Source organism: Sanguibacter suarezii NBRC 16159, from assembly GCF_001552735.1.
Taxonomy (GTDB): Bacteria; Actinomycetota; Actinomycetes; order Actinomycetales; family Cellulomonadaceae; genus Sanguibacter; species Sanguibacter suarezii.
On sequence record NZ_BCRT01000006.1, the window covers coordinates 1 to 57,671 of the forward strand.

Here is a 57,671-nt window from a genome sequence, read left to right on the forward strand (position 1 = left end):
CCCGCCTGCGGATCGGCTCGTGTCGACCCTCCGAGCGCACCTGAGCCCCGCACCACCCGCACGCACCACCGCACTCACCGCGCACCACCCACAGCGCGCACCCACGCATCCTCAGCGCCGGACCACCGGCTGAGCCCGCACGGCTCGACCCACACTTCACGGAAAGAAGGCCAGCCATGTCTGCCCTCCGTTCGCCCCTGACCGCCCTCCTGCTCGTCTCGACCGTCGCAGCCCTGTCCGCCTGCTCGGCCGGCGGCGCCGCGACCGCCGAGACCGACGAGGGGTTGACCCCGGTCACCTTCGTCCTGGACTGGACGCCCAACACCAACCACACGGGCATCTACATCGCCCAGGAGAAGGGCTACTTCGCCGACCACGGGCTCGACGTGACGATCATCCAGCCGCCCGAGGACGGCGCTGAGGCGCTCGTGGGAGCCGGCAAGGCCGAGTTCGGGGTGTCCTTCCAGGAGACCGTCACCCAGGCCCGCGCCCAGGACGTCCCGATCGTGTCGATCGCCGCGGTGATCGCCCACAACACCTCCGGCTTCGCGTCCCCGGTGGACCGCGGCATCACCGAGCCGGCCCAGTACGAGGACCACACCTACGGCGGCTGGGGCTCCCCGATCGAGGCCGCCATCCTCGACGCCCTCGTCGAGGCCGACGGCGGTGACCCCGCCCAGGTGAAGAACATCAACATCGGCTCCACGAGCGTGCTGCAGGCCTTCCGCCGCGACATCGACCTCGGCTGGGTCTTCGAAGGGTGGGACGTGCCGCTGGCCACGGCCCAGGGCACCGAGCTCAACGTCCAGCTCGTGCGTGACTACGACGAGGCCCTGGACTACTACACCCCGGTGCTGATCGCCAACGAGTCGCTCATCGCCGAGGACCCCGAGACCGTGCAGGCCTTCGTCGACGCCGCGCGCGCCGGCTACGAGGACGCCATCGCCGACCCCGACGCCGCAGCGCAGACCCTGCTCGACGCCGTCCCCGACCTCGACGCCGACCAGGTCCGCGCCTCCCAGACCTACCTCGCAGCGGAGTACCAGTCCGACTCCCCGGTCTGGGGCCACCAGCGCGAGGAGGTCTGGGCGAGCTTCACCGCATGGCTGACCGAGCACGAGATCATCGAGCCCGGCTTCGACTACGCCGCCGCGTACACCAACCAGTTCGCCGAGGGCGCGTCCGCCGGGAGCAGCGAGAAGTGACCGGGTCCAACCTCGCCCAGGGCGCCCCCGCGCCCGCCGCACCGACGCCGCCCAGCCCGCGCCCGACGTCGGGCAGCTCCCGCGCCTCGCGGGGATCGCGCCCGGCCCGCCCGGGCGGGCGCCGCCTGCGCGCGGTGCTCGCCCCGGCCCTGGCCGTCGTCGTGCTCCTCGCGGTGTGGGAGGTCGCGGTCCGCGTCTTCGCCATCGAGGCGTGGATGCTGCCCGGGCCGGTCGCGATCGCCCAGGAGTGGGTGGACCAGAGCGCCGGGCTGTGGGACGACATCCTCACGACGACCTCGCTCACCCTCATCGGCTTCGCCGCCGGGTCGCTGCTCGGGCTGGCCATCGCCGGGCTGCTGCACCACGTCGAGCCGCTCAAGCAGGCCCTGTACCCGCTGCTCATCATCAGCCAGAACGTGCCGACCATCGCGCTCGCGCCGCTGCTGGTCATCTGGTTCGGCTTCGGGCTGACGCCCAAGCTCGTCGTCATCGTGCTCGTGACGTTCTTCCCCGTGGCCGTGGCCGCGATGGACGGGCTGCGCGGAGCGGACCCGATGATGCGCGACTACCTGCGGATGTCCGGGGCCACCCGGTCCCAGGTGTTCTGGAAGCTCGAGGTGCCGTGGTCGCTGCCGTCGGTGTTCTCCGGGCTGAAGATCGCCGCGACCTACGCGGTGATGGGCGCCGTCATCGGGGAGTGGGTCGGCTCCGACAAGGGGATCGGGCACTACATGCTGCTGCAGAAGTCGGCCTTCCGAGCCGACCGGGTCTTCGTGTCCATCTGCATCATCGTCGTGCTCAGCCTCACCCTGTTCGCCGTGATCGCTCTGGTCGAGCGCCGCGTCACCCGCTGGAGGATCCGTGACCGTTGACCCGCGCCTCACCCTGACCGACGTCAGCGTGAGCTACCCCTCCCCGACCGGCCCCCTCTCCGTGCTCGACGGCGTGTCCCTGACCGTCGAGCCGGGGGAGTTCGTCTCGATCATCGGCCCGTCCGGGGCTGGCAAGAGCACGCTGCTGCACGTCGTCGGCGGTCTCGTGGTGCCACAGACCGGACGCGTCGTCCTCGACGACACCGACATCACCGGGACCGCCGGGCACATCTCCCACATGCCGCAGCAGCCGGCGCTGTTCCCGTGGCGCACGGTGCTGGACAACGTCCTGCTCGCCCAGGAGATCGCCGGCGAGCGCGGCCCCGACTCGACCGACCAGGCCCGCGCCTGGCTCGCGCGGATCGGCCTGGAGGCCTTCGCTGACTCCCTGCCGCACACCCTCTCCGGTGGCATGCAGCAGCGCGTGGCCTTCCTGCGCGCGCTGCTCTCCCCGCGGCCGTTCATGTGCCTGGACGAGCCGTTCAGCGCCCTGGACGCGCTCACCCGCTCGGACATGCAGCGCTGGCTGCTGCACCTGTGGGAGGAGACGCGCCGCTCGGTCCTGTTCATCACGCACAACATCGAAGAGGCGCTGCTGCTCTCCGACACCGTCTACGTGCTGTCAGCGCGCCCGGCCCGGGTGATCGAGAAGGTCGTCGTGCCCTTCGACCGCCCGCGTGAGGAGTCCGTCGTGGACTCCGCGGAGTTCGTCCGGCTGCGCCGCGACCTCACCTCCCTGCTGCGCGACGCCGGGGCTGCGGCGGGCACGCCGCGTCCTGTTCTGCCTGCTGCCGCTCTTCCTCCTACCGCTCTGCCTCCTGCCGCGCCCCTGGCCGGCGGCACACCGTCTTCCGTCTCGACCCCCCTGGAGATCTCATGACCGTCGCCCGGCTCATCCTCGGCTACTTCCACCCCTGGGCCAACGACGCCGGGTTTTACGCCGCGCGCACCCACGGGCACACCGAGGCTGCGGGGATCGACCTGCACATCGGTGTGGTCGACCCCGGTCGCGGGGACACCCTCGTGCACCTGGCCCGCGGGGAGGGCGACCTCGGCGTCGTCCCCACCAACCGGCTGCTCGCCGCCCGTGCCCGCGGTCAGCGTGTCGTCGCGGTCGCCACGATCAACCAGACCGGTCTGGAGACCATCCACTCCCTCGGCTCCTTGGGCATCACCCGCCCGCGTGACCTCGCCGGGCGGCGCGTGGCGCTCAACCCCACCCCGCGCGGACTGGCCATGGTCCGCCACCTCGTCGCGGCCGACGGCGGTGACCCGGACGCGGTCGTCGTCGTCGACTCCGGCACGCGTGAGCTGCAGTCCCAGGACCTGCTGGACGGCTTCGCCGACGCCTACTTCGGGGCGTACTGGGCCTGGGACGAGCTCTTCGACCCCTACACCGGGACGGACCGGCTGAGCTGGCCGGTCAAGGACCACGGCGCACCGGCCTTCCCGTCCTACGTGCTGGTGGCCCGCGAGGAGTGGGCCGAGGCCAACGGCGACGCGCTGCGCGCGCTGCTCGGTGCCGCTGAGCAGGGCTTCCGTCACGCGGCCGGGGACGCGGACGCTGCCGCGGAGTTCGACCGGGTCACCCCGTACTTCTCCCGCGAGGCGATCCGCCGGTCCTTCGAGCTCATCGCGCCCACGTGGTTCGCGGGCGATGCCTGGGGCGTCATCGACGACGACGTCATCGCGTCCTACGCGCACTGGCTCGTCGACAACGGCGCCATCCCGAGCCTGGACGGGCTGCCGGGGGCGACGACGTCGGCCTACCTGCCCGAGGGGCAGCCCGCGGGCGTGGGTCGATGACCGCCCGGCCACTCGTCGACGCGGCCTGGCTCGCGGCCCGCCTCGACGACCCGACCCTGGTGCTCCTCGACGTCACGGTCGACCTCCCCCGCCCCCTGCACGACGGCGACCACCGGTCCGCGAGCGGGCGTCCCGGGTGGGCCGCGGCCCACATCCCCGTCTCCCAGCACCTCGACCTGCTGCACGACTTCGCCGACCCGGAGGGGACCTTCCACTTCGCCCACCCGCCGGTGGACCACGCCCGTGGGGTGCTCAGCGGCCTGGGCATCAGTGACGGGAGCACGGTGGTGCTCTACGACAGCGCCGACGGGTTCTGGTCGGCACGGGCCTGGTGGTCGCTGCGCGGGCTGGGGCTGCACGCGCTGGTTCTCGACGGCGGGCTGACCGCCTGGCAGGGCGCCGGGCACCCGGTGCAGACGGCCGACGCCGCTGGTTCCGTCCCGGGGCAGCAGGCCACGACCGGCTCCCCGGTCGGAGCAGCGGGCGACAGGACGGTCTCTGGCGAGGTGTCGGGCGACGTGGCGCCGGGCGGTTCGCTCACCCTTGTCGAGGACCCCTCGGTGTGGGCTTCGCGCGAGGACGTCCTCGATATCGTCGCCGGGCGTCGCTCCGCGGCACTGGTGTGCGCCCTGGGCGCCGACCAGTTCACCGGCGAGGCGACCACCCGGTACAGCCGGCGCGGCCACATCCCCACCTCGGTCAACCTCTCCGCCCGAGACCTGGCGCACGAGGCAGGCCGCCTGCTTCCCGCGCCGGTGCTGGCCCGCGTCGTCGGGCAGGCGCTGCCGGAGGAGGACGGCGAGGTCGTCCTGTACTGCGGCGGCGGTATCTCGGCGAGCTACGCCGCGCTAGGGCTGGTCAGCGCGGGCCGGACCCGGGTCCGCGTCTACGACGGCTCCCTGGAGGAGTGGAGCGCCGACCCCGACCTCCCCTTGGTGCTCCCCAGCACCTGACCCCCGCCCAACCCACTCCGGCCCGGCTCCCGCACCCGCCGGGCCGCCGAGGTCGTCTATTAGGTGCGAGGTCGTCTATCTGAATAGACGACCTCGGCCCTGATAGACGACCTCACCGGGCGGTGGGGCGGGGTGCGGGTGCGGGACGGAGGGGGAGACGGCGGTCCGGCTAGACCGCCGGAGGGGGAGACGGCGGTTCGGCTGGCCCGGTCCTTGCGGCTCTGCTCTGCGGTCAGCGGGTGAGGAGGTCGCGGAGGGCGGTGTTGACCTCGTCGGGGTGCGTCCACAGGAGACCGTGCGGTGCGCCCTCGACCTCGACGTAGGTCGCCTCCGGGAAGGACTGCTGGAAGGGGCGACCGGTGGAATCGATCGGCAGGATGCGGTCGGCTGTGCCGTGCAGGATGAGCGTGGGCAGCGCGGCCGAGCGTACTGCCACGACGTCTGCCCGGAAGTCGGTGAGCCAGGCCGGGACGACGGAGTACGCCGCGTCCGGAGCGCTTGCGGCAGCGGTGGCCCAGCTGGCACGCACGGCCTCGTCGCTGATCCGGGATCCGAGAGTCTCGTCGAGGTTGTAGAAGTCGGCGAAGAAGTTGGTGAACCACGCGAAGCGGTCGGCGCGGGCAGTGGTGGCGATGCCGTCGAAGACGGACTGCGGAACCCCTGTGGGGTTGTTGTCGGTCTGCAGCAAGAAGGGCTCGAGGGAGGCGAGGAAGCCAAGACGCCGCAGCCGTGAGGTGCCGAAGGTGGCGACGTAACGGGCCACCTCGCCGGTGCCCATGGAGAAACCGACGAGCGTGACGTCGTGCAGGTCGAGGGTCTCCAGCAGCGTGTTGAGGTCGGCCGCGTAGGTGTCGTAGTCGTAGCCGGTCGCGGGGTGGCTGGACCGCCCGAACCCGCGGCGGTCGTAGGCGATGACGCGGTGCCCGTCCTCGAGCAGAGCGCGGGTCTGACGCTCCCACGAGCGGCCGTCGAGCGGGTAGCCGTGGATGAGGACGACGGGTGCGGCGTCGAGGGGTCCGTGGTCTTCGTAGTAGATCTCGATGCTTGACGAGTTCTCGGCCCCGACGGTGACGAACGGCATGACGGTCTCCTGTCCACAAGGTGAGGAGAACGGTCGTTCTCCTCGATGTCGACTACACTAGAGAACGATCGTTCTCAGCGCAACTACCTGCTGATTCGTACCGAAGGATGAGATTCCCGTGACCGAGACAACCCTCCGCGACACCGTGGTCGCGACGGCTGACGACCTCTTCTACCGCCGGGGCATCCAAGCGGTGGGGATGGACGAGCTGCGCACCGAGGCCGGGGTGTCGCTCAAGCGCCTCTACCGGGAGTTCCCCTCCAAGGACGCCATCGTCCTGGCCGTCCTGGACCGCCGCACGCGCGGCTGGCGCCAGTGCCTCACCGCCCGGGTCGACGTCGCGACCACGCCGCAGGACAAGCTCCTCGCCATCTACGACTACATCATCGAGTGGACCGCTGAGGAGACCTTCCGGGGCTGCGGCTTCATCAACACCTTCGGTGAGCTCGGCTCGGTGAACCCGGACGTGGCTGAGGCCGTTCGCGCCCACAAGGAGGGCTTCGCCGAGTACGTCGCCGAGCTCACAGCGCAGGCAGGCCTGGACCCGGCGGTGGCGCCCCAGCTCGTGCTGCTCGCCGAAGGGGCCCAGACGATGGCCGCCATCTCCCCTGACGGGGCATGGGCCGCCGCAGCCCGCGACGCAGCGAAGGCCCTCATCGCCACGAGCCTGCGGCCGGCCTAGCTCTGCGACCCGGTGGGTCAGCGGGTGAGGAGGTCGCGGAGGGAGGCGTTGACCTCGTCGGCGTGGGTCCACAGCAGGCCGTGCGGGGCGCCCTCGACCTCGACGTAGATCGCCTCGAGGCAGGACTCGTGGAAGGGCCGCGCGGTCGAGTCGATCGGCAGGATCCGGTCCGCGGTGCCGTGCAGGATGAGCGTCGGCAGGCCGCAGGTGCTCACCGTCGAGATGTCCTCGCGGAAGTCCGTGAGCCACGTCGGGACCACCGCGTAGGCAGCGTCGGGTGCGCTCGCGGCGGCGACTGCCCAGCTGGCGCGGACGGCGTCCTCGCTGATCCTGGACCCGGAGGTCTCGTCGAGGTTGTAGAAGTCGGCGAAGAAGCTGGAGAACCACGCGAACCTGTCCTCGCGGGCGGTGGCGGCGATGCCGTCGAAGACGGACTGCGGGACGCCGGTGGGGTTGTTGTCGGTCTGCAGCAGGAAGGGCCCGAGGGAGGCGAGGAACCCGAGGCGCCTCAGGCGGCCCGTGCCGTGGGCGGACACGTAGCGGGCCACCTCGCCGGTGCCCATCGAGAAGCCGACGAGCGTCACGCCGGTCAGGTCGAGGGACGTGATGAGGACGTTGAGGTCAGCGGCGTAGGTGTCGTAGTCGTAGCCGGCCGCCGGGTGGCTCGACCGCCCGAACCCGCGCCGGTCGTAGGTGATGACGCGGTGACCGTCCTCGAGCAGCACGCGGGTCTGACGCTCCCAGGAGTTCCCGTCGAGCGGATAGCCATGGATGAGGACGACGGGTGGGGCGTCGACGGGGCCGTGGTCTTCGTAGTAGATCTCGATGGGTGCGGAGTTCTCGGTCCCGACGGTGACGAACGGCATGGTGGGCTCCTGTCCGGTAGACGGGAGGACGGTCGCCTCCCGGTATCCCCCACACAAGAGGTGGATCGTCCCCTTCGCAACCGCTGGGCTATCCGCCGCTGCCTGGACCGGTGAGACCGAGGTCCTGAGCGATGAGCGCCGCCTGCAGCCGCGACGTCACCTCCAGCTTCGCCAGCACCCGGGAGACGTGGGTCTTGGTGGTGGCCGGAGAGACGTAGAGGGTCTTGGAGATCTCGTGGTTGGACAGCCCTTGGGCCAGGGCGACAAGGACGTCGCGCTCGCGGGGCGTGAGCTGCTCGACGCCGGGGTGCCGCCGCAGCGGGGGCGCGGGGTAGCCCGGCGCCCCAGAGCCGGGTGCGGGAGCCAGGTCGGGGCTGGTGGGGCTGCTGACCCGCCCAGCGGTGTCGGCCTCGTCCGCGAAGGCCCGCAGCACCCGGCGGGTGACCTCAGGGGCGAGCACCCCGTCGCCCGCGGCGACGCGGCGCACGGCGTCGAGCAGCTCGCTCGGCTCGGCGGACTTGAGCAGGTAGCCGGCCGCGCCGGCGCGCAGCGCACCGCTGACGTAGTCGTCGAGATCGAAGGTGGTCAGGACGAGCACCTCGGCGAGACGCTCGGCGGTGATGGCGGCGGTCGCGGTGATGCCGTCGGTGCCGGGCATGCGCACGTCCATGAGCACGACGTCGGGGCGGTGCTCCCGGGCTGCGGCGACCGCCGCGGCGCCGTCCCCGACCTCCGCGACGACGTCGATGTCAGGCGCGGAGTCGAGCAGGTAGCGCAGACCGGTGCGGATGGCGGGGTGGTCGTCGGCGAGGATCACGCGGATCGCGGTCATGAGGGCTCCGAGAGAGGAAGGGAGGCGTGCACGGTCCAGAGGTGGCCGGTCTGCCCGGCGCGGAAGGTGCCGCCGAGGCCTTCGGCACGTTCCCGCATGGTTACGAGCCCGATCCCGGCGCTGACCAGCGGCTCTGCGGCCATGGGATGGGGCGCGGGATGGGACGCGGGATGCTCTGAGCCGAGCGCGGTCGGTGGACGGTGGGACGGGTGACCGGTGGGCAGGGGGTTGGTGACGGTCAGGGTGAGGGCGCTCGCGGTCGCATCGATGGTCACGACGACCTCGCCTGGGCCGCCGTGCTTGGCGGCGTTGGTCAGCGCTTCCTGGATGATGCGGAAGGCTGCCTGGTCGACGGCGGCGGGCAGCGGGGCGCCCGCGAGCGCGTCGGTCAGGAAGTCGCCGGTCAGGCTGTGCGCTGGGCTGTCCGCCGGGAGCGAGCGGTCACCAGCGTCAGCCGTCGTGACGACCACCTCGAGACCACCTGCGCGGTGGGCCTCGACCAGCGTCGCGAGGTCGGCCAGGCGGCCGGGGGAGGCCAGCGGCTCGTCGGGTGCGGACTCGTCGATCGCATCGCCGCGCAGCAGCACGATCATCGTGCGCATCTCCTGCAGGGCGGTCAGGCTCGTCGAGCGGACGAACTCGAGGGTCTCCCGCTCGCGCGGTGGCACGTCGGGCGAGGTGAGTGCCGCGCCCGTGCGGATGGCGACGGCGGAGACGTGCCCGGCGACGACGTCGTGCAGGTCGCGGGCCATGGCGCGCCGCTCGGCGAGGACCGCTTCGTGCCGGCGCAGGTCAGCGATGCGGACGAGGTCCGCTGCGCGGGCGCGGGCCAGGGTCTCGCGCTCGAAGGCCAGCGCAGCGAGGTCGGCCTTCTGCCGCACGTCGGCGGCCCACCACAGGGGAACCACGAGGATGGCCAGGCCCTGCAGCGCCCCGGCGATGACTGCCTGGAGGTCGCGGGAGCCGGTCACGCCCGAGCCGATCATGCTCGCCAGGACCCCGGCTCCGGCCACGACGACCAGGGCGCGCCGGGCGCGGGGCGTGGCGTAGAGCCCAGCCGAGTAGAGCAGGTCGACGAGGACGATGATGGACCCGATGCTGCCGCCCAGGAGCAGGTCCGCCGCGACGAGGACCGCGCCGCCGGAGACCGCGGCGATCGGGTGCTGACGCTTGATGAGCATGAGGGCGCAGCCGGCCGTCAGTGGCACGAGGTGCCACCAGCGGCTGAGGTCGCTGAGCGGGGCGTCGGCAGCGATCCCGGTGAGGTCGACGGCGAGCAGCAGCAGGCAGGCGAGGTAGGTGACGACGGCGGTCCGCACGTCTGACCGGCGCTCCGCCTGTCGGATCTCGGCGGGGGTCGCCGAGGGGTCCGGGGGCGCGGAGAGCCAGGGGCGGACGCCCGACGCCGTGGGTGCGGGCGATCCGGCGGGTGCGGGAGGTGCAGGAGGGTGACCAGGGCTCACACGACGATCTCACCACACCGCAGGGCCGCGGCGAGTCGCCCGAAGGATGTACGGGCTGGGAGCGCGCCGGTCGCGGAGATCGGTGCGATGGCTGACGACAGCACTGCGGGCTGCCGCCGAGGATCGAGGTATGAACGATCTGCTGACCGACAACCCCCTCGTGCTCCTCATCGCGGTGTGCGAGGTCGCGTTCTGGGTGGTGCTCGGCGCGGGCCTGCTGGCCCGCTATCCGCTGCGCCGGCGTCGGCTCGGTGCGGCGCTGCTGCTGTGCGTCCCGCTCGTCGACCTGGTGCTCGTCTCGGCGTCGTTGGCCGATGTTGCACGTGGAACATCGCCGGGCTTTGCGCACGGCCTGGCGGCGGTGTACCTGGGTTTCACGGTGGCCTTCGGTCACTCGCTGATGAGGTGGGCGGACGTGCGCTTCGCCCACCGGTTCGCGGGGGGACCGGCGCCGGTCAAGGCGCCGCGGGACGGCTGGGCTGCGGTGCCGCACGAGCTGCGTGAGTTCGGCAAGGCGGTGGTCGCTGCGGTCATTGCGGGTGTCGTCATCCTGGCGATGACCTTCGTCGACGGGTCCGGCATCCCGCCGGCGGAGGCGTGGGGGGAGGATCCCCTGTGGTCGTGGATGCTGCGGATCGGCGTGGTGCTGGCCTTCTGGTTCATCTTCGGCCCGATCTGGGCTCTCCTCGGCCCGGTGAAGAAGCCCGCCCCCGGATCGGGCTCCGGCCCTGGGCCTGCCGCCGCCCAGACGGACTCGCCTCCGCCCGGCCACCACAGCGCCCGGTGAGGTCGTCTATCAGGGCCGAGGTCGTCTGTTCAGATAGACGACCTCGGCCCCAATAGACGACCTCGCCGGAGGGGGAGGTGCCGGGGAGGGGGAGAGGGGCGGGTCAGGTGTTGCGACCTCGGAGCACTGCGCGCAGGCGTTCCTTGTTGACCACCGCGATGGCGCTCAGCGGGATACCTGCCGGGCACACGTCCGCGCACTCCCCGTAGGAGGAGCACGGACCGAAGTCGAGCTCCATCTCGGAGATCATCGCCCGCGCCCGCTTGCCGCGTTCGGCCTTCGTCGTCGGCAGCGCCGCGAGGTGAGCAAGCTTCGACCCGACGAACAGGTGCGCGGCGCCGTTCGGGCAGGCCGCAACGCAGGCGCCGCAGCCGATGCAGGCCGCGAAGTCGAGGGCCATCTCGGCCGCTGCGAAGTCCAGCGCGGCGGCGTCGGCGTCGGGCGCGGTGCCGGCGTTGATGGCGACGTGCCCGCCGGCGGTGATCACGCGGTCCAGCGCCGAGCGGTCCACGACGAGGTCGCGGATCACCGGGTAGGCGCCCGAGCGCAGCGGCTCGATGCGGATCCGCTGGCCCTCGGTGTAGCGGGCCAGGCGCTGGTGGCAGGACGGGGTGTTCGGCTGGGCGCCGTGCGGGCGGTCGTCGACCGTCACCCCGCAGGCTCCGCAGATCCCCTCGCGGCAGTCGGACTCGAAGGCCACCGGCTCCGCGCCGGTCTCCACGAGCTGCTCGTTGAGCCGGTCGAGCAGCTCGACGACGCTCATCTCCGGGGTCGCGTCGAGCACCTCGTAGGTCTCGAACCGGCCGGGCCCGGCCGGGTTGTCCTGGCGCCACACATCGAGGGTCAGCTTCATCGGTAGTTCCTCTTCTGCAGCGGGACGGCGTCGAAGGTCAGCGGCTCGTGGTGGCGCACGAAGGTCCCGTCGCCGGGCACCTCCCAGGCGGAGACGAAGGCCCACAGGTCGTCGTCGCGCGCGGCTTCACCATCGACGGAGTGCTCCCCGCGGAAGTGCGCACCGCAGGACTCCTCCCGGTCGAGGGCGTCGATGCACATGAGCTCGGCGAGCTCGAGGTAGTCGGCCACCCGGCCGGCCTTCTCCAGCTCCTGGTTGAGGTGGTCCCCGGTCCCGGCTACCCGCAGCTCGGCCCAGAACCGCCCGCGCAGCTCGCGGATCGAGGCGATCGCCGTGGTCAGCGTCTCCGCGGTGCGGTGCACCCCGCAGCCGGCGTAGAGGATGTCGCCGAGCAGGCGGTGGAAGTACGTGGGGCCGTGCTCGCCGTCGGCGGCGAGCAGTGCCTCGGTGCGCGTCTGCGCACGCTCGAGGGCCTCGAGAACGGCGGGTGCGTCGTCGGGCAGGCGGGGGGTGCCGAGCAAGGGGGCGAGGTAGTTGGGGATGGAGTAGGGGAGGGTGAACCACCCGTCCACGCAGGCCGAGAGCAGCGAGTTCGCGCCGAGGCGGTTGGCGCCGTGGTAGCCCCAGCCGGCCTCTCCGCCGACGAACAGCCCGGGGATGGAGGTCATCTGGTCGTAGTCGGACCACAGCCCGCCCATGGTGAAGTGTGCCCCGGGCGCGATGCGCATCGGCACGGTGTACGGGTCCTCGCCGGTCGCGTGGGTGTACATCTCGAAGAGGTTCCCGTAGCGCTCGGCGATCGTCTTCTTCCCCAGCCGCGCGATCGCGTCGCGGAAGTCGAGGTACACGCTGTTCTTCAACGGCCCGACGCCGCGGCCCGCCACGATCTGCTCGCTCGCGTTGCGCGAGGCGACGTCGCGCGGGGTGAGGTTGCCAAACGTCGGGTAGCGCCGCTCGAGGTAGTAGTCGCGCTCGTCCTCGGGGATGTCCCCGGGAGCGCGCTCGTCGCCGGGGGTGAGCGGCACCCAGATGCGCCCGTCGTTGCGCAGCGACTCGCTCATGAGGATCGTCTTGGACTGCCAGCGTGAGCTCACCGGCAGCGCGGTGGGGTGGAACTGGATGAAGGACGGCGAGGCGAAGTGCGCCCCGCGCTGGGCTGCGCGCCAGGCGGCGGAGGCGTTGGAGTTCTTGGCGAGGGTGGAGAAGTAGAAGACGTTCCCGTACCCGCCGGTGGCCAGCACGACGGCGTCGGCGGTGTGGGCGGTGATCTCGCCGGTGAGCAGGTTGCGCATGATGACGCCGCGGGCGCGGCCGTCCTCGACGATGAGGTCGAGCATCTCGTGGCGGGTGCGCAGGGTGATGCTTCCGGCGTCGACCTGGCGCAGGAGGGCCTGGGCGCTGGCGACCTGGAGCTGCTGGCCGGTTTGGCCGCGGGTGTAGTAGGTGCGTGAGACCTGCACGCCGCCGAAGGACCGGGTGGCCAGCGCGCCGCCGTACTCGCGGGCGAAGGGCGCGCCGATCGCGTTGAGGTGGTCGATGACCCGCACGGACTCCTCGCCGAGGCGGAAGGCGTCCGCCTCGCGGCCGCGGAAGTCCCCGCCCTTGACGGTGTCGGTGACGAAGCGCTCGATCGAGTCGTTGTCGACCTTGCGGGCCCGGGCGGCGTTGATGCCGCCCTGGGCGGCGACCGAGTGCGCCCGGCGCGGGGCGTCGTGATAGGTGAAGGAGTGCACGTCGTAGCCGAGCTCGCCGAGGGCCGCGGCGGCTCCCGACCCAGCCAGGCCGGTGCCCACGACAATGACCTTGAACTTGCGGCGGTTGGCGGGGTTGACCAGCTTGTAGGCGAGCTTGCGCCGGGCCCAGGCGGTGGCCGGGGGACCGTCAGGCACGTGGCCGTCGAGCTCCTCGCCGCGGGTGACGCCGGGGACGAGCGACTCGGGGGTGACGTGGGTGGCGGGAAGGTCGGTGGTGGTCATTTCACGACTCCGGTCAGCACGGCCACAGGGATGAGGATGTTGCCGAGCAGGATGGCCAGGGCCAGCGCGCCGCCGGCGGCGAAGGCCACCGCGCGGGTGCGCCGCCCGGTCATGCCGAGGTCGTGCACGACGGTGACCAGGCCGTGGGCCAGGTGCAGGAACAGGGTGAGCAGCGCGACGATGTAGAACGCCGCCGCGGCTGGGCGCTGGAAGCTCGCGACGAGGTTCTGGTAGGCGAAGGAGGCTTCTGTGGTGCCGGCCGTGTAGCTGGCCGGGGCGACGCCGGGGGTGCCCACGGTGAGGTCCAGCAGGTGGAAGACGATGAAGGCGAACAGCACGATCCCGGTGACGAGCATGTTCCGCCCGGCGAAGGTCTTGAGCGGCAGGCGCTTGCGGGGGACCCTGCCACGGGACCTGCGGGCGCGCTGCTTGAGCAGGACCGCGGCGACGACGTGGGCGACGAGGGAGATGCTCAGCACGACCCGCAGGATCCACAGCACGCCGTTCCACGGCAGGAAGGGTTCGAGGATCGTGTGCAGCCAGTGCGCGTACTCGTTGAAGTGCTCAGCCCCGGTGAACACCTTGAGGTTGCCGAACATGTGGACCAGCAGGAACAGCGCGAAGATCGTGCCGGTGACGGCCATGACCAGCTTGAGCACCCAGGACGGGACCGTGGGGGCTGTGCGGACGCGGGTGTCGGTGACCCGTCCGGCGGCCAGGGCCGCGGGCTCGGCGCCGGGGAGGGTGGCGCGGCCCTGCGGCGTCGGCTCCGGCGTCGGCGCGGTGGTGGTCGCGGCCTGCGGGCCGGGGCTGACTGGGGAAGGCATGGGCGTCCCTGGGTAGCTGCGTGTGACGCAGTGTGGTGCGCGTCACATGGAGCGTAGGGGTGAGAAATGCGGCGCCACTAGGACTTCCATCCCGGGGTGGTGTCAGAAAACCGGGTGGTGTCAGATCATCTGCCGGGTCGTGAGAGTGCCTCGCACGGCCTCACCCCTTGTGCTGGGCTCGGTAGTTCGTGGGGTTGAGGCCGTGCAGGCGTCGGAACTGTCGTGAGAAGTAGAGCGGGTCGCTGTACCCGACCAGCGCCGCGACCTCGCTGATGGTCAAGGTCGTGGTGTCCAGCAGGGACCGGGCGCGAGCCATCTTGAGCGAGATGTGGAAGGCGGTGACCCCGCCGCCGGTGGTGCGGCGGAAGAGGGCACTGAGGTGGGACGGAGAGAGGTTGACCAGGGCGGCCAGCTCTGACACCTGCACCGAGGAGTCGATCCGCTGACCGAGATAGCGGATGGCGCGCTCGACCGGTGTGTCCGTCTCGGGCAGCACCCGGTCGACGGCGATCTGCGCGATGAGGTGCCAGGCGATGCCGGTCGCCGCCAACAGGTGGGCGGGCGTCTGGCCCTGCTCGAGGGTGGCGATGAGCTCGTCGAACTGCGCGGTGACCCGGTCGAGGGAGCGCAGGGAGATGGGCGCGACGTGCTCGCTGCCCAGCGCCTCGGCGACGTCACGCAGGTCGGTGCCGCGGAAGTGGCACCACCAGATCGTCCATGGGTGCTCGGCGGAGCTGCCGTAGGAGTGCGGGGTGTGCGCGGGGATCAGCACGCAGGTCGATGCTCTGACGCTCACCCGTTCTCCGGCGACGTCCACCCATCCCCCGCCGGAGATGCAGAGCATGAGGATCGCCTCCGCCCCGCCCCGCGGGCGTGTGCGCAGATGGCCGCGGGCTGCAGGGAAGTACCCCGCGTCGGTGACCACGAGCCGGCGCGTGACAGCGCGCTGCGCAGCGGCCTCGACAGCAGGCCCCGGCACGACGCAGAGCCGCTGGTCCGCGAAGCCGTCCTTCCGCGCTTCGGTCACAGCGCTCCCGTCGTTTCGTCCATGCTGACCATCGGTCTGACCCTATGACACCCTCAGCCGGAAACCTAGCCTGGGGACATGACCGCAACGACGCCACGCAACGCAACGACGCCACGCAACGCAACGACGCCGCGCACGACACCGACGCGCATCACCCTCCCCGAACCCCCCGCGAGCGAACGCCTCCGCCTGGAGCAGGGCGGTGTGGCCTGCTGGGTCGAGGACGTGGACATCGCGACCTACGAGCCCGCGGCGCCGGACGAGTTCCCGATGTTCTTCGACCAGCGTGTCTACCAAGGCTCCGACGGCCGGATCTACCCGCTGCCCTTCGTCGACAGCATCGCCCGCCAGCCGGTGGTGCGCCCGTGGCGGGCCGTCCACCTGGAGAACCGGTGGATCCGGCTCATGCTCCTGCCAGACCTCGGTGGCCGGATCCACATCGGTTACGACAAGACCCGCGACTACGACTTCCTCTACCGCAACAACGTCATCAAGCCGGCTCTGGTCGGGGTGGGCGGGCCGTGGATCTCCGGTGGTGTGGAGTTCAACTGGCCCCAGCACCACCGGCCCGGGACGTACCTGCCGATGGAGATCGAGATCGAGCGGTCCGACGACGGGTCGGTCACCGTGTGGCACGCCGACCTCGACCCGATGCAGCGGATGCGAGGCACCCACGGGGTGCGCCTGCGCCCCTCGGAGGCGTCGATCGAGGTCGCCGCGAGGCTGCACAACCGCACCGAGGAGCCGCAGACCTTCCTGTGGTGGGCCAACGTGGCGGCGGCCGCGCACGAGGACTACCAGGCGTTCTTCCCGACCGACGTCACCCACGTCGCTGACCACGCGCGCCGGGCGATCACCGCCTTCCCGGGCGCTGACCGTCCCTACTACGGGGTGGACTACCCGGCCCTGGCCGCCGAGCGTCCCGGCGCAGACCAGATCGACCGGTACTCCAGCATCCTGGTCCCCACGTCGTACATGGTCACCGACACCCAGGACGAGTTCTTCGGCGGGTACGACCACCGCGCCGGCGCGGGCTTTGTGCACTGGGCGGAGCGTGACATCGCCCCCGGCAAGAAGCAGTGGACCTGGGGCGACGGCGAGATCGGCCGGGCCTGGGACCGCCAGCTCACCGACGACGACGGCCCCTACGTCGAGCTCATGGCCGGTGTCTTCACCGACAACCAGCCCGACTTCAGCTACCTGGCGCCGGGGGAGACCCGCACCTTCAGCCAGTTCTGGTACCCGATCCAGGACATCGGCATCGTCCACCAGGCCAGCCGCGAGGCGGCGCTGTCCGTCGAGGTGGATTCGGGGCGCGGGCGGGTCGGCCTCAGCGTGGTGCGGGCGGCCCGGGTCCGCGTGCGGGTGCTGCACGACGGCGACGTCGTCCACGACCACGAGGTGGATGTCGCCCCTGGTCAGCCCTACCTCGGGGAGTTCGAGGTGCCGGGCGCCGCCACGCGTGCCGACGTCGTGGTCGAGGCCACCGAGCGGACCGAGAGCGCCGAGCCGACCGAGCCCACCGAGCCCACCGCAGACGACCGGCTCCTCGTCGCCTGGCAGGCGCATCCGGTGACGGACGTCGAGCCGTGGCTCGCCACCGCACCGCCCCTGCCCGAGGACATCACCGCGGTCGACGAGCTGCTCCTGACGGCCCAGCACCTTATTCAGTACCGCCACCCCTCGCGCTCCCCGCGCCCCTACCTCGAGCGGGTGCTGGCGATCGACGCGCAGGACTCCCGCGCCCACCTCGCCCTGGCCGAGCTCGACCACGGCGTGGGCCGCTACGACCAGGCGATGGAGCACCTCGACGCCGCTGCGGCGCGCATCACCCACCGCAACCTCAACCCGCGCACGGGAGACCTGCACTACCGCCGGGGCCTGACGCTGGAGCGGCTGGGCCGCCGCGCGGACGCCGCGGCGGCCTTCGTCAAGGCCACCTGGGATGCGGCCTTCGCCGTGGCGGGCCGGCTCGGCGCCGCCCGCATCTCGCTGCTCGACGGCGACGCCGCGGTCGCGCTGGCCCACCTCGACCAGGCCGTGGCGATCGACGGGCACAACCCGACCGCCCGTGCCCTGCGCGTGCTGGCCCTGCGCCGTCTTGGCGAGGAGGACACGGCGGACCGGGCCTTGCAGGAGGCTCTGGCCGCCGATCCGCTCGATCCGCTGCTGCGCGCCGTCGACGGGTCCTTCGAGACGGCCGACAGCACGGCCTATCTCACGATCGCTCACGAGCTCACGCGAGTTGGCGAGCACGACCTCGCCGTGGAGTGGGCTGATCGCGCGATCACCGCGGGCGCGTCCGTCTTCGGCAATCCCGGGCCGGTGGCGCACTATCTGCGAGCGCGGATCCACGCCGAGCGCGGGGACCACGAGGCCGCCGCCCGGGAGATCCGGTACGCCGGAGCCGTGGACCGGCGGTACGCCTTCCCGGCCGGGCTGGACGACCTGGACGTGCTCACCTGGGCCTGCGGCCAGGGGGAGGCGGAGACCGGGAGGGACCGCACGGCGCTGGGCCTGCTGGGGAGCCTGCTGATGGGTGCTCGTCGCACCGAGGACGCGCGGATCGTCCTGGTCGAGGCCGTGGACGCCGGCAGCCGTGACCCCGTTGTGCTGCGCAACGCGGCGATCGCCGTGGTGAACACGATGGGTGACCTCGAGGTCGCGGACGGTTACCTGGAGACGGCGATCGCGACCGTGGGTCCGCTGGGGCGTCTGGTGTTCGAGCGCGACCAGCTCGCGCGGCTGCGCGGTCTGGGTAGCGCCCAGCGTCTGTCTGACCTTGAGGGATCGGGTTGCGACCTCCTCGAGCGAGACGACCTGACCATCGCCTATCTCGGTCTGCTGCTGGACGTCGATCGTGTCGAGGAGGCGATGACCATCCTGGAGACCCGCGAGTTCCAGCCCTTCGAAGGTGGCGAAGGCAAGGTCATCGCGGCCTTCGACCGCGCGAGCATCGCGGCCTCGGCCCTCCTGCTGGCCTCCGACCCACGCGCCGCGGCGCAGCTGCTCGATGCCGGGACGACCACGCCGCTCAACCTCGGTGAAGGCCGCCACCCGGGTGACCCGCAGGCGGCCCGGCTCGTCGCCGCCGGGGACGCGCACGCCGCCGCGGGGGACCTGGTGACCGCCGCGTCCCGGTGGCGCCAGGCCCGCGACGGAGGTGGCGTGCACGCCGTCGACCCGCGCCCGGCCCGCCAGGACGACTTCTGGATCGGGTTGGCGCACTGCCGGTTGGGTGAGCTCGCGGCGGCGTCCCGCGTCTGGGCCGCTCTGGAGGAGACGGCGGACGCGCTGGAGCGAGCGCCCATGGCACCCGACTACTTCGCGACCTCCCTGCCGGAGATGCTGGTGTTCTCGGTCGAGGACCGGGTGGGCAGGCAGCGTGAGGTCGACGCGCTGCGCACCGCGGCCACCGCCGGACGAGCGCTGCAGGCGCTGTCGAGCGAGGATGCCCGATGACCGCGTCCCTGCGACCAGCACAGATGCTGCACGATGGTGCACGTCCGACCGACATCGATCAAGGAGTTCAGGTGCTGCGCGACGACCCCACCCTGCGTGAGGATCCCACCCTGCGTGAGGACCCCACCCTGCGGGTGAGCCACCAGCCGTGGGAGGCGCCCGCCGTGACTGCGGCGATGACCAGCGCGCAGGACGCGAGCCCGCGCCTGGCGGTCACCTCCCACGCCATCGTGCGGGACGGCGTCGGGTGGGTCCCGGTCTCCGGGGAGATCCACTACTCCCGGGTGCCGCGCTCGCGGTGGCGTGAACGCCTGCAGCTCATGAAGGCGGGCGGCATCGACGTGGTGTCCACCTACCTCATCTGGATCCACCACCAGCCCTCACCTGGCCCGGCGCGCTTCGACGGCAACCTCGACGTCGCGGCCTTCGTGCGGTTGTGCCAGGAGCTGGACCTCGACGTCGTCCTGCGCATCGGCCCGTGGTGCCACGGCGAGGTGCGCAACGGCGGGTTCCCCGACTGGGTGCAGGGTGCCCCCGTCGCTCACCGGACCGACGAGCCGGCGTACCTGGCGCTGGTCCAGCCCTGGTTCGACGCCCTCGGCGAGCAGGTCGCCGCCCTCTGCGGACCAGACGGACCCGTGGTGGGCATCCAGGTGGAGAACGAGCTGTACGACCAGCCCGGCCACCTGCGCACCCTCAAGCAGATGGCCCGGGCTGCTGGTCTGCGAGCCCCCCTGTGGACGGCGACGGCCTGGGGCGGGGCGCAGCTGCCGCCGGAGGAGTTCTTCCCGCTGTACTCCGGGTACGGCGACGGGTTCTGGGTGGACGCCGAGGCGGCGTGGGAGCCCACCTTCCGCTCGCACTTCTTCTTCTCCCACGAGTGGGACGACCCGGGCGTCGGGGCGGACGTCCGGGGTGTCACGGCGGGCGAGATCGAGACCGCTCCTCGGGATGCCTCCTTCCCGCCGGCGACCTGCGAGCTGGGCGGTGGGATGGCCACGACCTACCACCGCCGGCCGGTCCCCACCGCAGCGGACATCGCGGCGGTCGGCAACGCCAAGATCGGCAGCGGCTCGGCCTGGCAGGGCTATTACATGTACGCGGGCGGGATCAACCCCGGCGGGGAGTTCCAGGAGTCGCACGTCACCGGGTACCCCAACGACCTGCCGCGCTTCGACTACGACTTCCACGCCGCGGTCGGAGCCGCCGGCCAGCTCAACCCCAGCCACGCCGCGCTGCGCCGCCAGCACGCCTTCTTGCGTGCCTTCGGCCCTCAGCTCGCGGACATGCCATCGAGCCTGCCCGACGTACTGCCCCAGGGCGTCGAGGACTCCGCGACCCTGCGCTGGGCCATCCGCAGCGACGGGACCAGCGGGTTCGTCGTCATCGGGTGGCATCAACCGCACGTGCCGCTGCCTGACCTGCCCGGGGTGCGCCTCGAGCTCGACCTGGTGGACCACACCCGGCGGATCGGTCCGGTCGACGTGCCCGCCGGGTCCATCGCGCGGTGGCCCTTCGGCCTGCGCCTGGGCGGGGTCACCGTGGGGTGGGCGACGGCCTCCGCGCTGACCCTCCTGGACGAGACGACCCTCGTGCTCGTCGCCGAGGCCGGGGTCCACGCGGACATCAGCATCGACGGTCAGGCCGTCGTGCGCGGCGGCACCGAGATCGCGCCCGGCGTGCACCGGGTGGACCGGGAGGCCGGTGGCGTCCTGGAGGTCGAGGCGGCCGGCTCGCGTGCCACCGTCGTCGTGATCGGCTCGCGCGACGCCGACCGGGCGTGGGTGCTGGACACCCCCGCCGGCCGGGTGCTCGCCCTCTCGCAGGCTCCGCTGTGGGCCGAGGGTGACGCCCTCGTCTCCCGCGCGGCGGCCGCCCCGCACGTGCAGATCTACCGCGACGGCTGGCGCACCCTGGACCTCGTGCCCGACGCCGACGCCGCGCCGCAGCCCGCGACCCGGCTCACCACGACGCTCGAGCGCGCCGCAGGCGAGGTGCCCGCGGGGTACGGCGCCTCCCAGGGGCGGGCCTCCGCCCCGGACTCCACCACCCTCACGGACCTCGCGGCGCACTTCCAGGTCGCGACCGTCGCAGAGCAGTCCGGTGAGGGCGACCACCGGATCCTCCGCGTCACCTGGGCCGGGGACGTGGCCCAGCTCCTGGTCGACGACGAGGTGGTCGGCGACCGCTTCTGGGACGGGACGCCGTGGGACATCGACCTCGACGTCCTGCCGGGTGCGGAGGGTGCGCGGGTGAGCCTGCGCATCCTGCCGCTGCACCCCGACGCGGCAGTCTGGCTCCCGGCGGACGCCATGGGCCGCCGGCGCGCCACCCAAGGGCCGCTGTGCGCGCTGGACAGCGTCACCCTCACCCGCACGACGCTGTGGCGGGCCCCCACCCCCTCCGAGGAGACGACCGCATGACCAGCCAGGACCTTCCCCGCACCTCCGCCGCCGCGCCCGTCATGGTCACCGCGCAGACCGTCACCGGACCGGTGAACCAGCGCCCTCCGGGCATCCCCGCGCACCTTCCCGACCGGCTGGCGATCACGCTGTGGGACTTCTCCTGGTACGTGCGCACCGGCCCCGGTGAACCCTTCGAAGACCTCGACGTGGCCTTCGCCCGGGCCCGGGAGCTCGGCTACAACGCGGTCCGCATCTGTGCCATGCCCTTCCTCCTGTTCGCCTCCGGCCTGGACACCTCGGCGCTGCGCCTGGGGCCGATCGGCGGCGGCTACGCCTCCCGCGTGCGGTGGTACGACGTCGGGCAGCACACGGTGATCAACGCCCAGGCGCACCTGCTGGACTTCTTCCGCGCCGCGCAGCGGCACGGGATGCTCGTCATCGCCTCGTCCTGGGAGTACCAGCAGAGCCCGGCCTTCGCCGCCGAGCGGGACTGGCACGACGCCCTGCAGGCGGTCGACCCGGAGGAACGCCTCATCGTCCTCGGGGAGGCGATGGCCGACCTCGTCGACCTGCTCGTCGCCCACGACCTCGACCAGACCCTCGCCTTCGTCGAGCTGCACAACGAGGTCCAGGCCGGTCACCTCACCGCGGGCCTGCCCGGCGTCGAGGACGTCGTGGTCGAGCTGCGCGACCGCCTCGAGGCGGGGCACGCGGTCTTCGCCAGCCGCCACCCCGGCGTGCTGTGCGGGGTCAACTACGCCGCAGTCCCGGTGACGGCGATGCGCGGGGTGCCGCGCAACGCGGGGGCGCTCGTGGTCCACCCCTACGTCTATGGCGTCCTGGACGACCTGGTCGAGGAGTTCGCCCTGCGCGGGGACCCGGCGGACTTCCCCCAGGCCCGGGCCGACGCCGAGCTGCTGCGCCCCGGAGCCCCGCGCCTGCGCGAGTGGGCACCACCGGCCGACGAGGCGTGGAAGCAGGAGGCGTCGATCGTCGGGCTCGCGGAGATCTACGTCCACGACTGGTGCGACCCGGTCGCGGTGGACCGCTGGCTCTACGACCGCTACGGCGCCCACCGGATCGCCATGGCGAACCGGCTCCGCGAATGGATCGGGGTGGCAGCCGACCACGCGGACCGCCTGGGCATCCCGCTCGTGCTCGGGGAGGGGTGGGTGGGCTACACCCCGCGCGACTGCCGCTTCGAGGAGGGGCCGGTCGGGGCGCAGATCTGCCGCGACGCCGTCCACCTGTCCGCCCAGGTGGGTGCCTGGGGCTCGGTCGTGTGCTCCAACGCGGCGCCCCACCACGCGATGTGGGCGGACGCTGACCTGCAGCAGGAGTGCACGGCGGTGCTGCTCGGGGCGCCCTGAGAGGGAGTGTCCTAATGTCTCTATTCTTAGGACACATGTCGTAGGATCGAGTTCCTGTCCTAAGAATAGAGACATTGAGACACCCATGATCTACTCCTCGCCCGCCCTCGACCTGGACGACACCCGAGTCCTCAACGAGCTGGAAGCAATGCGGACCACGTTGTCGGACTACCTCCGCACGCCTAGGCGTTGGGTCGGCCGCCTGCGTCGCACGGCCGTCGCCCGGGCCATCCGCGGCTCCAACAGCATCGAGGGATACGACGTCGCGCTCGACGAGGCCGACGCTGCGATCGACGGCGAGGAGCCCATCAGCGCTGATGAGCGCACCTTTGCTGAGATCCGCGGTTACCGCCAGGCTCTCGGCTTCGTCCTCGCCACGGCCGCCGACGAGCACTTCACCTTGGACTCCTCGGTGCTGCGCAGCATGCACTTCATGCTGCTCTCCCACGCCCTCGACACGAGCCCAGGCCAGTACCGCCGCGGAGAGATCTTCGTTCGCGACGACACCCTTGAGCGCACCGTCTATGAGGGCCCAGCAGCCGAGATCGTCCCCGGGCTGGTCGACGAGCTCGTCGCCGCGCTCGCGGATCGCACGGGCGACGATCCCTTCGTGCAGGCTGCGATGGCGCACCTCAACCTCGTGATGATCCACCCCTTCCGGGACGGGAACGGACGGATGGCACGCGCCCTGCACACCCTCGTGCTCACCCGGGCTGGACTCAGCGCCCCTGAGCTGTCGAGCATCGAGGAATGGCTGGGGCAGCACACCGACGACTACTACCGCGTGCTAGCGAAGACGAGCTCTGGGGCTTGGAGCCCCGCGACCGACGCCCACCTCTGGCTCAAGTTCTGCCTGCGAGCCCACCACCTCCAGGCGCAGACCGTCGCCACCCGGATGGCGCGGGCCGCCGTCGTCTGGGACATGCTCGACGACGTCGCTGAGCAGAACCGCCTCCCCGAGCGCGCCCTGGACCTGCTGTTCTCTGCGGTAGTGGGGTTCCGGGTGCGGAGGTCGTCCTATGTCCGCACGACAGAGGTCGACGAACGGACCGCGACCCGCGACTTCAAGCGACTGGCCGACGCCGGCTTGTTGCGTGCCGTCGGCGAGACGAAGGGCAGGTACTACGTCGCGGGCGAGGGACTCAAGGAGATTGTCGCCGTGCATCGCCGGGATGCTGAGCTGGACGAGCCCTATCCCGGGTTCCGGGGGCTGTTGTACGCCTAGACGGCGCCGCCGCCGCTCACCACCTAGGTTGGAGGGCGTGCCCCATGATCTTCACGACTCCTTTGTCCATGTCCGCGGAGCCAGCGAGCACAACCTCAAGACCATCGACGTCGACCTGCCGCGCGACGCGATGGTCGCCTTCACCGGCGTCTCTGGCTCCGGCAAGTCCTCCCTGGCCTTCGGCACGCTCTACGCCGAGGCGCAGCGCCGCTACTTCGAGTCGGTCGCTCCCTACGCGCGCCGCCTGCTGCACCAGGTGGGCGCCCCGCACGTGCACGAGATCACCGGGTTGCCCCCGGCCGTGGCGCTGCAGCAGAAGCGCGGCGCCCCGAGCTCGCGCTCGAGCGTGGGCACGCTGACCACCCTGTCCAACCTGGTACGGATGCTCTACTCCCGCGCCGGCACCTATCCCGACGGCGCAGCGCGCCTGGGCGCGGAGGCCTTCTCCCCGAACACCGCGGCCGGGGCCTGCCCGCGCTGCCAGGGCCTGGGCGAGGAGCACGACGTGAGCGAGGAGCTCATGGTCCCGGACACCTCGCTGAGCATCCGCGAGGGCGCGATCGCCGCGTGGCCGGGTGCCTGGCAGGGGGCCAACCTGCGCAGCATCGTCGCCGGGCTGGGCATCGACGTGGACAAGCCGTGGCACAAGCTCAAGGCCAAGGACCGCCAGTGGCTGCTGTTCACCGAGGAGCAGCCCAAGGTGCTCATCAAGCCCGAGCGCGACCGCATCGACCACGGGTACTACGGGCTGTTCTGGAGCGCCCGCGCGCACATCCACCACGTCCTGGCCACGTCCAAGAGCCAGATGATGCGGGACAAGGCGATGCGCTTCGTCCGCACCGCGACGTGCTCGGTGTGCCACGGCACCGGCCTGCAGCCGGAGTCGCTGACGGTGACCTTCGCGGGGCTGAACATCGCCGAGACCAACGCGCTGTCCTTCGTCGACCTGGCGGCGCTGCTGCGCCCGGTGGCTGAGCTCACCGAGGCGGGGGCGGCGACGTCGTCGGCCGACTCCGGGGAGGCGACCGAGGTGGCGGTGCGCCTGTGCGCGGACCTCGTGGCCCGCATCCAAGTGCTGCTCGACCTGGGGCTGGGGTACCTGTCGCTGGGACGCAGCTCGACGACGCTCTCGCCCGGTGAGACCCAGCGCCTGCGCATCGCCACCCAGCTGCGCTCGGGGCTGTTCGGGGTCGTCTACGTGCTCGACGAGCCCTCCGCCGGGCTGCACCCAGCCGACGCCGAGCCGCTGCTCGACGTGCTCGACGAGCTCAAGGGCGGGGGCAACTCGCTGTTCGTCGTCGAGCACGACATGGACATCGTGCGGCGAGCCGACTGGGTGGTCGACATCGGCCCCGGCGCGGGTGAGCACGGCGGACAGGTGCTCTACTCCGGGCCGGTCGCGGGCCTGGAGGAGGTCGAGGAGTCGGTCACCGGCAGGTATCTCTTCGGCCGCGCGGAGCCGCTCGAACGCCACCAGCGCACGCCCCACGGCTGGCTGCGCGTGGGCGGGATCAGCCGCCACAACCTCGACGACGTCTCGGTCGAGGTGCCGCTCGGGGTGATGACGGCGGTGACCGGGGTGTCCGGGTCGGGCAAGTCGACGCTGGTCACGCAGGTGCTTGCCGAGCTCGTCCGGCGCCACCTCGGCCAGGCCCCCGACGACGGCGACGACGCCGAGCTGGAGATCGACGTCGACGACGCGACCGGCCTGGAGACCTTCGACCGCCTGGTGCGCGTGGACCAGCGCCCCATCGGGCGCACCCCCCGCTCCAACCTCGCCACCTACACGGGCCTGTTCGACGCCGTGCGCAAGCTCTACGCCGCCACGCCCGAGGCGCGCGAGCGCGGCTACGGCGTCGGCCGCTTCTCCTTCAACGTCGCCGAAGGGCGCTGCGAGACGTGCCAGGGGGAGGGGTCGGTGTCGGTCGAGCTGCTGTTCCTGCCCGGGACGTACGCGCCGTGCCCCACGTGCCACGGCGCGCGCTACAACGCCGAGACGCTGGAGATCGTCTACCGCGACAACACCATCGCGGACGTGCTGGGGCTGTCGGTCGACGAGGCGGCGTCGTTCTTGTCGGACGTGCCATCGGCGATGCGCAGTCTGACGACGCTGCGCGAGGTGGGGCTGGGATACCTGCGCCTGGGCCAGCCCGCGACCGAGCTCAGCGGCGGGGAGGCCCAGCGGATCAAGCTGGCGACCGAGCTGCAGCGAGCCCACCGCGGGCACGCGCTCTACCTGCTCGACGAGCCGACGGCGGGGCTGCACCCCGCGGACATCGCCCTGCTGCTGCGCCAGCTGCACCGCTTGGTGGACGCCGGGAACACCGTGGTGCTGGTCGAGCACGACCTGGACACGGTCATCAGTGCTGACTGGGTGATCGACCTCGGGCCCGGTGGCGGGGACCAGGGCGGACGGGTGGTGGCGTCGGGGACGCCGGAGGAGGTGGCTCGGGTAGCGGGGAGTGCTACCGCGCCCTACCTGGCTGCGCGGCTGGTCACGGCAGCCCGGTGAAGCCCAGCGGGAAGGCCGCCAGACGGGTGTGCAGAGGGTGACCCTGGGCGCCCTCACCCAGGCGTGACTCGACGAGGTCGATGGCGTCGACGGTCCACTCCGGCCCGCGGTAGACCGCCAGCGCATGAGCGACGTGGGACGCGTCGACGCTCGCCCCGGCCCGGGAGATGGTCAGGTGCGCGCGGTTGCGCTCGCGGCCCTCGCGCATGGCGGTGACCTCGCCGCGGACGCCGGCGAGCTCGTGCATGGCCTCCGTCAGCGGGCTGGTCTGGCCGCCCACGCCCACCCACATGACGGTGCTGCGGAAGGCCCCGGCGCCGGCGAGGTGGATGGTGAACGGCTCCACCTCCCGCGCGCTCGCGGCGACGGCGGCCTCCAGGTCGGGGAGGGCGCCGTCGGGCACGGAGCCGAAGAAGGCGAGGGTGAGGTGCCAGGTGGAGCGGGGAGTCCACGGCGACGCCGTCGCGACATGGTGGCGGTGGCCGCGAACAGTCGCACAGCATCACTCTAGGGCGTGGCCTCGACCACCGGACGTGGTGGCGTCACTCGGTCGAGCTGTCCGCGGGCTCGCCAGCATCCACGGGCTTGCCCGCGGCCGAGGCGCGCCGCGTGACCAGGTGCAGCACCGCGCCGATCGCCAGCAGGATCCCGGCTCGCAGCCACGTGCCCGCGGTCTGCTGGGTGAGCAGCACGAGGCAGCTCAGCACGCCGAGCACCGGGACGGCGGTCACCACGCGGAAGTGGTCCTCGGCGACCTCGTCCTTGCGCAGCACGAGCACGGCGACGTTGGTCGCGATGAACACGATGAGCAGGAGCAGCACGACGGTCTCGGCGAGGACCTGCAGGCCGCCGGTGAACACGAGGATGATCGCGGCGACGGTGGTGACGGCGATCGCCACCCACGGCGTGCGGCGCCCCGGCAGGACGCGGGCGAGGACCGGGGGCAGCAGTCCCTGGGAGGCCATGCCGTAGGTGAGGCGGCTGGCCATGATCATCGTCAGCAGTGCCCCGTTGGCCACGGCGATGAGCGCGATCGCGGCAAACACCTTGTCCGGGACGATGTCGGCGACGTGGACCACCTCGAGCAGCGGCCCGGTGGAGGCCGCCAGGGTGTCCGGGGCGACGACGGCCACCGCCGCGATGCCAACGCCCACGTAGACCACCCCGGCGGTGATGAGCGCCCCGAACAGCGCCCGGGGGTAGACGTGGCGGACGTCCTTGACCTCCTCGGCGAGGTTGGCCGACGTCTCGAAGCCGACGTAGGAGTAGAAGGCGAGCAGCGACGCGCCCAGCACGGCGAAGGCCGGGGTGCTGCCCTCCTTGAAGTCCAGCACTCGGGACAGGTCCCCGTCACCGCGGCCGAGGACCACCGCGGCCAGGATGATGATGAGCAGCAGACCGGACAGCTCGATGGCGGTCATGACGAAGTTGGCCCGCAGCGACTCCTTGATCCCGCGCGCGTTGAGCAGCGCGACGAGGATGAGGAAGACGACGGCGGTGAGCTTGGTGGGTGCGTCGATGAAGGTGGTGAAGTACTCCCCGGCGAAGGCGATGGACAGGCCCGCTGCGCTCGTCACCCCGGCGGCCAGCATGGAGAAGCCGACGAGGAAGGACAGGGCGGGGGACTTGAAGGCCCGCTCGGTGAACACGGCCGCGCCGCCGGCCTTGGGGTACTTGGTCACCAGCTCGGCGTAGGAGCCGGCGGTGAGCAGGGCGAGGCCCAGGGCGACGAGCAGCGGCAGCCAGACGGCGCCGCCCACCTCCCCGGCCATGACGCCCACGAGGGCATACACGCCGGCGCCGAGGACGTCGCCGAGGATGAAGACGTAGAGCAGGCGGGCGCTGACGCTGCGAGACAGGGCGGGCTGTGCGGTGGCCATGGGGCCAGATTGCCAGCACTCTCCGCGGTTCGCTCGGCGAACTGCACCTCCGCAGGCGTGTGGCCAGCGGGGACGCTGGCGGCCGTGGGCAGGTGTCGCGCGGCTGCGGAGAGCGTGACCGGCGAGCGTTACCCCAGCGCTCCGGTCGCGCCCTCCGATCGTCGTGCTTACGGTGAGTGCTTCATGTTCCCGCTGATGAGGAGGCCGATGTATGAGTGCACGCCGTGAACCTGACGAGACCGCACCCACCGATGTGAGCCCGACAGGCGCCCCGCCCACTCAGACGTCACCAGACCCCCGGTCCCAGCAAGGCGACCACCTCACCACCGCCCAGGGCGTGCGCGTCGACGACACCGACCACTCCCTCAAGGCAGGTCCCCGCGGCCCGGTGCTGCTCGAGGACCACCACCTGCGCGAGAAGATCACGCACTTCGACCACGAGCGCATCCCCGAGCGCGTGGTGCACGCCCGCGGCGCGGCCGCGCACGGGGTGTTCACCGCCTACGGCAACGCCTCGGCCATCACCAAGGCCGGATTCTTGGCGACCGAGGGCAAGCAGACAGAGGTGTTCACGCGGTTCTCGACCGTCGTCGGCTCCCGCGGGTCTGCTGACACCGTGCGCGACGTGCGTGGCTTCTCGACGAAGTTCTACACCGACGAGGGCACCTACGACCTCGTCGCCAACGTCATCCCGGTGTTCTTCATCCAGGACGCCATCAAGTTCCCCGACCTCATCCACGCGGTCAAGCCCGAGCCGTCCCGGGAGATCCCGCAGGCGCAGAGCGCCCACGACACCTTCTGGGACTTCGCCTCCCGCCACACCGAGACCCAGCACACGACCATCTGGTTCATGTCCGGGCGCGGTATCCCGGCGTCCTACCGGACGGTCGAGGGCTTCGGGGTGCACACCTTCCGCATGGAGAACGCTGCTGGCGAGACGTCACTGGTCAAGATCCACTGGAAGCCGGTGGCCGGCGTGCACTCGATGGTGTGGGAGGAGGCCCAGCTCGCCCAGGGCGCCGACCCGGACTTCCACCGCCGCGACCTCGCTGACGCGATCGAGAACGGCGCGTACCCCGAGTGGGAGCTGGGGCTGCAGGTCATGCCGGACACCGAGGACGAGACGTTCATGGGGATCGACCTGCTCGACCCGACCAAGCTCGTCCCCGAGGAGCTGTGCCCGGTGCAGATGGTGGGCCGCCTGACGCTCAACGCCAACCCCACCAACTACTTCGCCGAGACCGAGCAGGTCGCCTTCCACCCCGGTCACCTGGTGCCCGGCATCCAGGTGACCAACGACCCGCTGCTGCAGGGCCGGCTCTTCTCCTACCTCGACACCCAGATCAGCCGCCTGGGCGGGCCGAACTTCGCCCAGCTGCCGATCAACCGCCCGCACGCGCCGGTCAACGACATGCTCCGCGACGGCATGCACCAGACCGCGATCCACGAGGGCCTGGGGACGTACCTGCCCAACACCCTTGCTGACGGCCTCCCGACGGCGTCGCCTTCTGCGCCGGGGGTGTTTGTCACCGTCCCGACGCCAGTCGCCGGGGACAAGGTCCGCGAGAACCCGCTGAGCTTCTCCGACCACTTCACCCAGCCACGAATGTTCTGGAACTCGTTGAGCCCCATCGAGCAGGCGCACACCGCCGCGGCGTACGTGTTCGAGCTGGGCAAGTGCTACGAGCAGTCCGTGCGCGACCACCAGCTCCGCGCGCTGGCCAAGATCGACACAGACCTGTGCGCGCGGGTCGCGGCTGGTCTTGGCGTCCCCGTGCCCGACGGCGAACCAGGCGACGCGTCGCCCGGCGCTGGGGAGGGGCCTGGGTCTGGTGAGGCGAACGGTGTGACGCGGACTGGGGCGATCACTGAGGTCAAGGACGAGCCGGGGCCGATCGCTGGTCGGGTGATCGGGGTGTTCGCTGATGACGCTTCTGACGCTGGGGCGTTGGCTGAGCTGCGTGCGGCACTGGACGCCGAGCAGGCCGACCTCAAGGTGGTCGCATCGCACGTGGGGGTGGTGGCCTCCCAGGTGGTGGAGCGAACTCCGGTGACGGCGCGGTCGATTGAGTTTGATGCTGTTGTCGTGGCCGACGGGGTGGGCGGATCTGCGCTGGCTGCGCACCCGAGGACGCGGAGCATCCTGGAGGAAGCGTTCCGGCACGGGAAGGCGATCGTCGCCTGGGGCGACGGGGTCGATGTGCTGGAGGCTTGTGGGATTGATACCTCTGCTGAGGGGGTGCTCACTGGTGGGGAGATGAGTGAGGAGCTGGCCCAGGGGCTGGTGCAGGCTGTTGGGCTGCACCGGGCTTGGGGACGGCTGATGGGACTGGAGGAGGTTGGGACGCAGGCGTGGTGAGTACGCTCGCACGCGGCGCGAAGTCCAGGGGGCTGCGGTACCTGGGACCTGGTGGGGGCAACCGGGTGGCGCGTGGTGGCTACGGGGACGCCTGAGGCGGTTGATCGGGTGAAGGAGAGCGCTACGGTGCAGCTCTTTGTCCGCGCAGCCCTTGCAGCGCGGAGGGGCGGTGGGCAGGTCAAGTAGCGTGTATCTGGGAGGCCGGGCCTCGACGACGATCGCGTCCTCGTCAAGGCCGCAGAGCGATGCCGCGTTCGGGGCCACGCCCCAATCGATTGGAGGCGAGCAGAGTCACCTGGCGATCTGCACAAGATCACCCGAGACCAGACGTTGATCTAACCCGGTTTCCCGTCGGCGAGATCCTTCTACAGCGGATTCTGGCATGCTTGACATCGTCGACCCGTCCGCCACCATCCACGTGGCCAGCGCCAACATCGATCACCTCTGACTTCTGTGGCGAACCGCATCACGGCGAGAAGAGAGGGGCCCGACCGTATGGTCGGGCCCCTCTCTCAATGGTCGGCGTTGCTCTGAGGTCAGAGCATGACTATCTCTCGGTAGATGGCCTTCTCGCCCTGACCCTCGACGACCATGAGCCGCTTGTCGTCATTGCGAGCGTCGTTCGCGAGCTTGAGGAGAGCAACAGCGCGGCGCGTTGCCTCCGTGAGTGAGATGCCCTGGTCCGCGGCGACGCTCTTGAGTGCGTCCGCGACGCTGGGCGCCAGGTTGACAGAGAGTCGTACGACCCGTGAAGCGTCCTGCTCCTGTGTTGTACCGGGAGCCCGCTTGATGTCGGTGCTCATGGTTCCTTCTTTCGCCAGGGTCGGTCGGGCTTGTCGTCCTGACCGACTGGTGTGGTGGTGTGGCAAGACCCTGTCGGTCTGCCGTTGGGGCACCTTGGCCCCTAAGCCCTAATAGTTAGGGACTCGTATCGTCGACATATGCCAACACTACATGCGTACGGGCATCTTGCACACCCCTTACAGGTGCGATGTGCATCTGGACCACACAGGACCCACATCTAGAGCACCTGTGCTGTGCGTGTTGGGTGCATCTCTGCTATTGTCCCCTTGGGACCTAGAACAATCGATACCAACATCAAGTCATCTAGGTGCAAGCAGCACACGACGCGAAAGCCGTTGATGGTCCCCCCGATAAGAGGAGTAGCTATGTGCACAACGAACCTGTCCCCAAGAGAACTGGAGCTGTCTGATGACTACCCGCGGTGCAACATCTGAAGTTCACCCTTCCCACCGACCTGCCCTAGATGCCAGGGTTACGCCTCAGACACTCCACGAAGAAGAGGCGGTGCCGCAGGTGTCAACCAAGGGCTCCACCCATCCTGCATACGAGGTGTCGCTGGACCTTTTCGGCGAACCCTTCGAGGCCGACCCCGCAGTGCGTGCCGAAATCTGGTGCGAGCACGAAGAGATGCGCGAACTCGACGACCCTCCGTCCTGTGATCTGGGACCTTCTCTCACGAGAGGAGATCTGAGATGACCGGTTCCGGCGACGAAAGCGCCGAGTTCACGGAGTTCGTCGACCCACTCGACACGGCTGGAAAGCCGATCGCGGTCCTTGCAGCCGACGACGCCCCCAGAGGCATTGACGGGGCCTTTACGACCAAGAGACGGCAAGAAGAAGTGCCGGGACAGAGGTACACCCTCGCCGTCGCATTGCTCATCGTCACGGCGCTTTTCTCCCTCGCTGCTGCGACGTTGGCCCTTGTGTCTACAGAGCAGCAGTGGGGGCGTCTCGATGCCTTACTTCCGTTGCTCATCACGCCCTTCCAGACCTTGCTAGGAGCCGCTATAGGGTGGTACTTCGGGGCTCACAGCAAGGACAAGTAGGACTGATGCCCGCTCATCCGCTCCCTCCAAGTCCGGCTCCTTCGTCGTCGTGGCTGTCGAGGTGCTATCGGTAAAGTGCGGCCGCACGGGGGAACTCTGGGTCCGACAGCCGCCCTGCACCAGTGGAGGATCCGTCTTGCCGAGTACATCCATGCGGCTTCTCAGCAGAAACCCGTGACTCAAGCAAGGGCAGAGGTCGACTCGATAGGGGCTGGATGACGCGCCGGAGAGAACCTTGTGCTCAGGTCGGTTGCATGATGAGCTTCGCGCATGGACACCCTGGTCGAGACCGCCCTCCGACTACGCATCATCGACTGGGTCCAGCGGCAAGCTGAACTCAATGGCGGTTTCCTGTACCGACACGAGCTGCTCTCGCACCGGATCGACGGCATGGATCTGCCGGTCATTGACTACTCGCGGGGGATTCGCAACCCACAGAACTTCACATCTACGCTCTCGATTGTCGCGTCCGCGAGCGGGCCGTATGACGACGCCGAGTCAGACGATGGACTCCTCCACTATGCATACCGTGACGGTGACCCATGGGGCGGTGACAACCGCAAGTTGCGCAATGCCATCACCACGGGCCAGCCACTCATCCTCTTCCGCAAAGAGGTGAAGAACATCTACACGCCGATCGCACCGGTCTACGTCGTCGACGATGTCCCCGAAGAGCGCGCATTTCTGATCGCGCTGGACGAGTCGTTCACGTTCGTGCCCGATCCTCGGAATCTGTCTGTCCCGCAACGGGCATACGCCGTGCGGCTTGCCCGGCAGCGCTTGCACCAACCAGCCTTCCGAACGCGCGTGCTGGTCGCGTATGAGGTCCGGTGTGCGGTGTGTCAACTCAAGCACGGCTCACTCCTTGATGCCGCGCACATCGTCTCCGACTCGGAGGAGCATGGGGTTCCGACGGTAAACAACGGGCTTGCGCTGTGCAAGATCCACCATGCGGCCTACGACCAGAACATGATGGGCATCACGCCCGACTACATGGTCGAGATCGACAGCGAACTCCTCGCCGAAATCGACGGGCCCATGCTCAAGCACGGTCTTCAGGAGATGCACGGGCGTACGATATCTATGCCGGCTCGCGTTGCGGATCGCCCAGATAGGGAGCTTCTCGCGTGGCGTTACGCGAAGATGTCCCGGCGCTGACGCTTGGTAGCGATCCTGCTTTGCGTTAGTTGAACGGTTGACCAAACGCAACGGCGGATGTCTCGAATCGCACTAGCGTCATCCGCGCGCGTCTCGCCCACAATGTCAGCCCATCCCGGCATCATGAACACATGAAGCCTCAAGTCCTCACGCGCGGCGCGAATGCGCCACTCGCTGCCACCATCAACCGGGTTCGCATCGTCATCGGCTGGTCCGACGACAGCGTCGACGTGGACGCCTCGGCGCTGTTGCTGACTGGCGACGGCAAGGTGCGTGGCGATGAGGACTTCGTCTTCTACAACCAGCCCGTCTCCACCTGCGGCGCGGTGCAGCACCTGGGCCGCGCGGCCGGGGACGTTGGTGCGGAAGAGCGGCTCTCCCTCGACCTGGAAGACCTGCCAGACGATGTCGAGACGATCGCTATCTCGGCAAGCGTCGGCGCGGGGACCTTCGGCCAGCTCGATGGGCTGCGGCTCATAGTGCTCGACGAGACGGGCACACCGCTCATCACCTTTGATATCGCTGAGGCGACTACGGAGACAGCCTTCGTCTTCGGGGAGGTGTACCGGCGGGCGGGGGGTTGGAAGGTGCGCGCGGTCGGACAGGGCTGGGACAGCGGGCTCGTTGGCTTGGCCACGGACTTCGGGGTGAGCGTCGAGGACGAGCCTGAGGTTCCGGAACCGGAAGCTGAACCGCCGACACTCGTCGTCGAGTCTGCAACTGCCGACGCGGACACCGCGCCGATGGAGAGCATCTCGGCCAATGAGAGCGACGACGACCTTGTTGAGGTTGTCGAGCTTCCGACTCCCGAAGCCGACATTCCCGCGCCGAAGCCTCCCGAGACTGCCGAGTTAGTACTTGACGAGCAGTCGACCGATGTGACGTCCGCCCAGTCTGCGGATACCCCGGTAGCTGAGGTGCCTGAACAGACCTCGGCTACGGGCGCCAATGCGCCAGCGCAGGAAGTCGCGGCCGCGTCGGTGCGGCGCACGGGTGTCCGGACGAAGAAGCAGAGGGTCGTGGTCGCACCACCGGCGCTCAAGCTAGCCGGCGATGAGGCGTGGGTTCCGGCGCGGCTCTTCTCCGTGTCGGGGGTAGGGACCGCCGACGAGCAGGAGAAGCGGGCGACGTCGGCCCTGCTCGCCACGATGATGGGCGTGCGGCCCTTCGCGCGAGCGATCAGCGCGCACTTCGGGGCGCCGGCCGGCGCCGTGGAGACCTACCTTGAGGTGCCGTTCACGCACGGGGACCGCAAGGTCTACCCGGACGGCGTCATCCGCATCGCCCGAGGTGGGAAGGTGTGGACCGCGCTGCTCGAGGTAAAGACCGGGTCCGGGCAGCTGCGCACCGAGCAGGTCGAGCAGTACCTCGACGTCGCGCGGACCAAGGGCTACGACGCGGTCGTCACGCTGTCCAACGAGATCGCTCCCGGGACCGGGGAACACCCGGTGAGCGTCGATGCGCGCAAGCTCAAGTCCGTCGCGCTCTACCACCTGTCCTGGGCGGAGGTGCTGCACGAGGCGCGGATGGTGCTCACTCACCGCGGCGTCGCCGACCCGATGCAGGCCTGGACGCTCGCTGAGCTCATCCGCTACCTCGAGCACCCGCGTTCGGGGGCGACCGGCTTCGACGACATGGGATCGAGCTGGGTGCTCGTGCGGGAGGCAGTCGCGGCCGGGACGCTGCGCGCCGGGGACTCCAAGGTGCCGACAGTGGCGAACTCCTGGATCCGGCTGGTCCGCCAGCTCTGCCTGCGCCTGACTGCTGAGCTTGGGGTGCAGGTCACCCATGTCATGCCGCGTCAGCTCGCCGGTGACCCGGCCGCACGAGCGCGGGTCGCCGGCGAACAGCTGGCCTCGGAGGGGACGATGAGCGCGACACTCAAGGTGCCCGGGGCTGCCGGGCCCCTCACCGTCGTCGCTGACCTGCGGATCTCCAAGGTGCGGGTGAGTGCATCGGTGCGCGCCCCGCAGGAAGGCGGACCGCAGCGGCGGATCACCTGGCTGCTGCGTCAGCTCGCCGATGCGCCGGACGACACGCTGGTCGATGTGCACTATGCCGGCGTCGCGCAGGACACCTGCGAGCGGCTGGGTGACGTGCGGGAATCGGCCGGGGCTCTGGTGTCCGAGCGGTCCGGGGACGTGACGAGCTTCGAGATCACGACGGTTGCGCCCCTGGGGACCAAGCGGTCCGGGCTCAAGGGAGCGTTCATCCCCTCGGTGATCGGGGCAACTGAAGCGTTCTACTCTGCGGTGCTGCAGCCCGTGCGCGGGTGGGTGCCACCGGCGCCGAAGCTTGCGTCGGGTGGGGTAGGGGAGGGCGTCGAGGTGGTGCCGGAGAACCTCAGCGTCTAGACAGTTCAGGCTCGCCGCGGCCGAGCCACCTCCGGTAGACCTATATCGACTAAGATATGTTTAGTCGTCACGGAGGTGGTGGAGATGACTGCAGGCACGCTGCTCCGCGCAGCGCGACGAAGCAGCGGCTTAGGCCAGCAAGTGCTGGCCGAGCGCGCCCAGACGAGCCAGCCGGACGTGTCCGCCGTAGAACGAGGGCGCCGGACTCCAACCGTCGACACCCTCGTGCGGTTGCTCGACAGCGCTGGGCACAAACTCATCGCAGTGAAGACAAGTCACCCCGATGCGGTGGAGACATCTGCTCGGATCGCCGACGCGCTGCGGTCGGGCGCGGCCCAGGCGGCCCTGCGGAGGTTCCTCGACTACTCGGATGGCCTGGCTGCCACGTCAGGAGTCGAACGGGTGATGCTGACCGCGGCAGAGCCGTATCCCAGCGGCTCGCCCGTGTGGGACGCCGCCCTCGCCGCCGTCGCTGAGTACTGGCTTGACCAGGAGGGTCTCCCGAAGCCGCACTGGCTGAACGATCCGTCGCGAACCCTCCCTTCGCCACAGACCCTTGATGTCAGCATCTACGACCTGCCGCCACGGATCGACGAGGTTCCCCCGCCTTTCGCTAGGCGCAACGTGTTGGTTGAGCGCGGAACCCTGGCGAGCATCTGATGGCGCTCGAACTGGAGGACCTCCTGGATGGTCTGCGGGAGGTCATTCGTCGTACTGCGGAGACAGGGCAGTCGCTCTCGATCCGGATCGTCGGAGGAGCAGCTCTCCGGATCGCCTACTTTGATCGCCTACCACCGTCGATATCGACGCACGGATCGAACCTTTCGAGGATCTCAAGCCGATAGTCGTGCAGATCGCGCGTGAGCGAAACTGGCCCGAGAGCTGGCTCAACGATGAGGCAAACCAGTTCATCCCGAGCTGGGGGCGACAGATCGACTGGCGCCCTCTGTACGACAAAGACCAGATCTCAATCTGGGTGGCTCCGATTGATGCGCTTCTCGCCATGAAGCTCCATGCCGTTCAAGGCAGGCCTGGTCGAGATACTGACGATGTCGCCAAGCTCCTGCGTCTCAACGGTATTGGCGATGTCAGGGCGGCCGAAGCGATCTACGAGGACTTCTATCCGGGTGACGGGCTCAACGAGCGCTCGTTGCTCCTCCTCGAGCGGATGTTCCACATCGGACTCCCTGAGCTGCCAGACGCCCCGCCCGTGATCGATCTCGGCGGAGACGCAGTGCGCGGCAAGAAGTAGGGCGTTGGGGCACGGGGCGAACCAGTGCGGGCAGGAACTGCCGGTGTGAGCATGAAGAGATGACATCCATCCAGCGCCTCCGCCCCGAAGGGCTCGTCCAGAGCCCGGCCTTCAGCCACGTCGCCATCGTGCCGCCCGGTGCGACGACCATCTACGTCGGCGGGCAGAACGCCGTCGACGCTGACGGCGCGCTCGTCGGCGCAGAAGACGTCGCGGCGCAGTCTGTCCGCGCCCTGGCCAACGCGAAGGTTGCGCTCGCCGCAGCCGGGGCGAGCGTGGCCGACGTCGTGCAGTGGACGGTGTACTTCGTCGAGGGCGCCGACCTCGCGGCGGGGTACGGGGCCATCGCCTCCGAGCTCGCCTCCGACGAACCGGCCCTGGTCAGCGCGGCGCTCGTCGCGGGCTTGGGTGTGCCTGGCGCGCTCGTGGAGATCAGCGCGGTCGCCGCGGTGGTGCGCTAGCGACGTCGGGCTCGTGTCAGGGGCCAGCGAGTTCGCGCGTCGCCGCCGGGGCAAGGGTGCCGCGTTGGCCCGGCGGGCGCGCGAGGACGAGCGCATGCTGAGAAGGCGGCCCGGCCGGCCGCGGTGGCCGGACGAGAACGGGGTGAGGGCGATGTCGATCGTGGTCGGGGTGGACGGGTCGGCGGTGAGCGCCGCCGCGCTGCGGTGGGCGGCGCAGGAGGCGGCCGTGCGAGGGGACTCCTTGTGGATCGTCCACGTGCGCGCCCCCGGCCGGTCCCGGATCCCCTTCGGCGACGGCCCGCTCATGGAGTTCGACGATGCCGCGCACTATGCGACCCAGCTGCTCCAGGAAGCCGCCCGAATCGCCCGGGCCGAGGCGCCCGACATCGACATCGACGTGCAGGGTGTGACCGGCCAGGTGGCCACGACGCTGCTGGAGGCGGCTGAGGAGGCGGCACTGCTCGTCGTCGGGCGCAGCGGGCACGGGACGCTGGGTTCGATCTTCCTCGGCTCGGTCAGTGTGCGCCTAGCCGCGCATGCCAGCTGCCCGGTCGCCATCGTGCCGGACGTCTCCGACTCGAACTCCGCGCACATGGTCGTGGGGATCGCGGTCGAGACGCCGGGGGTGCGCGCGGTGCTGAGCTTCGCCCTCGACGAGGCGGCGCGGCGGTCCTGCCGGTTGACGGTGGTCGCGGCGTACTCGATCCCGTTCACCGAGGCGATCCGCCGGGACCCGTCGGTCTACGGGCCCTACGACCCCGTGACCCACTCGGTCACCGCGTCCTCGGTTGCGGCGCTCATCAAGCACGTGCGTCAGGACCGCCACCACGGAGTCGACGTCGACACGATGGTGGTCGGTGAAGACCCAGCCGGGGCGATCACCACCACCGGGCACGGCGCGCAGCTGACGGTGGTCGGGTCACGCGGGCACGGGACGGTCACCGGGCCAGCGTTGGGGTCGGTCTCCCAGGCGGTGCTGCGGCACGCGACGCATCCGGTGGTCGTGGTGCCGATGGTGGAGTCGCACCTGGAGTGAGGGTGAGCCGTGACGCCTCGTGGTCGACGTATCCACTGTCCCAGCCGGGTGGGGAACGCTCTTGGTGGAAATGTCGGCGGTGACAGCGCTCCGCTGAAGGCGCAGTCGCGGTGGGTAGGCTGCCGCCTGACGGTGCTGAACGCAGCGAGTCGTCCGCCGACCACGCGCCCGCGACGAAGGGGAGCGCCCCGGAGGCGTAGCCACCATGGCCAGCGCGGTGGCTGTAGCGCTTTCGGTGACCAGTGCATAGGCAGGGTATGGAGACGAACGAGTCGACCGACGATGAGCTGCTGGCCCGGTCGGTGCTGCGACCGCAGGTGCTGGGAGTGCTGTACGAGCGCCACGCGGCGTCGGTGTTCCGGTTCATCACCCGCCGGGCCGGCCCGGCAGCCGCTGAAGACCTCGTCGGCGACGTCTTCGTAGCAGCGATCGAGGCCCGCGTGCGCTACCGCCCGCACGAGAGCGGTTCCGCCCTGCCGTGGCTGTACGGGATCAGCGGCAACGTGGTGCGGACATACCTGCGCAAGCAACGTCCCAGTGCGGTCATCGATACTCACGTGGGTGTGGACTGGCACGCCGTCGACGACCGGCTCGACGCCCGCGCCACACGTGACCAGCTCCGCCGCGCTCTGGCCTCGCTCAGCCCAGCCGAGCGCGAAGCGTTCCTGCTGGTCGCCTGGGAAGGGCTGAGCGCCGTTGAGGCGGCGCGCACCCTCGGCGTGACGCCAACCGTCGTGCGAACCCGCATGACTCGGGCCCGCCAGCGCGCTCGGACCGTCCTGATCACCACGCCCGTTTCTGCTGTCTGACGGAGGACCACCATGAACCTCGACACCCTGGCCCAGAAGGCTGGCGACGTCGCTGGCCCCACGCCCGACGCCCTCGTCGCCGGGCGCCAGCAGATGGACGCCGCCATCACCGCGGCCAGCGCACGCGTCACCGCTGTGCGGCGCAGCCGCCGTCCCCGACGATGGGGCATCGCCGCCCTCGCAGGCGCAGCAGCTACCGCAGTTGCGGTCCTCGCGGTTCCCCTGTTCGGCGCCTCGCCGGCATCGGCAGAAGAGGTTCTCCTCGCGGCAGCGGAGGCTGCCGGGCAGCAGGTGGACGAGGCTGCCGGAGCGGCGTACTGGCACGTGGTCTCCGAGGTCTACTACCCCGACACGCAACCGTTCCCACGGGAGATCTGGCAGGGGCGGTTCGAGGAGAGCGTCCTCTCCAACGGCCTTAACGCCGCTCTCGCGGCAGGTGACGGTGCTCTGGACCCCGCGCTGATCCGCGCTGAGGGGATCGACGGGCCGGCAGCATTCGGCATCGCAGGAGGGGTTCTCTCGTGGGAGGACCTCGAGGCGCTGCCCACGGACGCAGCCGAGCTGGAAGCCCACCTGCGGAAGATGGCCAGCGGGCAAGAGTCCGGTGAAGAGAACGCGCTCTGGGAGAGTGTCACCGCCCTTCTCGTAGAGAGCCCAGCCTCACCTGCACTTCGCCGCGCACTGTGGCAGGTCGCCGCGAACATGCCCGACGTCGAGCTCGTGGGCGCCATGACCGACTCGGCAGGTCGGCAGGGCACCGCCGTCGAACGCAACCAGCTCGACGCCGGCCGGGACCGCGCCGTCTACATCCTCGATCCCACCGATGGCACCCTGCTCGAGATCCAGAACATCGACGCCGACGGAAAAGTCGTCTACCGGCTGACCCAGCTCGACCAGCAGCCCAGCATGACGGCCCCTGTCCCCCAGCCCCCGATCTGCGGACCTGGGTCAGTCCCTGAGCACAGCTGCTGAACGCAGCACCCTGGGCAGGCGCGTCTCAGGGCCGAGCAACTGGAGCCTGGCGGGCGGTGAGGTCGTCTATCAGGTGTGAGGTCGTCTGTCTGAACAGACGACCTCGCACCTAACAGACGACCTCAGCGCCAGCGCTCAGCCAGTGGCCGGAACGTTGTCGGCGGGAGCGCCGACAGCCCCTGGCGGTGTGGGCGGCAGGGTCAGGGGCGCGACGCCGCGTCCAACCGCGCCAGGTCATCCGCGGTCAGCGTGAGCGAGACCGAGGCGAGCAGGTCGGTGAGCTGGTCGAGGGTGCGGGCACTCGCGATCGGGCCGACGACCGTGGGCTGCTGGCGCAACCAGGCCAGGGACACGGCGGTGACGCTCGCGCTGTGCTGGGCTGCGACGTCGTCGAGCACGGTGAGGACGGCGCGACCGCGCTCGTCGAGGTACGCCGACGCGCCTGCGGCGCGCGGGGAGTCGACCTCCACGCCGTCGCGGTACTTGCCGGTGAGGAAGCCCTTGGCGAGGGAGAAGTACGGCAGCACGCCGAGGTTCTCCCGCTCGGCCCGGGCCAGCAGCCCGTCCTCGAACTCGCGCTCGACGAGGTTGTAGTGCGGCTGCAGCGCGACGGCGCGGTGCAGGCCGTCCGCCTCGGTCACCGCGAACCACTCGTCGATGCGCTCGGGGGTGTAGTTGGAGATGGCGATCGCGCGGACCAGACCGTCGTCGACCAGCTGGGAGAAGGCGCCGACGGTCTCGGCGAGCGGGACGGACGCGTCGTCGAAGTGGGCGTAGTAGAGGTCGATGTAGTCGGTGCCCAGGCGCTTGAGGGAGGCCTCGGCGGCGGCGCGGACGTTCGCGGGGGACAGGCCGGGGAACTCCGGGTGGGTGCTGACCTTGGTGGCCACGAGCACGTCGTCGCGGTTGCTGCGGGCACCCAGCCAGGCGCCGATGATCGTCTCGCTCTCCCCGCCGGTGTGCCCGGGGGCCCAGGCGGAGTAGCCGTCGGCGGAGTCGATGAGGTTGCCGCCGGCGGCGGTGAAGGCGTCGAGCACGGAGAAGGACGTCGCCTCGTCGGCGGTCCACCCGAAGACGTTGCCGCCCAGGACGAGGGGGTACACCTCGAGGTCGGAGGAACCGAGGCGGGTGCGCTGGGTGTTCTGGGGCATGGGGGTCTCCTGGGGTGCGGTGCGTGCTGTGCGCGGACGGTCAGACCGGCGACGCGCGAGTCGGTCGTCCACTGCGGTAACCCCGCAGCCCGTCAGAACCATCCACGTGCGCCGAGATTTCTCGGATGCCAGGCGGGCGACCTTGGCGGAGGGCCGAAGGGGAGGGGAGAGGACGGCGCAGGTGGCCGGTCTCAGTCCGTCTCGGCGTCGTCGGCCAGGTCGCCGGTGGGGGCGCTGTCCATGGCGCGGAGCATGGCCTGGATGCCCTGGGAGAGGGCGCGGAGGTCGTCGAGCTCCATGCGCTCCAGCGGCCAGCAGTTCTTCTCCGGAGCTGTGGTGAACAGGCGCTGGACCGTCTCACGGCCCTGCGGGGTCGCCTCGACGCGCCGGACTCGGTGGTCGTTGGGGTCCTCGGTGCGGGTGACCATGCCTTGGTTGCCGAGCCGGTCGATGATCCCGGACATCGTCGCGAGGGAGACCCCGATCGTCGTGGCGAGGCCCTGGACGGTGTTGGCCCGGGTGTCGGTGACGAGGATGGCCAGCACCTTGAGCTGCTGGATGGTCAGCGGGAAGGTCAGCAGCTGCTCGATCATCGGCGGCGTCGCGGTCGACTCCCAGATCCGCTGGGCGTCGACGAGGCCGCGCACGAGCGCCTCGCGCTCGGCGGCGTCGTCGGGGGCGGGGGACGCGGGGGTCATGGTCTGCTGGCTCCATCAGGGATCGTGCGTCGGGCTGGGTGGTCGGTGCGGCCTGTGCGCGGGCGACTGGCTCGATCCGCTCACCGTAACCCATCCGTGGCAGGCCGCCAGGCCCTCTGACCTGGCTCGGAGCCGGATGTGAGGTGAGTGAGCAGGCGCGTGGACGGCCACTCGTGCCGCGTTGACACTTGCTTAGCCCAACACTAACGTTTGCACGGCGCTAAGTAATTAGCCTACCCCCAACTTCACGGTGGCCCCCATGATTCAACTGACCCGGCTGAGCCTCGCCAACAGAGCGCTCGTCGCCCTCATCACGCTTCTCATCGCGGGGGTGGGCGTCTTCTCGATGGCCAGCCTCAAGCAGGAGCTCATCCCCTCGATCTCCATGCCGCAGACCATGGTCGTCACCACGCTGCCAGGCGCGAGCCCGGAGGTCATCGACGAGCAGATCTCCGCTCCGTTGTCCCAGGCCATCGGCTCGGTGGCCGACGTGGAGCAGGTCGTGGCAACCTCCTCCAGCTCGGTCTCCATGCTCGCGGTCTCCTACACCTACGGCGTCGACGCCTTGGAGTTCAAGCGCGCCATGGAGAGCGCCCTGGACTCCGTGACGTCCCTGCCCGACGGCGCCACGCCCGAGGTCATCGCCGGGTCCATCGCCGACTTCCCGATCATGTTCGTCACCGCCTCCTCCGACCGCCCGGCCGCCGACCTCTCCGCCGCCCTGGCCACCATCGCCGTCCCCCAGCTTGAGGACGTCGACGGCGTCCGCGCGGCCGTCGTCAGCGGCGCCCAGGGGCAGCGCATCACCATCACCCCTGACCCGGCCGCTCTCGCCGCCGCCGGTCTGTCCGTGATGGACCTGTCCTCCGTGCTCGAGGCGAACGGCCTCACCCTCCCGGTCGGCTCGATCGCCGAAGACGGCGAGATGCTCTCCGTCCAGGCCGGCGGCGCCCTGACCACCCTCGAGGACCTGGAGACTCTCCCGCTCACCTCCGCGGTCCAGCCCGGCACGGTCGTCACCCTCGACTCCGTGGCCGACGTCGCGCTCGTCGAGGAGGACGTCACCTCCATCACCCGCACCAACGGCGTGCCCAGCCTGTCCCTGTCCATCACCGCAGCCACGGACGCCGACGTCGTCGCGACGTCCCACGCGGTCGAGGACACCCTCGACTCCCTGCGCGCCGAGCTCGGCGACGACGTCGAGCTCACGGTGCTGTTCAGCCAGGCCCCGTTCATCGAGGACTCCATCTCCCACCTGGCCATCGAGGGGCTCCTCGGCCTGGTCTTCGCGATCATCGTCATCCTTGTCTTCCTCCTCTCGGTGCGCTCGACGCTGGTCACCGCGATCTCCATCCCGCTCTCGGTGCTGGTCACCTTCACCGGGCTGTACCTCGGCGGGTACTCCCTCAACATGCTCACCCTCGGTGCGCTGACCATCGCCATCGGCCGCGTCGTCGACGACTCGATCGTGGTCATCGAGAACATCAAGCGGCACCTCAGCTACGGCGAGCCCAAGATCCAGTCGATCCTCACCGGCGTGCGCGAGGTGTCCGCCGCGATCACCGCCTCGACCCTGACCACCGTGGCGGTGTTCCTGCCGATCGCGCTGGTCGGCGGGATGGTCGGGGAGCTCTTCCGGCCCTTCGCGCTCACCGTCGCGATCGCCATGGTCTCCTCGTTGCTGGTCGCCCTGACCATCGTCCCGGTGCTGTCCTACTGGTTCCTCAAGAGCCCCGAAGGCGTCGTCGACGCCGCCGCGGCCCGCGCTGAGGCCGAGGAGAAGGAGCACCGCGGCCCCCTGCAGCGCGCCTACAAGCCGGTCTTGCGCTCCACCCAGCGCCACCCGGTCATCACCGTCGTCTCCTCGGTGCTGCTGCTCGTGCTCACCGTCTCCCTCGTGCCCCTGCTCAAGGTCGACTTCCTCGGCTCGACCGGGCAGAACATGCTCATGGTCACCCAGGAGTTCACCCCCGGCACCGACCTCGACGTGATCGGCGACGGCGCGACCCAGGTGGAGGACGCCCTCGCAGAGATCGACGGCATCGGGAACGTCATGATGACCGCCGGGAACGGCGGGGACGGCATGGCCGCGATGATGGGCGGCGGCGGGGGCACGGCGTCGTACATCATCATGACCGACGCCGATGCTGACCAGGCCGCGCTCAAGGAGACGGTCGAAGACCGGCTCGCGCAGATCACCGACGCCGGGACCATCACTGTCCCTGAGGCCGGTGGGATGGGCTTCTCCTCGACGGTCGACGTTATCGTCACGGCCCCCGACGAGACCGCGCTGGGCGAGGCGGCTGACCTCGCTGCGGCCGCCCTGGGCGACCTCGACCACACGACCGGGCTCACCTCCGACCGCACGGCGGCGCAGCCCACGCTGCAGATCGTCGTCGACCGGGTGGCCGCGCTCGAGCACGGCCTGACCGAGATGCAGGTCGTGGGGATCGTGGCCGGGACGGTCACCCCGCAGAGCATCGGCTCGCTGCGGATCGAGAACCGCGACTACAAGATCTTCGTCGACACCGGCGCCACCCCGCAGACCACCGCGGAGATCTCCGGGATCCTGCTGCCGACGCCGACCGGTCTTGTGCCGCTCTCCGACGTCGCCAGCATCGACCGGGTCACTGTGCCGACGACCATCACTCGTCAGGACGGCGAGCTCGTCGCGACCTTGTCCATCACCCCGGCCGAGGGTGAGCTGGGTCAGGTCACCGCACAGGTCACCGAGCGCCTCGACGCCCTCGACCTGCCGGGCGGAGCGACGGCCACGATCGGCGGCCTCGCCGAGCTGCAGGGGGACTCCTTCAACCAGCTCGGGCTCGCGATGCTCATCGCCATCGCGATCGTCTACCTGCTCATGGTCGCGACCTTCCGGTCGCTGCTGCAGCCGGTGATCTTGCTGGTCTCGATCCCCTTCGCGGCGACCGGCGCGATCATCCTGCTGCTGCTGACCGGCAAGCCTCTGGGCATCTCCGCGCTGATCGGCATGCTCATGCTCATCGGCATCGTGGTGACCAACGCGATCGTGCTCATCGACCTCGTCAACCAGTACCGCCGCCAAGGCCAGAGCGTGGAGGACGCCGTGTTCAACGGCGCCCGCCAGCGTCTGCGCCCGATCGTCATGACCGCGCTGGCCACGATCTTCGCCCTCGTGCCGATGGCCCTCGGGGTGACCGGGTCCTCCGGCTTCATCTCCCAGGACCTCGCGATCGTCGTGATCGGCGGGCTTGTGTCCTCCACGGCGCTGACCCTGGTGCTCGTGCCGGTGCTCTACCGCCTCATCGAAGGCCGCCGGTCCAAGCGCGGCACAGCTGACGACGCCGAGGTGGCCGCTGCAGTCAGCCGCCCCGCCGATGCTGGCTCGGCCGACGCCGACGCCGACGACCCCGAGTCGGTCCACGCGGGCCGGTAGCTCAAACACAGACGGGCCCGGACACCCATGGGTGTCCGGGCCCGTCTGTGTTCACGGACTCCAACGAGTGCGTGCTCTTCGTTCGAGAACGTGCTCGTGAAAGCACGCACCGTCGTCAAGAGCACGCACTCGGCGGTGGTTACTGAGGCTGGGAACCGCCGACGCTGGACTGGTCCGCAGGGGAGTTGACGACGTTCTGCGAGCCCTGGCCTTCCAGGTTGACCTGGATCCGGCGCGGCTTGGCCTCCTCGGCGACCGGGACGCTCAGGGACAGCACGCCGTCCTGGTAGGACGCCGTGATCTTGTCCAGGGCGAGGCCCCGGCCCACGGTCAGCTGCCGGGCAAAAGTGCCCGACGGCCGTTCTCGCACGAGCCACTGGGTGTCGCCGTCGGCGCGCGCGGAGCGTTCCGCGCGGACGGTCAGCGTCCGGTCCTCGACCGAGACGTCGATGCTGCCGGGATCCACGCCGGGCAGATCCATCGTGATGACGTAGTGATCACCCGACCTGTACAGGTCGAGCGGAACGGCCGTCGAGTTCAGGGCATTCGATGTCAGGGAGCCGATCATGCGCTCCACGTCCCGCAACGGGTCCCAACGTTGTCCGGTAGCCATGGTCACCACCTCCTTGTTGTCCCCGGGCGCTCCGGGGACGTGCCGATTCGCCATCCGTGGACCCAGGGGTGGGGCCGCAGAGGGCGGCTACGCCTTCAATCGTGCGTCCCCCGCACACAACTTTCCACTCCAGATGAATCCCGGCGAAACGCCCAGACAGCGCTCGTGGGGGCGCGCCCAGACAGCCCTCCCGTCCGCCCTGCGCGGGGGAGGTCCGTGACCTGCGCTCATGCGTCGTCGGCCGCGTCTGCCGGCCAGGAAAGGGTCGGGTGCTACGCCCCGGTCTCGTCGGGAAGATCCTCACCCTCAGGCTTGTCCGGCTGCAGGATGTGGCCCGAGGAGATGCTCTCCGGGTCGGTGTCTGGGTCCTGTGCGGGGTCGTACGGCTCCTCGGACGGGCTGGTGGTGTGAGTGTGCTCTGACGTCATCTCGGGGCGCCCTTTCCGTCACGCCGCGCGGTGCGCGCGGGTCTCTTCAGAGTAGGAAGGGCCTGGGCGGACTGCACCCCAGACGTCCTCTCGGACGTCTCCCAGCCGCCAGGCCCCCCGGTGAGACGAGGGCGGAGTCGACGGACCTGTCGACCTCGCCCCGCCCAGTCCTGGGAGTGTGACACGTCGCCTGATCTCGCCGGCACTGGGCGTGACGTGCGATTCCTGGATCCTCAGGGGACCTGCGCTCTCGCGCAGGTCGTCGCGCTCGCAACTTCCGGGACCTCACCAGCCGCCGTCGCTGCCGGAACGGTTGTGACGCCGCGACGACCCGATACGAGGGCATACCTTCGGTCTAGCACCCGGCACCGGGCAGGGCGAGGGACAGGTCGGACAACGTCTCACGCCACGAGCGAACAGACGGCTCTGCTCCCGCCCACGCGAGCGCTCACCGACTGCTCGCGCTTACTCCGCGACCGCCTCCACGACGACGCCGCCGAACCGCGCCTCGCTCGCGCGGAAGGGCTGCCCGGCGATGAACACCTTGCCGGAGCGGGCCAGGTCGGAGGCGGGCTTGCCGTCGGCGTAGTGGGCGTCGAACCCGCCCGAGAAGCTCGTGTTGGACAACCACACGTACCGGCCGTCCTCGTCGGTCACCCACGCCGCGCACCAGCTGCACACGAAGTCGGGGTACCGCTCGATGTGCTTGCCGTAGACCCCGCACACCGGGCAGGTCTGCCCGGTCGGTGCGGCGTGCAGACCACGCTGGGCGGTGAGACGCCCGAGCCGGGACACGTCGATGCCGCGCATCCCCGGCCACCCGTGCACCGCCCGCGCCCACTCCGGCGGGATGTACTGCGTGCCGTGGCGGGCGCCCAGCAGCGCGCCGGCGACCGCCGCGACGGTGTCGGTCGCCCCACCGATCCGCACGGCCCGGTGCAGGGCGTCGGGCAGGTGGGAGACCATGTGGTCGTACTCGGTGGTCAGGCCGGGGGAGAAGTACGGGGACAGGTAGATCGCGTGCCACGCCGCCTGCAGGGCGGTGACGGTGAAGCCGTTGGTGCGCAGGTCGGCGTCGGGCACCTCCTTCTCGGCGTCGGTGATCCACGCCTCCCACGCATCGCGGCGGTCCGGCTCAAGCAGGTCAAGACCCGCCCGCACGTCCAGGCGGGACTCGGTCACCGCCACCCGGATGGCCTCCGACCACAGCACGCACGACTCCGCCGCGAGCGGGTCAGCGTGCGTGAGCTGGGCGACGGCGGTCGCGGCCCGCGCGGTCGCCTCGCGGTCGTCCAGGGCCACCAGCCCGACGACGCCGGTGCGCATGAGCGCGCCGTTGCCGGCCGTGCGACCGGTCTCCTCGTGCAGAGCCCGCGCCGCGGCGGTGAGTCGCTGCGAGGGGGAGCCCTCGAGCTGCGCGGCGGCGCGCAGCACCGTGGCGGTCTGCGTGCCCACGCCGGTGGGGCCGGAGGCGAACCAGTCCTCGAAGGCCGCGGCGATCTCGTCGAGCTCGGCGGTGGTGCGCAGGCCTCCGCCGCGCTCGCTCACCCGGGCGATGCAGATCGCCATCTGGGTGTCGTCGCTCCACTCCCCGGGGGCGTAGGAACCGCGGCCGCCGCCGCGCATCTCCGCGTCACCCTCGGGCGGCCAGGAGAACTCGTAGGGAACCCCGAGCGCGTCGCCGCAGGCCTGCCCGAGCAGCACCCCGGAGGCGCGGTCGAGCAGTGCGAAGAGGATCGGGTCAGAGCTCATGGTTGAAGGTTACAGAACGGTGACGGTGACTCATGGGACCGCGCGCCCACTTCTCATGTTCTGTCCACCTGTGCCGATACTCATACTGTGGCAAAGGACACGGACCCGCTCACCAGGGCGGACATCGCAGCGGGCGCCGGTGCGTGCCCGCTCCACGACGGTGCGCCCTGTCCCTCCTCCCACGCCCACCCCGCCCGGCGCCGCACCCGGCCCTGGACGCTCATGCTCTTCGTGGTGGAGGTGGCCATCGTCGTGGCGCTGGTGGGGTTCTCCTGGACGAGCGGCTCTTGGTCCTGAGCTGACCTGAGCTGCCCTGAGCTGCCGTGAACGGCCCTGAGCCGGCCCTGACCTGCCCGGCGCCATCCGGTGTGGGAGGGAAGGCTTAGGCTGTGCTTCGGCCGCCGGACTGAAAGAGAGCAATGAACCACGACGACGTCGAGGCGCTGCGCCGCGACAACGCCGCCTGGCGGCTCTTGCGTGCAGACTCCGCCCCCTTGGTCCTGAGCTTCCTCGGCCGGGTGTTCATCGAGCAGAACGTCCGCTCGATCGGTGAGGCCGAGCTCATCTCCCTGCTCGACGACGCCCTCTACGACCTGAACTCCGGTGCCGCCCCGGGCGCCGCGCCCTACCCGCGCTCGCCCAAGGCCTACCTCGACACGTGGTCCGGGGTCGATGCTGCATGGTTGCGCAAGTACTACCGGCCCGGCTCGGACGAGCCGCACTACGACGCGACCCCCGCCGTCGAGAAGGCCGTGGGCTTTGTCGCCTCCCTCAGCGGGCGCACCTTCGTGGGCACCGAGTCCCGGCTCAACACCGTCTTCGAGCTGCTGCGCCAGCTCGCCGTGGGCACCGAGACCGACCCGGACGTCCGCCTGGCCGAGCTCGAGGCGCGCCGCGCCCAGATCGACGCCGAGATCGCCCGCGTGCGCGACGGCGTCGTGCCGGTGCTCGACTCCGGCGCCCAGCGCGACCGGTACCAGCAGTTCGCGGCGATGGCCGCCGAGCTGCTCTCGGACTTCCGCGAGGTGGAAGACAACTTCCGCCGCCTCGACCGCGACATGCGCGAGCGCATCACCGGCTGGGACGGGGCCAAGGGTGAGCTGCTCGAGCAGGTGGTGGGCAGCCGCGACTCGATCGCGCAGTCCGACCAGGGCCGCAGCTTCCACGCCTTCTACGACTTCTTGCTCTCCCGCGAGCGCCAGGAAGAGTTCACCGAGCTCATCACCAAGGTCCAGTCCCTCGAGGCGGTCAGCGCCATGAGCGGCGGGGACAAGCGGATGCGCCGCATCCACTACGACTGGCTCGAGGCCGGGGAACGCACCCAGGCCACCGTCAGGGTGCTCTCGGAGCAGCTGCGCCGCTTCCTCGACGACCAGGTGTGGCTGGAGAACCGCCGCGTCATGGACCTGCTGCGCAGCATCGAAGGCCACGCGCTCGCTGTCCGCGACCTCCCGGCCTCGACGCTGGCCGAGCTCACCACGGAGGTGGGCGGGGTGAGCCTGGACATCGTGCTGCCCATGGAACGGCCCTTGTACCGCCCGCACTCGGTCACCCGGATCGACTCCGAGGTGGTGGCCGGCGAGGTCGACTTCGACACCAGCGCGCTGTTCGACCAGGTGCACGTGGACCCCGAGCGGCTCGCCGCCTCGGTGCGCACCGCCCTGGCGCACACCAGCCAGGTGTCCTTGCCGGACGTCATCGCCGCGCAGCCCCTCGACCAGGGCCTGGCCGAGCTTGTCACCTACCTGTCCCTGGACGACCCGCGCTTCGCCGTCGTGCTCGACTCCGAGCACACCGACGAGGTGCGCTGGGAGGTGGGCGACGCCGAGCGGGTGGCGACCGTGCCGCGGGTGACCTTCGTCCGCAAGGGCGGGCCGGGTGCGGTCTCGCCCGCGCCGCCCACCTCGCCCGCCACCGCTCTGTCCACCCCGACCCCGTCCGACCCCGCTCTGGAGACCTCATGACCACCCAGCCCACGGTGCGCACCGACTCCGAGCTCTCGCACGTGGTGACCGCGCTCATGAAGGGCGTCGTCTACCGCGACACCCACGCCCAGCTCTTCGCGGACCTGGTGACCCTCGTCCCCCAGATCCGCGACTACCTCGCCACCATCGCGCTGACCGTCGTGGTCGACGAGTCCGAGGGTTACGCCTACCTGCAGGCGCTGCCCGAGGACGACGAGGAACGCGACACCGCCCTGCGCCTGGTGGCCCGGCGCTCGCTTCCCTTCGACGTGAGCCTGCTGCTCGCGCTGCTGCGCAAGCGCCTGGCGCAGTTCGACTCCGAGGGTGGGGAGACCCGCCTCATCCTCAGTCGCGACGAGATCGTCGAGATGCTGCGGGTGTTCCTGCCGTCCTCGAGCAACGACGTGCGCACCGTGTCCAAGGTCGAGGCCAACATCCACCGCGCCGTCGAGCTCGGCTTCTTGCGGGCCGTCCCGGACGGGTCCTACGAGGTCCGCCGCATCCTCAAGGCCTTCGTCGACGCGCAGTGGCTGGCCGAGCTGGACGCACGGCTCGCCGAGTACGCGGCCCACGCCGCGTCGTCGGGCACACCCACTCACTCAGAAATGGACTCCTGATGGAAGGCCTGTTCAGCGCGGTCGAGCTGCACGACGCGGACGCCGACGTCGACCAGCGGGCGGGGTTCCGCCTGGACCGCCTCGAGGTGCTCAACTGGGGCACCTTCGACAAGCACACCTGGTCCTTCGAGCTCGAGGGGCGCAACGCGCTGCTCACCGGTGACATCGGCTCGGGGAAGTCGACCATCGTCGACGCGATCACCACGCTGCTGCTGCCCGCCAACCGGATCAGCTACAACAAGGCCGCCGGCGCCGAGGCCCGCGAGCGGACCCTGCGCTCCTACGTCTCGGGCTACTACAAGTCCGAGCGCAACGAGGCAACCGGCACCTCCCGGCCCGTCGGGCTGCGCGAGGGGTCGACGTACTCGGTCATCCTCGGGGAGTTCGCCAACCGCGGCTTCGACGCCCGCGGCGTCCTGGCCCAGGTGTTCTGGCTCAAGGACGGCGACCAGGGCCAGCCGAGCCGGTTCTTCGTCACCTCCACCACGCCGATGTCCATCGCCGAGCACTTTGCCAACTTCGACGGGGACATCGCCCTGCTGCGCCGCCGCCTGCGTGAGGCCGGCGCGCAGATCCGCGACACCTTCCCCGAGTACGGCAAGGACTTCCGCCGGCTCCTGGGCATCGAGTCCGACCAGGCGATGGACCTCTTCCACCAGACCGTCTCGATGAAGTCGGTCGGCGACCTCAACGAGTTCGTCCGCCAGCACATGCTCGAGCCCTTCGACTCCGCGCAGTGGACCGAACGCCTCGTCGCCCACTTCGACGACCTCACCCGCGCGCACGACGCCGTCACCCGCGCCCGCGCGCAGATCCTCCAGCTCACCCCGCTGGTCGCCGACTGCGACAAGCACGACGCCGCCGTCGCCGCCGCGCGGGCAGCCGCCGCCCAGCGCGACGCGCTGCGGTACTTCACCGCCGCCCGCAAGGTCGAGCTGCTCACCTCCCAGATCGACGCCTACGACGCCGCCATCGCCGCCCGCGAGGCACGCGTGGTCGCCGTGGACGCCGAGGCCACCACGGTCGAGGCCGAACGCCGCCGCCTCGAGCTGGAGCGCGCCGGGCACGGCGGGGACCGCCTCACCCAGATCGAGGGGGAGGTGGCGCGCCTGGAGGTGCTGCGCGCCGAGCGCGAGCGCAAGGCCGCGGAGTACCGCTCCAACCTCGCCGCCGCCGGGCTGGGCCCGGTGGCCGGTGAGGCCGACTTCGACGAGCGGCGGGCGCAGGTCCTCGCCGACCTCAACGCCGAGAAGACCGAGCTGCGCCAGGTGGAGAGCGCGATCGGCGAGCTCGACGTGGACCTGCGCGAGCAGAAGGTCCTCAGCCGCGAGATCACCGACGAGATCAAGTCCCTGCAGGGGCGCACCTCGAGCCTGCCCAACCGCTCGCTGCTGCTGCGCGCCCAGGTCACCAGCGAGCTGGGGCTGGCCGAGGACGACCTGCCCTTCGCCGGGGAGCTCATCGCCGTGCGTGAGGAGCACCAGGACTGGGAGGGCGCCGCCGAGCGGGTGCTGCGCGGCTTCGCGCTGTCCCTGCTGGTGCCCGCCGAGCACTACGACGCGGTCTCGGGGTGGATCAACGCCAACCACCTGGGCCAGAAGCTCGAGTACTACCGGGTGCCGACCGGCCAGCGCGGACGCGTGGAGACACCGGCTGCGGGCCAGTGGCCCCAGCTCTCCGAGATGCTTGAGATCCGCCAGTCGCCGCTGTCCGGCTGGCTCGAGCAGGAGCTGGCCCGGCGTGCCGGGCTGGACTGCGTGGACACCCTCGCCGACTTCCGTTCGGCGAGCCGTGCGATCACCCGCGAGGGTCAGATCAAGCACTCCGCCAGTCACCACGTGAAGAACGACCGCAACCGGATCGACGACCGGTCGACGTACGTGCTCGGGTGGTCCAACCGCGCCAAGGTCGACACGCTGCTGGCCAAGGCCGCCACCGTCAGCCACGCCCTGGCCGACCTCGGCGACCGCCGCGCCGCGCTCATCGCGGTCAAGGACACCACGGTCAACAAGGGCTACGCCCTCAACCGGCTGGAGATGTTCCGCTCCTACACCGAGCTCGACTGGGAGTCCGTGGTCAACGACATCGCCTCGCTCACCGCGGAGAAGCGCCGGATCGAGGCGAACTCCGTCGAGCTCGCCTCCCTCGCAGTCACCCTGGCCTCCCTCGCCGAGCGGGCCAGCGAGCTCAAGGTCGAGCGTGACGAGCTCATCACCGCCAACGGTGGAGAGCGGCACGCCGTCGAGACCTTCCGCACCCAGCGCCAGACCAGCGAGGCGGTGCTCGCCGAGGCGGGGGCCGGCGTCGGGAAGGAGCAGCAGGCGGCGCTGGCGGCGCTCTTCGAGGAGGTGCGCGGGTCCGGGGTGGCGGTCTCTGACCTGGATGCCGGCGGGCTGGACGCGGCCGAGGCGGCGCTGCGCACCCAGCTCACCGCGGTCGTGGAGGCGCGCCACCGCGAGCAGGGGCTGCTGGCCACGAACGTCGCGCGGGCCATGGCGGCCTTCGCGGTGAAGTTCCCGGTCGAGACGTCGGAGATGGACAACGACGTGCGCGCCGCCGGGGAGTACCGGGCGCTGCTGGAGCGGCTCGAGCGCGACGACCTGCCGCGCTTCGAGGACAACTTCAAGGAGTACCTCAACACGAACACCATCCGCGACGTGGCGCAGTTCGCGGCGGACCTGAAGAAGCAGTCCGAGCTGATGAGCGACCGGATCGAGGTCATCAACGACTCGCTGCGCGCGATCGACTACAACCCCGGGACGTACATCCGCCTGGAGATGGCGGCCACGCCCAACACCGAGGTCCGCGACTTCCGCGCGCAGCTGCGCGCGTGCACCGACAACGTGCTCGGCGACGACCTCGAGCAGTACTCCGAGCAGCGGTTCCTGCGGGTCAAGGAGATCATCGAGCGCTTCCGCGGGCGTGAAGGGCAGACCGAGGCCGACCAGGCGTGGACCCGCCGGGTGACCGACGTGCGCAACTGGTTCGTGCTGTCAGCCTCCGAGCGGTCCAAGGTCGACGACGTCGAGTTCGAGCACTACTCCGACTCCGGCGGGAAGTCTGGCGGGCAGAAGGAGAAGCTCGCGTACACGATCCTCGCGGCGTCGCTGGCCTACCAGTTCCGCCTGGACTGGGGCGCTGTGCGGTCCAAGGCCTTCAGGTTCGTGGTCATCGACGAGGCCTTCGGTCGCGGGTCGGACGAGTCGACACGGTTTGCGCTGCAGCTGTTCCGGAACCTCGGGCTGCAGCTGCTCATCGTCACGCCGCTGCAGAAGATCCATGTGATCGAGCCGTTCATCTCGGCTGTGGGCTACGTGGACAACCCGAGCGGCCGCGGCTCGCGGCTGCAGACCCTGACGATCAACCAGTACCGATCCAAGCGCGCTGCGCACTTGGTGGGCGCACTGACGGCAGAGTAGGCACGCAACGGGGGCGGCGGGCCCCGGCCACGGTTCCCTGAACTCGTGACCGGTGCGCCGAACTCGTGAATCCTCCGCCGAACTCGTGAGCGGCGGGCGTTTCTGGGGGCGAACCCGCCCCTCGCTCACGAGTTCGCGGGCTGGCTCACGAGTTCGCGGGATCGCGTGCGGGGTCGCGGGAGTGCTTGCGGTATGCCAGCGGCGACTCCCCGACGTGGCGTTTGAAGGCTGAGCTGAAGGCGCTCTCGGAGGAGTAGCCGAGGTCGAAGGCGAGCCTGCCCACGGGTGCGTCCCCGGTGCGCAGCTCGCGGCGCGCCAGCAGCATCCGCCAGTCGATGAGGTAGGCCAGCGGGGACGTGCCCGCGACACGGCGGAACCGCTCGACAAAGGTGGAGCGGGACATGGCGGCCGCGCGGGCCAGGTCCTCCAGGCTCCAGCCTTGAGCGGGTTGCTCGTGGATGAGCGCCAGAGCAGGCCTGAGGGACTCGTCGGTCAGGACCTTGAGCCACCCGGCGGGCATGTCGGAGTCGCTCATGTACCCGCGGAGCACGTCGAGCAGGAGCAGCTGAGCGTACTGGCGGATCGCGAAGGCTGAGCCGACGCGGTCGGCGACGATCTCGGTGAACAGCCGCTGGACATGGCCACGCAGCTGCGGCCCCACAGCGCTGTCCTGCCCGACGTGCACCACGGGTGGCAAGGCGCGCAGCAGGAGGTCCCGGCCCGCGGGGTTGAGGTCGACCCGGCCGCCGATGAGCACGTCGGCGCCGGGTGCCTGGGCGTCCTCGGCGTTGATCGCGGCCCCGGGGGAGGGCGGGTCCACGCGGACGGGCTCACCGTCCCCCGTCCCGCCCTCGAGCGCCAGCCATGACCGCCCGTTGAGGATGGCGACGTCTCCGGCGGCCAGCTCGACGGGGGTGTCGAGGCCGTCTGCGCTCAGCCGGGCGCCGCCGCGCACGACGGCGATGAACTTGAGGTCGTCGTCGATGTGGCTGTGGGTCTGCCAGCGGCCGTGCAGCACAGAACCGCCGGAGACGACGCTGCGGACGTCGATGAGGTCGAGCACGTCGGAGAGTCGGTCGGTCGTCACTCGTCGGACTATAGAGCAGAAAAGAAGGACTCCACGTGATGGTCAATCCGGCGCGGGGTGGGCAGGCTTGCTGGTGGTGCAGGACCCGCACCGCCCCCACCATCTGCTGCCGTGGCCTGTGCCGCGGCGCTCAAGGAGCCGTTCGTGAACACCTCACTCATCGCCCTGGTCACCGGTGCCAACAAGGGCATCGGTCGCGAGATCGCCGCTCAGCTCGCGGACCAGGGACACACCGTCGTCATCGGCGCTCGAAGCCTCGACCGGGGAGAGGCGACGGCGGCGCAGCTGCGCGAGCGCGACGGCACCGTCACCGCCGTCGAGCTCGACGTCACGGACCAGGGCTCGGTCGCGGCCGCCGCCCGTGCGGTCCAGGCGCAGTTCGGCCGGCTCGACGCCCTCGTCAACAACGCCGGCATCAGCCATCAGCCGGGTGCGGACTTCGCCGGTCAGGTGCCGCGCACGGCCGACGTCGACCATGTCCGCTTCGTGTTCGAGACCAACGTCTTCGGGGTCATCACGGTAACCAGCGCCTTCCTGCCGCTGCTCCGCCTGTCCTCGACCCCGCGCATCGTCAACGTGTCCAGCAGCGCCGGGTCCTTCGCGGCCATCTCCGACTTTGCCAGCACCGACCCGATCGCCCTCGGGTACGTCCCCTCCAAGACCGCGCTCACCGCAGTCACCATGATGTACGCCCGCGACCTCGCCCGGGAGCGCATCCTTGTCAACGCCGTCTGCCCGGGGTTCGTGGCGACCGACCTGAACAACCACCACGGCACCGGCACCGCGGCGCAGGGCGCAGTGGCAGCCGTGCGCATGGCGACGATCACCCCCGACGGCCCGACCGGCACCTTCACCGACGCAGCCGGCCCCGTCCCCTGGTGACCCCTCCGAGCCCCCAAGCCCCCGAGCCCTAGACCCAGGACACCATGACTGGGTCCCGATCTCCCGAACTCCCGAACTCGTGAACCGTTCGCCGAACTCGTGAGCGAGGGTCCTTTTTCGGGGATCGGACGGGCCTGGCTCACGAGTTCGCGGGGTGGTTCACGAGTTGGGGTGGGGGTTCACGAGTTCGGCGAGAGGGCTCGCCGAGGCTGCCGGGCTCGCCCGGGACGCCGGGCTCGTAGGTGCTGCCGGGCTTGCCCGGGCCGGCGAGCTTGCCAGGGGGGCCGGACCGGGTGGGTCAGGTCTGGATGCGGGCTCCGATGGAGCGGTGGAGCTGGAGGAGGCTGGCCTGGCTGAGCTGGACGGTCTGGGACTCGATGTGGCGGTAGACGTGGCCGTCGTCGAGCACCTTCTCGCTCGACTGGACCAGGACCGTGCCGGCGCCGGTGAAGTCGAACTGGCGCTCCTCGTCGGAGTCCATCCCGAAGAACCCGCCCACCACCGACAAGAAGCTGTGCATCCACGCCGCGTCGAAGTGGTGCGAGGGGGAGGGGCAGTCGGCCCAGCCGACGAGGGCCTGCGGGTCCACCCGCAGCGGCGGCTCGGCGAACATGACCGGCCCGTTGGAGGACGCGAGGAACTTCCCGGTGCCCAGCAGGGTGAGGAACCCCGGCACGATCGACTGCTTGAGGCTCAGCCCGGGCTCGAAGGCCAGCAGGTTGGAGGCGCGGATGGTGAGGTTGCCGTCGTCGAGGTCGAAGGAGTTGATGTTGTACCCGCGGTCCCCGAGGATCAGCTTGCCCTGCCCCTGGGCGACGACCCAGTCGTCGGCATAGAGCGGGGACGAGAACTGCGAGGCGACCATGGCGGTGAGGTTCGTCCGCGACAGCGGCTCGAAGGCCACGTTGCCGTAGTAGGCGATCATCGCGCCCTTGGAGGTGAACCACGGCGTGCCCGCGAGGTCGACGCAGAAGGCGTAGTCGTTGCCGGGGATGTTGTCGTTGACCGGGAGCGTCCCGGGGTTGTGGATCTGGATGCTCATGGCGCCTCCCTCAGAACTTCTTCTCGGATGCCTGCACCCACACGGTGCCCTGGCCGCTCAGCTTGAGCTGCATCGCTTCCCCCGACCCGCGTCCGACGACGTCCCGGAAGCCGACCTGCGCTGACAGGTCCACGGTGATGTTGCCCAGGTGGCCCACGTAGGCCTGCGGGTCCACGACCACCTGCGGCTTGGCGCCGCCGACGGTCATCGAGACGGTGCCGCCGTGGGAGAGCACCGCGACGGTGCCGTAGCCGGTGACCTGGGT

General features: G+C 70.4%; 46 protein-coding genes and 1 pseudogene (1 of these 47 running past the window's edge). 28 read left to right on the forward strand and 19 right to left on the reverse strand.

From position 1 onward, the window contains the following. Positions 1-176: 176 nt before the first annotated feature. The 5 genes from SS2_RS02605 to SS2_RS02625 are packed head-to-tail and all read left to right on the forward strand — an operon-like array spanning position 177 to position 4,836. Positions 177-1,205: an ABC transporter substrate-binding protein gene (locus SS2_RS02605; protein WP_066460834.1), complete on the forward strand. Its 1,029-nt coding sequence runs from the start codon at positions 177-179 to the stop codon at positions 1,203-1,205. Further along, positions 1,202-2,077: an ABC transporter permease gene (locus tag SS2_RS02610; RefSeq protein WP_217995559.1), complete on the forward strand. Its 876-nt coding sequence runs from the start codon at positions 1,202-1,204 to the stop codon at positions 2,075-2,077. The genes SS2_RS02605 and SS2_RS02610 overlap by 4 nt, the downstream gene beginning before the upstream one ends. Continuing rightward, entirely contained in the window at positions 2,067-2,957 is an 891-nt protein-coding gene (locus SS2_RS02615; protein WP_083941592.1) for an ABC transporter ATP-binding protein, read from the forward strand. Before SS2_RS02610 ends, SS2_RS02615 begins: the two co-directional genes overlap by 11 nt. After that, the gene (locus SS2_RS02620; RefSeq protein WP_083941593.1) at positions 2,954-3,883 is read left to right on the forward strand and encodes an ABC transporter substrate-binding protein; all 930 of its coding nucleotides are present in this window, start codon (positions 2,954-2,956) and stop codon (positions 3,881-3,883) included. The genes SS2_RS02615 and SS2_RS02620 overlap by 4 nt, the downstream gene beginning before the upstream one ends. Next, on the forward strand, positions 3,880-4,836 hold the full coding sequence (locus SS2_RS02625) for a sulfurtransferase (RefSeq protein ID WP_066460835.1): 957 nt from the start codon (positions 3,880-3,882) through the stop codon (positions 4,834-4,836). Before SS2_RS02620 ends, SS2_RS02625 begins: the two co-directional genes overlap by 4 nt. Before the next feature lie 232 nt (positions 4,837-5,068). Here the strand turns inward: SS2_RS02625 and SS2_RS02630 are convergent, their stop codons facing one another. Further along, on the reverse strand, positions 5,069-5,917 hold the full coding sequence (locus SS2_RS02630; protein ID WP_066460836.1) for an alpha/beta fold hydrolase: 849 nt from the start codon (positions 5,915-5,917) through the stop codon (positions 5,069-5,071). 118 nt (positions 5,918-6,035) lie between these two features. On the opposite strand from SS2_RS02630, the gene SS2_RS02635 reads away from it, so the two are divergent. Then, on the forward strand, positions 6,036-6,599 hold the full coding sequence (locus SS2_RS02635) for a TetR/AcrR family transcriptional regulator (RefSeq protein ID WP_066460837.1): 564 nt from the start codon (positions 6,036-6,038) through the stop codon (positions 6,597-6,599). Positions 6,600-6,616: 17 nt separating this feature from the next. Here SS2_RS02635 and SS2_RS02640 read toward each other — a convergent pair whose 3' ends face one another. The 3 genes from SS2_RS02640 to SS2_RS02650 form a co-directional block, all read right to left on the reverse strand. Then, positions 6,617-7,465: an alpha/beta fold hydrolase gene (locus SS2_RS02640; RefSeq protein WP_066460838.1), complete on the reverse strand. Its 849-nt coding sequence runs from the start codon at positions 7,463-7,465 to the stop codon at positions 6,617-6,619. An 88-nt stretch (positions 7,466-7,553) separates the two neighbouring features. After that, the gene (locus SS2_RS02645; protein WP_066460839.1) at positions 7,554-8,297 is read right to left on the reverse strand and encodes a response regulator; all 744 of its coding nucleotides are present in this window, start codon (positions 8,295-8,297) and stop codon (positions 7,554-7,556) included. After that, positions 8,294-9,760 (reverse strand): sensor histidine kinase, encoded by a 1,467-nt coding sequence (locus tag SS2_RS02650; RefSeq protein WP_157607163.1) that lies wholly within the window; start codon positions 9,758-9,760, stop codon positions 8,294-8,296. The genes SS2_RS02645 and SS2_RS02650 overlap by 4 nt, the downstream gene beginning before the upstream one ends. 130 nt (positions 9,761-9,890) lie before the next feature. Between SS2_RS02650 and SS2_RS02655 the strand changes: the two genes are divergently transcribed. Then, positions 9,891-10,547, forward strand: coding sequence for a hypothetical protein (locus SS2_RS02655; RefSeq protein WP_066460841.1), 657 nt, complete (start codon positions 9,891-9,893; stop codon positions 10,545-10,547). A 103-nt stretch (positions 10,548-10,650) separates the two neighbouring features. Here the strand turns inward: SS2_RS02655 and SS2_RS02660 are convergent, their stop codons facing one another. From SS2_RS02660 to SS2_RS02675, 4 genes are all read right to left on the reverse strand, one after another. Further along, a complete protein-coding gene (locus SS2_RS02660) occupies positions 10,651-11,400 on the reverse strand; it encodes a succinate dehydrogenase/fumarate reductase iron-sulfur subunit (RefSeq protein ID WP_066460842.1) in 750 nt (249 codons plus the stop codon). Then, positions 11,397-13,376 (reverse strand): fumarate reductase/succinate dehydrogenase flavoprotein subunit, encoded by a 1,980-nt coding sequence (locus SS2_RS02665; RefSeq protein ID WP_066460843.1) that lies wholly within the window; start codon positions 13,374-13,376, stop codon positions 11,397-11,399. Before SS2_RS02665 ends, SS2_RS02660 begins: the two co-directional genes overlap by 4 nt. Then, complete coding sequence (locus SS2_RS02670; RefSeq protein WP_245643305.1) at positions 13,373-14,203, reverse strand: succinate dehydrogenase cytochrome b subunit; 831 nt, start codon at positions 14,201-14,203, stop codon at positions 13,373-13,375. The genes SS2_RS02665 and SS2_RS02670 overlap by 4 nt, the downstream gene beginning before the upstream one ends. Before the next feature lie 160 nt (positions 14,204-14,363). Beyond that, the gene (locus SS2_RS02675; RefSeq protein WP_066460844.1) at positions 14,364-15,230 is read right to left on the reverse strand and encodes a helix-turn-helix domain-containing protein; all 867 of its coding nucleotides are present in this window, start codon (positions 15,228-15,230) and stop codon (positions 14,364-14,366) included. A 78-nt stretch (positions 15,231-15,308) separates the two neighbouring features. On the opposite strand from SS2_RS02675, the gene SS2_RS02680 reads away from it, so the two are divergent. The 5 genes from SS2_RS02680 to uvrA all read left to right on the forward strand — a co-directional run bounded on the left by SS2_RS02680 (position 15,309) and on the right by uvrA (position 26,204). Continuing rightward, on the forward strand, positions 15,309-18,692 hold the full coding sequence (locus tag SS2_RS02680) for a DUF5107 domain-containing protein (RefSeq protein ID WP_083941595.1): 3,384 nt from the start codon (positions 15,309-15,311) through the stop codon (positions 18,690-18,692). Further along, complete coding sequence (locus SS2_RS02685) at positions 18,689-21,115, forward strand: beta-galactosidase (protein ID WP_245643307.1); 2,427 nt, start codon at positions 18,689-18,691, stop codon at positions 21,113-21,115. Before SS2_RS02680 ends, SS2_RS02685 begins: the two co-directional genes overlap by 4 nt. Continuing rightward, positions 21,112-22,467 (forward strand): cellulase-like family protein, encoded by a 1,356-nt coding sequence (locus tag SS2_RS02690; RefSeq protein WP_245643309.1) that lies wholly within the window; start codon positions 21,112-21,114, stop codon positions 22,465-22,467. Before SS2_RS02685 ends, SS2_RS02690 begins: the two co-directional genes overlap by 4 nt. A gap of 85 nt (positions 22,468-22,552) precedes the next feature. Next, a complete protein-coding gene (locus SS2_RS02695; protein WP_066460845.1) occupies positions 22,553-23,692 on the forward strand; it encodes a Fic family protein in 1,140 nt (379 codons plus the stop codon). A 37-nt stretch (positions 23,693-23,729) separates the two neighbouring features. Beyond that, positions 23,730-26,204 carry an excinuclease ABC subunit UvrA gene (gene uvrA, locus SS2_RS02700; RefSeq protein WP_066460846.1) on the forward strand — a complete coding sequence of 825 codons (2,475 nt, stop codon included), beginning with the start codon at positions 23,730-23,732 and terminating at the stop codon, positions 26,202-26,204. On the opposite strand, the pseudogene thpR reads toward uvrA, so the two are convergent. Then, a pseudogene (gene thpR / locus SS2_RS02705) lies at positions 26,188-26,673 on the reverse strand (RNA 2',3'-cyclic phosphodiesterase); the annotation flags it as partial. The gene uvrA and the pseudogene thpR overlap by 17 nt on opposite strands. A gap of 73 nt (positions 26,674-26,746) precedes the next feature. Then, entirely contained in the window at positions 26,747-28,084 is a 1,338-nt protein-coding gene (locus tag SS2_RS02710) for an APC family permease (protein WP_066460848.1), read from the reverse strand. A 211-nt stretch (positions 28,085-28,295) separates the two neighbouring features. Between SS2_RS02710 and SS2_RS02715 the strand changes: the two genes are divergently transcribed. Next, the gene (locus SS2_RS02715; protein WP_066460849.1) at positions 28,296-30,443 is read left to right on the forward strand and encodes a catalase; all 2,148 of its coding nucleotides are present in this window, start codon (positions 28,296-28,298) and stop codon (positions 30,441-30,443) included. A 536-nt stretch (positions 30,444-30,979) separates the two neighbouring features. Here SS2_RS02715 and SS2_RS02720 read toward each other — a convergent pair. Next, positions 30,980-31,246 carry a hypothetical protein gene (locus SS2_RS02720; protein ID WP_066460850.1) on the reverse strand — a complete coding sequence of 89 codons (267 nt, stop codon included), beginning with the start codon at positions 31,244-31,246 and terminating at the stop codon, positions 30,980-30,982. 693 nt (positions 31,247-31,939) lie between these two features. Between SS2_RS02720 and SS2_RS02725 the strand changes: the two genes are divergently transcribed. From SS2_RS02725 to SS2_RS02765, 9 genes are all read left to right on the forward strand, one after another. After that, entirely contained in the window at positions 31,940-32,293 is a 354-nt protein-coding gene (locus SS2_RS02725; RefSeq protein WP_066460851.1) for a hypothetical protein, read from the forward strand. 270 nt (positions 32,294-32,563) lie between these two features. After that, entirely contained in the window at positions 32,564-33,451 is an 888-nt protein-coding gene (locus SS2_RS02730; RefSeq protein ID WP_066460852.1) for an HNH endonuclease, read from the forward strand. A gap of 131 nt (positions 33,452-33,582) precedes the next feature. Then, positions 33,583-35,805 carry a TerD family protein gene (locus SS2_RS02735; protein ID WP_066460853.1) on the forward strand — a complete coding sequence of 741 codons (2,223 nt, stop codon included), beginning with the start codon at positions 33,583-33,585 and terminating at the stop codon, positions 35,803-35,805. Between the two features lie 84 nt (positions 35,806-35,889). Beyond that, the gene (locus SS2_RS02740; RefSeq protein ID WP_157607164.1) at positions 35,890-36,465 is read left to right on the forward strand and encodes a helix-turn-helix domain-containing protein; all 576 of its coding nucleotides are present in this window, start codon (positions 35,890-35,892) and stop codon (positions 36,463-36,465) included. Positions 36,466-36,652: 187 nt separating this feature from the next. Further along, entirely contained in the window at positions 36,653-37,057 is a 405-nt protein-coding gene (locus tag SS2_RS02745) for a hypothetical protein (RefSeq protein WP_066460855.1), read from the forward strand. Positions 37,058-37,116: 59 nt separating this feature from the next. Then, the gene (locus tag SS2_RS02750) at positions 37,117-37,518 is read left to right on the forward strand and encodes a Rid family hydrolase (protein WP_066460856.1); all 402 of its coding nucleotides are present in this window, start codon (positions 37,117-37,119) and stop codon (positions 37,516-37,518) included. Between the two features lie 151 nt (positions 37,519-37,669). After that, complete coding sequence (locus tag SS2_RS02755; protein WP_066460857.1) at positions 37,670-38,554, forward strand: universal stress protein; 885 nt, start codon at positions 37,670-37,672, stop codon at positions 38,552-38,554. Between the two features lie 257 nt (positions 38,555-38,811). Beyond that, complete coding sequence (locus SS2_RS02760) at positions 38,812-39,363, forward strand: RNA polymerase sigma factor (RefSeq protein ID WP_066460858.1); 552 nt, start codon at positions 38,812-38,814, stop codon at positions 39,361-39,363. 12 nt (positions 39,364-39,375) lie between these two features. Next, positions 39,376-40,335 (forward strand): CU044_5270 family protein, encoded by a 960-nt coding sequence (locus SS2_RS02765; protein ID WP_066460859.1) that lies wholly within the window; start codon positions 39,376-39,378, stop codon positions 40,333-40,335. Between the two features lie 200 nt (positions 40,336-40,535). Here the strand turns inward: SS2_RS02765 and SS2_RS02770 are convergent, their stop codons facing one another. After that, positions 40,536-41,486, reverse strand: a complete 951-nt coding sequence (locus SS2_RS02770) for an aldo/keto reductase (RefSeq protein ID WP_066460860.1) — start codon at positions 41,484-41,486, stop codon at positions 40,536-40,538. A gap of 191 nt (positions 41,487-41,677) precedes the next feature. Further along, positions 41,678-42,184: a MarR family winged helix-turn-helix transcriptional regulator gene (locus SS2_RS02775; protein ID WP_066460861.1), complete on the reverse strand. Its 507-nt coding sequence runs from the start codon at positions 42,182-42,184 to the stop codon at positions 41,678-41,680. A 259-nt stretch (positions 42,185-42,443) separates the two neighbouring features. Here SS2_RS02775 and SS2_RS02780 point away from each other — a divergent pair, with 259 nt between their 5' ends. Further along, positions 42,444-45,602, forward strand: a complete 3,159-nt coding sequence (locus tag SS2_RS02780) for an efflux RND transporter permease subunit (RefSeq protein WP_066460862.1) — start codon at positions 42,444-42,446, stop codon at positions 45,600-45,602. 139 nt (positions 45,603-45,741) lie between these two features. On the opposite strand, the gene SS2_RS02785 is transcribed toward SS2_RS02780, so the two are convergent. The 3 genes from SS2_RS02785 to SS2_RS02790 all read right to left on the reverse strand — a co-directional run bounded on the left by SS2_RS02785 (position 45,742) and on the right by SS2_RS02790 (position 48,395). Next, on the reverse strand, positions 45,742-46,215 hold the full coding sequence (locus tag SS2_RS02785) for an Hsp20/alpha crystallin family protein (RefSeq protein ID WP_066460936.1): 474 nt from the start codon (positions 46,213-46,215) through the stop codon (positions 45,742-45,744). Between the two features lie 272 nt (positions 46,216-46,487). Continuing rightward, positions 46,488-46,643: a hypothetical protein gene (locus SS2_RS17570; RefSeq protein ID WP_169796249.1), complete on the reverse strand. Its 156-nt coding sequence runs from the start codon at positions 46,641-46,643 to the stop codon at positions 46,488-46,490. A 465-nt stretch (positions 46,644-47,108) separates the two neighbouring features. Next, a complete protein-coding gene (locus SS2_RS02790; RefSeq protein ID WP_083941603.1) occupies positions 47,109-48,395 on the reverse strand; it encodes an ADP-ribosylglycohydrolase family protein in 1,287 nt (428 codons plus the stop codon). An 87-nt stretch (positions 48,396-48,482) separates the two neighbouring features. Between SS2_RS02790 and SS2_RS02795 the strand changes: the two genes are divergently transcribed. The 4 genes from SS2_RS02795 to SS2_RS02810 all read left to right on the forward strand — a co-directional run bounded on the left by SS2_RS02795 (position 48,483) and on the right by SS2_RS02810 (position 54,395). Beyond that, positions 48,483-48,692 carry a hypothetical protein gene (locus tag SS2_RS02795; RefSeq protein WP_066460863.1) on the forward strand — a complete coding sequence of 70 codons (210 nt, stop codon included), beginning with the start codon at positions 48,483-48,485 and terminating at the stop codon, positions 48,690-48,692. A 122-nt stretch (positions 48,693-48,814) separates the two neighbouring features. Then, positions 48,815-50,359, forward strand: a complete 1,545-nt coding sequence (locus SS2_RS02800) for a DUF3375 domain-containing protein (protein ID WP_066460864.1) — start codon at positions 48,815-48,817, stop codon at positions 50,357-50,359. Then, positions 50,356-50,976: a DUF4194 domain-containing protein gene (locus SS2_RS02805; RefSeq protein WP_066460865.1), complete on the forward strand. Its 621-nt coding sequence runs from the start codon at positions 50,356-50,358 to the stop codon at positions 50,974-50,976. Before SS2_RS02800 ends, SS2_RS02805 begins: the two co-directional genes overlap by 4 nt. After that, complete coding sequence (locus SS2_RS02810) at positions 50,976-54,395, forward strand: ATP-binding protein (RefSeq protein WP_066460866.1); 3,420 nt, start codon at positions 50,976-50,978, stop codon at positions 54,393-54,395. The genes SS2_RS02805 and SS2_RS02810 overlap by 1 nt, the downstream gene beginning before the upstream one ends. A 145-nt stretch (positions 54,396-54,540) precedes the next feature. On the opposite strand, the gene SS2_RS02815 is transcribed toward SS2_RS02810, so the two are convergent. Next, positions 54,541-55,482 (reverse strand): AraC family transcriptional regulator, encoded by a 942-nt coding sequence (locus SS2_RS02815; protein ID WP_066460867.1) that lies wholly within the window; start codon positions 55,480-55,482, stop codon positions 54,541-54,543. A 144-nt stretch (positions 55,483-55,626) separates the two neighbouring features. On the opposite strand from SS2_RS02815, the gene SS2_RS02820 reads away from it, so the two are divergent. Further along, positions 55,627-56,364, forward strand: coding sequence for an SDR family NAD(P)-dependent oxidoreductase (locus SS2_RS02820; RefSeq protein WP_066460938.1), 738 nt, complete (start codon positions 55,627-55,629; stop codon positions 56,362-56,364). A gap of 298 nt (positions 56,365-56,662) precedes the next feature. Here the strand turns inward: SS2_RS02820 and SS2_RS02825 are convergent, their stop codons facing one another. Then, positions 56,663-57,406, reverse strand: a complete 744-nt coding sequence (locus tag SS2_RS02825; RefSeq protein WP_066460868.1) for an AIM24 family protein — start codon at positions 57,404-57,406, stop codon at positions 56,663-56,665. A gap of 10 nt (positions 57,407-57,416) precedes the next feature. Next, positions 57,417-57,671, reverse strand: partial view of an AIM24 family protein gene (locus SS2_RS02830; RefSeq protein ID WP_066460869.1) — the final stretch only. It continues 417 nt past the right edge of the window; only the last 255 of its 672 coding nucleotides appear in the window; the start codon falls outside the window, past its right edge; it ends in the stop codon at positions 57,417-57,419.

Bases quoted from the DNA above. Each gene is read 5' to 3' on its own strand.
- SS2_RS02750 (WP_066460856.1), top strand. From the start codon at position 37,117: ATGACATCCATCCAGCGCCTCCGCCCCGAAGGGCTCGTCCAGAGCCCG.
- SS2_RS02630 (WP_066460836.1), bottom strand. From the start codon at position 5,917: ATGCCGTTCGTCACCGTCGGGGCCGAGAACTCGTCAAGCATCGAGATC.
- SS2_RS02605 (WP_066460834.1), top strand. From the start codon at position 177: ATGTCTGCCCTCCGTTCGCCCCTGACCGCCCTCCTGCTCGTCTCGACC.
- SS2_RS02685 (WP_245643307.1), top strand. From the start codon at position 18,689: ATGACCGCGTCCCTGCGACCAGCACAGATGCTGCACGATGGTGCACGT.
- SS2_RS02620 (WP_083941593.1), top strand. From the start codon at position 2,954: ATGACCGTCGCCCGGCTCATCCTCGGCTACTTCCACCCCTGGGCCAAC.
- SS2_RS02680 (WP_083941595.1), top strand. From the start codon at position 15,309: ATGACCGCAACGACGCCACGCAACGCAACGACGCCACGCAACGCAACG.
- SS2_RS02710 (WP_066460848.1), bottom strand. From the start codon at position 28,084: ATGGCCACCGCACAGCCCGCCCTGTCTCGCAGCGTCAGCGCCCGCCTG.
- SS2_RS02660 (WP_066460842.1), bottom strand. From the start codon at position 11,400: ATGAAGCTGACCCTCGATGTGTGGCGCCAGGACAACCCGGCCGGGCCC.
- SS2_RS17570 (WP_169796249.1), bottom strand. From the start codon at position 46,643: ATGACGTCAGAGCACACTCACACCACCAGCCCGTCCGAGGAGCCGTAC.
- SS2_RS02805 (WP_066460865.1), top strand. From the start codon at position 50,356: ATGACCACCCAGCCCACGGTGCGCACCGACTCCGAGCTCTCGCACGTG.
- SS2_RS02775 (WP_066460861.1), bottom strand. From the start codon at position 42,184: ATGACCCCCGCGTCCCCCGCCCCCGACGACGCCGCCGAGCGCGAGGCG.
- SS2_RS02800 (WP_066460864.1), top strand. From the start codon at position 48,815: ATGAACCACGACGACGTCGAGGCGCTGCGCCGCGACAACGCCGCCTGG.
- SS2_RS02760 (WP_066460858.1), top strand. From the start codon at position 38,812: ATGGAGACGAACGAGTCGACCGACGATGAGCTGCTGGCCCGGTCGGTG.
- SS2_RS02670 (WP_245643305.1), bottom strand. From the start codon at position 14,203: ATGCCTTCCCCAGTCAGCCCCGGCCCGCAGGCCGCGACCACCACCGCG.
- SS2_RS02825 (WP_066460868.1), bottom strand. From the start codon at position 57,406: ATGAGCATCCAGATCCACAACCCCGGGACGCTCCCGGTCAACGACAAC.
- SS2_RS02740 (WP_157607164.1), top strand. From the start codon at position 35,890: ATGACTGCAGGCACGCTGCTCCGCGCAGCGCGACGAAGCAGCGGCTTA.
- SS2_RS02810 (WP_066460866.1), top strand. From the start codon at position 50,976: ATGGAAGGCCTGTTCAGCGCGGTCGAGCTGCACGACGCGGACGCCGAC.
- SS2_RS02770 (WP_066460860.1), bottom strand. From the start codon at position 41,486: ATGCCCCAGAACACCCAGCGCACCCGCCTCGGTTCCTCCGACCTCGAG.
- SS2_RS02785 (WP_066460936.1), bottom strand. From the start codon at position 46,215: ATGGCTACCGGACAACGTTGGGACCCGTTGCGGGACGTGGAGCGCATG.
- SS2_RS02790 (WP_083941603.1), bottom strand. From the start codon at position 48,395: ATGAGCTCTGACCCGATCCTCTTCGCACTGCTCGACCGCGCCTCCGGG.
- SS2_RS02655 (WP_066460841.1), top strand. From the start codon at position 9,891: ATGAACGATCTGCTGACCGACAACCCCCTCGTGCTCCTCATCGCGGTG.
- SS2_RS02665 (WP_066460843.1), bottom strand. From the start codon at position 13,376: ATGACCACCACCGACCTTCCCGCCACCCACGTCACCCCCGAGTCGCTC.
- SS2_RS02640 (WP_066460838.1), bottom strand. From the start codon at position 7,465: ATGCCGTTCGTCACCGTCGGGACCGAGAACTCCGCACCCATCGAGATC.
- SS2_RS02755 (WP_066460857.1), top strand. From the start codon at position 37,670: ATGTCGATCGTGGTCGGGGTGGACGGGTCGGCGGTGAGCGCCGCCGCG.
- SS2_RS02720 (WP_066460850.1), bottom strand. From the start codon at position 31,246: ATGAGCACCGACATCAAGCGGGCTCCCGGTACAACACAGGAGCAGGAC.
- SS2_RS02625 (WP_066460835.1), top strand. From the start codon at position 3,880: ATGACCGCCCGGCCACTCGTCGACGCGGCCTGGCTCGCGGCCCGCCTC.
- SS2_RS02690 (WP_245643309.1), top strand. From the start codon at position 21,112: ATGACCAGCCAGGACCTTCCCCGCACCTCCGCCGCCGCGCCCGTCATG.
- SS2_RS02730 (WP_066460852.1), top strand. From the start codon at position 32,564: ATGGACACCCTGGTCGAGACCGCCCTCCGACTACGCATCATCGACTGG.
- SS2_RS02765 (WP_066460859.1), top strand. From the start codon at position 39,376: ATGAACCTCGACACCCTGGCCCAGAAGGCTGGCGACGTCGCTGGCCCC.
- SS2_RS02735 (WP_066460853.1), top strand. From the start codon at position 33,583: ATGAAGCCTCAAGTCCTCACGCGCGGCGCGAATGCGCCACTCGCTGCC.
- SS2_RS02715 (WP_066460849.1), top strand. From the start codon at position 28,296: ATGAGTGCACGCCGTGAACCTGACGAGACCGCACCCACCGATGTGAGC.
- SS2_RS02725 (WP_066460851.1), top strand. From the start codon at position 31,940: ATGACCGGTTCCGGCGACGAAAGCGCCGAGTTCACGGAGTTCGTCGAC.
- SS2_RS02645 (WP_066460839.1), bottom strand. From the start codon at position 8,297: ATGACCGCGATCCGCGTGATCCTCGCCGACGACCACCCCGCCATCCGC.
- SS2_RS02695 (WP_066460845.1), top strand. From the start codon at position 22,553: ATGATCTACTCCTCGCCCGCCCTCGACCTGGACGACACCCGAGTCCTC.
- SS2_RS02780 (WP_066460862.1), top strand. From the start codon at position 42,444: ATGATTCAACTGACCCGGCTGAGCCTCGCCAACAGAGCGCTCGTCGCC.